64 protein-coding genes, 5 tRNA genes and 1 other annotated feature (2 of these 70 only partly in view) are annotated in these 54,826 nt (G+C 50.4%); of the genes, 18 read left to right on the forward strand and 51 right to left on the reverse strand.

Annotated features, from left to right (window positions below):
• Positions 1-99, reverse strand: partial view of a hypothetical protein gene (locus tag L336_RS04745; protein WP_015642076.1) — the 5' portion only. The gene continues 708 nt to the left of window position 1, outside the view; 99 of the gene's 807 nt are visible here — the first part of the coding sequence; the start codon lies at positions 97-99; its stop codon lies beyond the left edge, outside the window.
• A gap of 58 nt (positions 100-157) precedes the next feature.
• On the opposite strand from L336_RS04745, the gene L336_RS04750 reads away from it, so the two are divergent.
• Both L336_RS04750 and L336_RS04755 read left to right on the forward strand, forming a co-directional pair.
• Entirely contained in the window at positions 158-358 is a 201-nt protein-coding gene (locus tag L336_RS04750) for a hypothetical protein (RefSeq protein WP_041191390.1), read from the forward strand.
• 58 nt (positions 359-416) lie between these two features.
• A complete protein-coding gene (locus L336_RS04755) occupies positions 417-1,550 on the forward strand; it encodes an AI-2E family transporter (protein WP_015642077.1) in 1,134 nt (377 codons plus the stop codon).
• On the opposite strand, the gene L336_RS04760 is transcribed toward L336_RS04755, so the two are convergent.
• Genes L336_RS04760 through L336_RS04770 form a run of 3 tightly spaced genes read right to left on the reverse strand, consistent with a single transcriptional unit; the run spans position 1,551 to position 5,168 of the window.
• Positions 1,551-2,717, reverse strand: coding sequence for an MFS transporter (locus L336_RS04760; protein ID WP_015642078.1), 1,167 nt, complete (start codon positions 2,715-2,717; stop codon positions 1,551-1,553).
• Complete coding sequence (gene cysS / locus L336_RS04765; protein WP_015642079.1) at positions 2,702-4,171, reverse strand: cysteine--tRNA ligase; 1,470 nt, start codon at positions 4,169-4,171, stop codon at positions 2,702-2,704. The genes L336_RS04760 and cysS overlap by 16 nt, the downstream gene beginning before the upstream one ends.
• Entirely contained in the window at positions 4,152-5,168 is a 1,017-nt protein-coding gene (locus L336_RS04770) for a DHH family phosphoesterase (RefSeq protein WP_015642080.1), read from the reverse strand. The genes cysS and L336_RS04770 overlap by 20 nt, the downstream gene beginning before the upstream one ends.
• A 128-nt stretch (positions 5,169-5,296) precedes the next feature.
• On the opposite strand from L336_RS04770, the gene L336_RS04775 reads away from it, so the two are divergent.
• Positions 5,297-5,578, forward strand: coding sequence for a hypothetical protein (locus tag L336_RS04775; RefSeq protein ID WP_041191393.1), 282 nt, complete (start codon positions 5,297-5,299; stop codon positions 5,576-5,578).
• Positions 5,579-5,697: 119 nt separating this feature from the next.
• Here the strand turns inward: L336_RS04775 and recR are convergent, their stop codons facing one another.
• Genes recR through L336_RS04805 form a run of 6 tightly spaced genes read right to left on the reverse strand, consistent with a single transcriptional unit; the run spans position 5,698 to position 11,582 of the window.
• Positions 5,698-6,315, reverse strand: coding sequence for a recombination mediator RecR (gene recR, locus L336_RS04780; RefSeq protein ID WP_015642081.1), 618 nt, complete (start codon positions 6,313-6,315; stop codon positions 5,698-5,700).
• Positions 6,316-6,320: 5 nt separating this feature from the next.
• Positions 6,321-6,620: a YbaB/EbfC family nucleoid-associated protein gene (locus L336_RS04785; RefSeq protein WP_041191395.1), complete on the reverse strand. Its 300-nt coding sequence runs from the start codon at positions 6,618-6,620 to the stop codon at positions 6,321-6,323.
• 33 nt (positions 6,621-6,653) lie between these two features.
• On the reverse strand, positions 6,654-8,114 hold the full coding sequence (locus L336_RS04790; protein ID WP_015642083.1) for an ArnT family glycosyltransferase: 1,461 nt from the start codon (positions 8,112-8,114) through the stop codon (positions 6,654-6,656).
• A 44-nt stretch (positions 8,115-8,158) separates the two neighbouring features.
• On the reverse strand, positions 8,159-9,508 hold the full coding sequence (gene dnaB / locus L336_RS04795; RefSeq protein ID WP_015642084.1) for a replicative DNA helicase: 1,350 nt from the start codon (positions 9,506-9,508) through the stop codon (positions 8,159-8,161).
• The gene (gene dnaX / locus L336_RS05755) at positions 9,501-10,895 is read right to left on the reverse strand and encodes a DNA polymerase III subunit gamma/tau (protein WP_015642085.1); all 1,395 of its coding nucleotides are present in this window, start codon (positions 10,893-10,895) and stop codon (positions 9,501-9,503) included. Before dnaX ends, dnaB begins: the two co-directional genes overlap by 8 nt.
• A gap of 51 nt (positions 10,896-10,946) precedes the next feature.
• Entirely contained in the window at positions 10,947-11,582 is a 636-nt protein-coding gene (locus L336_RS04805) for a thymidine kinase (protein ID WP_015642086.1), read from the reverse strand.
• A gap of 101 nt (positions 11,583-11,683) precedes the next feature.
• Between L336_RS04805 and L336_RS04810 the strand changes: the two genes are divergently transcribed.
• Positions 11,684-12,022, forward strand: coding sequence for a hypothetical protein (locus L336_RS04810; RefSeq protein ID WP_015642087.1), 339 nt, complete (start codon positions 11,684-11,686; stop codon positions 12,020-12,022).
• A gap of 223 nt (positions 12,023-12,245) precedes the next feature.
• A complete protein-coding gene (locus L336_RS05965) occupies positions 12,246-12,419 on the forward strand; it encodes a hypothetical protein (RefSeq protein ID WP_015642088.1) in 174 nt (57 codons plus the stop codon).
• A gap of 50 nt (positions 12,420-12,469) precedes the next feature.
• Here the strand turns inward: L336_RS05965 and L336_RS04815 are convergent, their stop codons facing one another.
• The 3 genes from L336_RS04815 to rplJ form a co-directional block, all read right to left on the reverse strand.
• Positions 12,470-12,985: a hypothetical protein gene (locus L336_RS04815; protein WP_015642089.1), complete on the reverse strand. Its 516-nt coding sequence runs from the start codon at positions 12,983-12,985 to the stop codon at positions 12,470-12,472.
• A 250-nt stretch (positions 12,986-13,235) separates the two neighbouring features.
• Complete coding sequence (rplL, locus tag L336_RS04820; protein WP_015642090.1) at positions 13,236-13,619, reverse strand: 50S ribosomal protein L7/L12; 384 nt, start codon at positions 13,617-13,619, stop codon at positions 13,236-13,238.
• 51 nt (positions 13,620-13,670) lie between these two features.
• Complete coding sequence (rplJ, locus tag L336_RS04825; protein ID WP_041191733.1) at positions 13,671-14,195, reverse strand: 50S ribosomal protein L10; 525 nt, start codon at positions 14,193-14,195, stop codon at positions 13,671-13,673.
• Between the two features lie 255 nt (positions 14,196-14,450).
• Positions 14,451-14,572 (reverse strand) — a sequence feature (ribosomal protein L10 leader region).
• A 189-nt stretch (positions 14,573-14,761) separates the two neighbouring features.
• Between rplJ and L336_RS04830 the strand changes: the two genes are divergently transcribed.
• Positions 14,762-15,694 (forward strand): hypothetical protein, encoded by a 933-nt coding sequence (locus L336_RS04830; protein ID WP_041191398.1) that lies wholly within the window; start codon positions 14,762-14,764, stop codon positions 15,692-15,694.
• On the opposite strand, the gene tmk is transcribed toward L336_RS04830, so the two are convergent.
• Genes tmk through L336_RS04855 form a run of 5 tightly spaced genes read right to left on the reverse strand, consistent with a single transcriptional unit; the run spans position 15,673 to position 19,162 of the window.
• Positions 15,673-16,317, reverse strand: coding sequence for a dTMP kinase (gene tmk / locus L336_RS04835; protein WP_015642093.1), 645 nt, complete (start codon positions 16,315-16,317; stop codon positions 15,673-15,675). The two genes, L336_RS04830 and tmk, sit on opposite strands and share 22 nt — an antisense overlap.
• The gene (locus tag L336_RS04840; RefSeq protein ID WP_015642094.1) at positions 16,317-17,036 is read right to left on the reverse strand and encodes a dCTP deaminase; all 720 of its coding nucleotides are present in this window, start codon (positions 17,034-17,036) and stop codon (positions 16,317-16,319) included. Before L336_RS04840 ends, tmk begins: the two co-directional genes overlap by 1 nt.
• A gap of 41 nt (positions 17,037-17,077) precedes the next feature.
• Complete coding sequence (locus L336_RS04845; RefSeq protein WP_015642095.1) at positions 17,078-17,860, reverse strand: hypothetical protein; 783 nt, start codon at positions 17,858-17,860, stop codon at positions 17,078-17,080.
• Between the two features lie 55 nt (positions 17,861-17,915).
• Positions 17,916-18,698: a hypothetical protein gene (locus L336_RS04850; RefSeq protein ID WP_015642096.1), complete on the reverse strand. Its 783-nt coding sequence runs from the start codon at positions 18,696-18,698 to the stop codon at positions 17,916-17,918.
• Positions 18,699-18,706: 8 nt separating this feature from the next.
• Positions 18,707-19,162 (reverse strand): HIT family protein, encoded by a 456-nt coding sequence (locus L336_RS04855; RefSeq protein ID WP_041191401.1) that lies wholly within the window; start codon positions 19,160-19,162, stop codon positions 18,707-18,709.
• A gap of 40 nt (positions 19,163-19,202) precedes the next feature.
• Between L336_RS04855 and L336_RS04860 the strand changes: the two genes are divergently transcribed.
• A complete protein-coding gene (locus L336_RS04860) occupies positions 19,203-19,691 on the forward strand; it encodes a dihydrofolate reductase (protein WP_015642098.1) in 489 nt (162 codons plus the stop codon).
• Here L336_RS04860 and L336_RS04865 read toward each other — a convergent pair.
• Entirely contained in the window at positions 19,688-20,662 is a 975-nt protein-coding gene (locus tag L336_RS04865; protein WP_015642099.1) for a thymidylate synthase, read from the reverse strand. The two genes, L336_RS04860 and L336_RS04865, sit on opposite strands and share 4 nt — an antisense overlap.
• A gap of 179 nt (positions 20,663-20,841) precedes the next feature.
• Between L336_RS04865 and L336_RS04870 the strand changes: the two genes are divergently transcribed.
• A complete protein-coding gene (locus tag L336_RS04870; RefSeq protein WP_015642100.1) occupies positions 20,842-21,363 on the forward strand; it encodes a hypothetical protein in 522 nt (173 codons plus the stop codon).
• Positions 21,364-21,450: 87 nt separating this feature from the next.
• On the opposite strand, the gene L336_RS04875 is transcribed toward L336_RS04870, so the two are convergent.
• The 4 genes from L336_RS04875 to L336_RS04890 form a co-directional block, all read right to left on the reverse strand.
• Entirely contained in the window at positions 21,451-21,903 is a 453-nt protein-coding gene (locus L336_RS04875; RefSeq protein WP_015642101.1) for an HIT family protein, read from the reverse strand.
• A 26-nt stretch (positions 21,904-21,929) separates the two neighbouring features.
• Entirely contained in the window at positions 21,930-22,832 is a 903-nt protein-coding gene (locus L336_RS04880; protein WP_015642102.1) for an SDR family NAD(P)-dependent oxidoreductase, read from the reverse strand.
• Between the two features lie 20 nt (positions 22,833-22,852).
• Entirely contained in the window at positions 22,853-23,542 is a 690-nt protein-coding gene (gene rplA, locus L336_RS04885) for a 50S ribosomal protein L1 (protein WP_041191736.1), read from the reverse strand.
• Between the two features lie 380 nt (positions 23,543-23,922).
• Entirely contained in the window at positions 23,923-24,819 is an 897-nt protein-coding gene (locus L336_RS04890) for a hypothetical protein (protein WP_015642104.1), read from the reverse strand.
• A 161-nt stretch (positions 24,820-24,980) separates the two neighbouring features.
• Between L336_RS04890 and L336_RS04895 the strand changes: the two genes are divergently transcribed.
• Positions 24,981-25,688, forward strand: coding sequence for a hypothetical protein (locus L336_RS04895; protein ID WP_041191403.1), 708 nt, complete (start codon positions 24,981-24,983; stop codon positions 25,686-25,688).
• A gap of 198 nt (positions 25,689-25,886) precedes the next feature.
• On the opposite strand, the gene L336_RS04900 is transcribed toward L336_RS04895, so the two are convergent.
• The 6 genes from L336_RS04900 to L336_RS04925 all read right to left on the reverse strand — a co-directional run bounded on the left by L336_RS04900 (position 25,887) and on the right by L336_RS04925 (position 28,882).
• Complete coding sequence (locus L336_RS04900) at positions 25,887-26,081, reverse strand: hypothetical protein (RefSeq protein WP_041191405.1); 195 nt, start codon at positions 26,079-26,081, stop codon at positions 25,887-25,889.
• A 261-nt stretch (positions 26,082-26,342) separates the two neighbouring features.
• Entirely contained in the window at positions 26,343-26,579 is a 237-nt protein-coding gene (locus L336_RS04905) for a hypothetical protein (protein ID WP_015642106.1), read from the reverse strand.
• Positions 26,580-26,864: 285 nt separating this feature from the next.
• On the reverse strand, positions 26,865-27,719 hold the full coding sequence (locus L336_RS05760) for a M15 family metallopeptidase (protein WP_015642108.1): 855 nt from the start codon (positions 27,717-27,719) through the stop codon (positions 26,865-26,867).
• An 88-nt stretch (positions 27,720-27,807) separates the two neighbouring features.
• Positions 27,808-28,227, reverse strand: coding sequence for a hypothetical protein (locus tag L336_RS04915; RefSeq protein ID WP_015642109.1), 420 nt, complete (start codon positions 28,225-28,227; stop codon positions 27,808-27,810).
• A 160-nt stretch (positions 28,228-28,387) separates the two neighbouring features.
• Positions 28,388-28,708, reverse strand: a complete 321-nt coding sequence (locus tag L336_RS04920; RefSeq protein WP_015642110.1) for a hypothetical protein — start codon at positions 28,706-28,708, stop codon at positions 28,388-28,390.
• 97 nt (positions 28,709-28,805) lie between these two features.
• Positions 28,806-28,882 (reverse strand) — tRNA-Pro (locus tag L336_RS04925).
• A 149-nt stretch (positions 28,883-29,031) separates the two neighbouring features.
• Here L336_RS04925 and L336_RS05765 point away from each other — a divergent pair.
• The gene (locus L336_RS05765; RefSeq protein ID WP_015642111.1) at positions 29,032-29,871 is read left to right on the forward strand and encodes a phosphatidate cytidylyltransferase; all 840 of its coding nucleotides are present in this window, start codon (positions 29,032-29,034) and stop codon (positions 29,869-29,871) included.
• A 144-nt stretch (positions 29,872-30,015) separates the two neighbouring features.
• Positions 30,016-30,543 (forward strand): hypothetical protein, encoded by a 528-nt coding sequence (locus tag L336_RS04935; RefSeq protein ID WP_041191409.1) that lies wholly within the window; start codon positions 30,016-30,018, stop codon positions 30,541-30,543.
• A 127-nt stretch (positions 30,544-30,670) separates the two neighbouring features.
• Here L336_RS04935 and rplK read toward each other — a convergent pair whose 3' ends face one another.
• The 3 genes from rplK to L336_RS05770 all read right to left on the reverse strand — a co-directional run bounded on the left by rplK (position 30,671) and on the right by L336_RS05770 (position 33,067).
• The gene (rplK, locus tag L336_RS04940) at positions 30,671-31,096 is read right to left on the reverse strand and encodes a 50S ribosomal protein L11 (RefSeq protein ID WP_015642113.1); all 426 of its coding nucleotides are present in this window, start codon (positions 31,094-31,096) and stop codon (positions 30,671-30,673) included.
• Between the two features lie 83 nt (positions 31,097-31,179).
• A complete protein-coding gene (locus L336_RS04945; protein WP_015642114.1) occupies positions 31,180-32,256 on the reverse strand; it encodes a hypothetical protein in 1,077 nt (358 codons plus the stop codon).
• Positions 32,257-32,293: 37 nt separating this feature from the next.
• Positions 32,294-33,067, reverse strand: a complete 774-nt coding sequence (locus L336_RS05770) for a hypothetical protein (protein WP_015642115.1) — start codon at positions 33,065-33,067, stop codon at positions 32,294-32,296.
• 593 nt (positions 33,068-33,660) lie between these two features.
• On the opposite strand from L336_RS05770, the gene L336_RS05775 reads away from it, so the two are divergent.
• Positions 33,661-35,484 carry an ABC transporter ATP-binding protein gene (locus L336_RS05775; protein ID WP_128569634.1) on the forward strand — a complete coding sequence of 608 codons (1,824 nt, stop codon included), beginning with the start codon at positions 33,661-33,663 and terminating at the stop codon, positions 35,482-35,484.
• Positions 35,485-35,644: 160 nt separating this feature from the next.
• Here L336_RS05775 and nusG read toward each other — a convergent pair whose 3' ends face one another.
• Both nusG and secE read right to left on the reverse strand, forming a co-directional pair.
• Entirely contained in the window at positions 35,645-36,193 is a 549-nt protein-coding gene (gene nusG / locus L336_RS04960; protein ID WP_015642117.1) for a transcription termination/antitermination protein NusG, read from the reverse strand.
• A 1-nt stretch (position 36,194) separates the two neighbouring features.
• Positions 36,195-36,536, reverse strand: a complete 342-nt coding sequence (gene secE / locus L336_RS05780; protein WP_015642118.1) for a preprotein translocase subunit SecE — start codon at positions 36,534-36,536, stop codon at positions 36,195-36,197.
• Positions 36,537-36,682: 146 nt separating this feature from the next.
• Here secE and L336_RS04970 point away from each other — a divergent pair, with 146 nt between their 5' ends.
• On the forward strand, positions 36,683-37,483 hold the full coding sequence (locus L336_RS04970) for a hypothetical protein (protein ID WP_041191412.1): 801 nt from the start codon (positions 36,683-36,685) through the stop codon (positions 37,481-37,483).
• On the opposite strand, the gene L336_RS04975 is transcribed toward L336_RS04970, so the two are convergent.
• Genes L336_RS04975 through L336_RS04985 form a run of 3 tightly spaced genes read right to left on the reverse strand, consistent with a single transcriptional unit; the run spans position 37,480 to position 40,392 of the window.
• Positions 37,480-39,093, reverse strand: a complete 1,614-nt coding sequence (locus tag L336_RS04975; RefSeq protein WP_015642120.1) for a sensor histidine kinase — start codon at positions 39,091-39,093, stop codon at positions 37,480-37,482. The two genes, L336_RS04970 and L336_RS04975, sit on opposite strands and share 4 nt — an antisense overlap.
• A gap of 36 nt (positions 39,094-39,129) precedes the next feature.
• Entirely contained in the window at positions 39,130-39,828 is a 699-nt protein-coding gene (locus tag L336_RS05785; RefSeq protein WP_015642121.1) for a M48 family metallopeptidase, read from the reverse strand.
• A gap of 9 nt (positions 39,829-39,837) precedes the next feature.
• Complete coding sequence (locus tag L336_RS04985; RefSeq protein WP_015642122.1) at positions 39,838-40,392, reverse strand: AAA family ATPase; 555 nt, start codon at positions 40,390-40,392, stop codon at positions 39,838-39,840.
• Positions 40,393-40,520: 128 nt separating this feature from the next.
• Between L336_RS04985 and L336_RS04990 the strand changes: the two genes are divergently transcribed.
• A complete protein-coding gene (locus L336_RS04990) occupies positions 40,521-42,119 on the forward strand; it encodes a DUF7507 domain-containing protein (protein WP_160142778.1) in 1,599 nt (532 codons plus the stop codon).
• Positions 42,120-42,148: 29 nt separating this feature from the next.
• On the opposite strand, the gene L336_RS04995 is transcribed toward L336_RS04990, so the two are convergent.
• Positions 42,149-42,223: transfer RNA gene (locus L336_RS04995), tRNA-Trp, on the reverse strand.
• Positions 42,224-42,418: 195 nt separating this feature from the next.
• Between L336_RS04995 and L336_RS05000 the strand changes: the two genes are divergently transcribed.
• Genes L336_RS05000 through L336_RS05015 form a run of 4 tightly spaced genes read left to right on the forward strand, consistent with a single transcriptional unit; the run spans position 42,419 to position 47,547 of the window.
• Positions 42,419-43,648, forward strand: coding sequence for a glycosyltransferase family 4 protein (locus L336_RS05000; RefSeq protein ID WP_015642124.1), 1,230 nt, complete (start codon positions 42,419-42,421; stop codon positions 43,646-43,648).
• Positions 43,645-44,895: a glycoside hydrolase family 57 protein gene (locus tag L336_RS05005; protein WP_015642125.1), complete on the forward strand. Its 1,251-nt coding sequence runs from the start codon at positions 43,645-43,647 to the stop codon at positions 44,893-44,895. Before L336_RS05000 ends, L336_RS05005 begins: the two co-directional genes overlap by 4 nt.
• Complete coding sequence (locus L336_RS05010) at positions 44,870-46,822, forward strand: glycoside hydrolase family 15 protein (protein WP_015642126.1); 1,953 nt, start codon at positions 44,870-44,872, stop codon at positions 46,820-46,822. The genes L336_RS05005 and L336_RS05010 overlap by 26 nt, the downstream gene beginning before the upstream one ends.
• Positions 46,819-47,547: a hypothetical protein gene (locus L336_RS05015; protein WP_015642127.1), complete on the forward strand. Its 729-nt coding sequence runs from the start codon at positions 46,819-46,821 to the stop codon at positions 47,545-47,547. Before L336_RS05010 ends, L336_RS05015 begins: the two co-directional genes overlap by 4 nt.
• Here L336_RS05015 and rpmG read toward each other — a convergent pair.
• The 13 genes from rpmG to L336_RS05080 all read right to left on the reverse strand — a co-directional run.
• Entirely contained in the window at positions 47,528-47,737 is a 210-nt protein-coding gene (rpmG, locus tag L336_RS05020) for a 50S ribosomal protein L33 (protein ID WP_015642128.1), read from the reverse strand. The genes L336_RS05015 and rpmG overlap by 20 nt on opposite strands.
• A 297-nt stretch (positions 47,738-48,034) precedes the next feature.
• The gene (locus tag L336_RS05025; protein ID WP_015642130.1) at positions 48,035-48,220 is read right to left on the reverse strand and encodes an NUDIX domain-containing protein; all 186 of its coding nucleotides are present in this window, start codon (positions 48,218-48,220) and stop codon (positions 48,035-48,037) included.
• An 11-nt stretch (positions 48,221-48,231) separates the two neighbouring features.
• Complete coding sequence (locus L336_RS05030) at positions 48,232-48,726, reverse strand: YajQ family cyclic di-GMP-binding protein (protein WP_015642131.1); 495 nt, start codon at positions 48,724-48,726, stop codon at positions 48,232-48,234.
• 87 nt (positions 48,727-48,813) lie between these two features.
• On the reverse strand, positions 48,814-49,224 hold the full coding sequence (locus tag L336_RS05790; RefSeq protein ID WP_015642132.1) for a hypothetical protein: 411 nt from the start codon (positions 49,222-49,224) through the stop codon (positions 48,814-48,816).
• A 39-nt stretch (positions 49,225-49,263) separates the two neighbouring features.
• Positions 49,264-49,339, reverse strand: a tRNA-Thr gene (locus L336_RS05040).
• 124 nt (positions 49,340-49,463) lie between these two features.
• A complete protein-coding gene (locus L336_RS05045) occupies positions 49,464-50,117 on the reverse strand; it encodes a hypothetical protein (protein ID WP_015642133.1) in 654 nt (217 codons plus the stop codon).
• Between the two features lie 105 nt (positions 50,118-50,222).
• Positions 50,223-50,307 (reverse strand) — tRNA-Tyr (locus tag L336_RS05050).
• A 124-nt stretch (positions 50,308-50,431) separates the two neighbouring features.
• Positions 50,432-50,508: transfer RNA gene (locus L336_RS05055), tRNA-Thr, on the reverse strand.
• A 60-nt stretch (positions 50,509-50,568) separates the two neighbouring features.
• Entirely contained in the window at positions 50,569-51,225 is a 657-nt protein-coding gene (locus L336_RS05060; RefSeq protein ID WP_015642134.1) for a tetratricopeptide repeat protein, read from the reverse strand.
• Between the two features lie 12 nt (positions 51,226-51,237).
• Positions 51,238-52,035: an AAA family ATPase gene (locus L336_RS05065; RefSeq protein ID WP_041191417.1), complete on the reverse strand. Its 798-nt coding sequence runs from the start codon at positions 52,033-52,035 to the stop codon at positions 51,238-51,240.
• Between the two features lie 10 nt (positions 52,036-52,045).
• Positions 52,046-53,227: an RluA family pseudouridine synthase gene (locus L336_RS05070; protein WP_015642136.1), complete on the reverse strand. Its 1,182-nt coding sequence runs from the start codon at positions 53,225-53,227 to the stop codon at positions 52,046-52,048.
• On the reverse strand, positions 53,227-54,258 hold the full coding sequence (gene trpS, locus L336_RS05075; protein ID WP_015642137.1) for a tryptophan--tRNA ligase: 1,032 nt from the start codon (positions 54,256-54,258) through the stop codon (positions 53,227-53,229). The genes L336_RS05070 and trpS overlap by 1 nt, the downstream gene beginning before the upstream one ends.
• Positions 54,259-54,275: 17 nt before the next feature.
• On the reverse strand, positions 54,276-54,826 hold the 3' portion of the coding sequence (locus L336_RS05080; protein ID WP_015642138.1) for a M14 family metallopeptidase. The gene runs 163 nt beyond the window's last position; only the last 551 of its 714 coding nucleotides appear in the window; the start codon falls outside the window, past its right edge; it ends in the stop codon at positions 54,276-54,278.

A 54,826-nucleotide genomic window follows, 5' to 3' on the forward strand; every position in this document is an offset into this window, starting at 1 on the left:
GACAATGATTGTGGCGATGCTTTTCACCTGCTTTTTTCGCGCGCCCCTACCACCTATGTGAGGAGGAAAGTAATACTCAAATAGTTCGGCACTAGTCATAGAGGTAGTATAGCATAAGCAGGTTGCACCGATTCGGCCGGTAGTCTACACTTAGGTCATGGCTACAAAATCAACCTCAAAGAAATCCACTCCCTCAAGGAAAGTATCAGCAGCCAAGAAGGCGCCCCAGAAAAAGCCTGTTTCGCGCCCAGTTGTTTCTGACAAGGTTGACTATTATCCCAACCGCATGACGGTAGCTATCTCCATGCTGGCCGGCAGCCTCCTCGTACTATTGGCGCTGATTGCCGTATTGACGTAGTCCAGCAATAATTAAGAGTTATTCGCATCTCACTACCAACGGTGGTATAATCATAGGCATGAAAGTTCGTATCGAGATTGACACAAAAACATTTGTACGGTTTTGGCTCGTAGTAATTGGGTTTGCATTCGCCATCCTCGCTCTCTATAGCGCTCGCATGCCGCTATTTATTATCGGAACAGCTCTATTTTTGGCGTTGGCACTAAATGGCCCAGTCTCATGGATGGCGCGCCGCTTGCCTGATCGGAGTCGAACACTTAGCACAGCGATAGCTTTTATGGCGGTGATCGGCATGCTGGCAGTAGTCGTGTTTTTGGTGGTGCCACCTATCGTCCAACAGACAGCAAAGTTCATTGATTCGGCACCAACACTAGTCAGAGAGATGTCAAATCAATGGCGCGGGCTTGGTAATTTGATCGAAAAATACCATATTCAGCCTCAAATTGATCAGGCCGTTGCGGCGATTCAAGCAGATGCAGGACGTTTTGCGAGAGATCTCGGCGGCAATTTTATATCAGGCATTGGTTCGGCATTTGGCTGGATGATGGCGGCTACTCTCACGCTCGTCTTGACGTTTTTGATGTTGATCGAAGGCCCAACGTGGCTGAACCGATTGTGGTCGGTTTATAAGGATGACAAAAAAATCACTTCGCATAAGCGTCTTCTTGGTAAAATGCACGCGGTCGTGGAAGGCTACGTAGGTGGGCAGTTGACGGTATCTGGCATTGATGGATTGTTCGCGGGACTGACAGTGTTTATTTTGAGCCAGTTTTTTCCTGAAGTACCTTCAAATCTAGCGCTGCCGACCGTTGCGATGCTTTTTACGCTTTCACTTATTCCCCTCTTCGGTGCACCGATCGGAGCTATGATCATCACCCTGCTTCTTCTCATCAATAGCGTGCCAGCGGCAGTTATCTTTGCTATTTACTTCCTCATTTACTCACAGATAGAGGGAAACTTCATCGCACCTACCATCCAATCGCGGCGGATTGAGCTTTCGCCGCTGGCGATTTTGGCCGCCGTTACTATCGGTATTTATGTCTTTGGCATTACTGGAGCGATTATCTCTATCCCCGTGGCGGGCTGTATCAAAGTGCTCGTCGAAGATTATTTGGAGCGTTCACGAGATCACCAAAAGCAGCAGCAAAAACCACTCGTCAAATTGGCAAAAAAGCTCAGTGGCGAGGATTAGCTACTCGGCGACGAACGCCGCACTAGCTTGTATCCTATAAGGCTCATGAGTACAACGACCGTGATGAGCCACGACATAGCCACATTTGCCTGAGTGATACCCTGGCCGAGAGAAAATACTATTGAACCACCAAATAAGCGGGATTGCTGCAGCGTTGGCTGCGAAGCTGACTGTCGAAAAGACACTGGCGCGTACCTTGCTGGGGGTGTGGTGTTGGATTGCGGCGTCAGCAATCGTTTCCAAAAGACCAGTAATCGCATAAATAACGATGAATAAGCCGATACCAACCCATGACTGTATAAGGGCGAAAGCAACCAAAAAGATGATGAATACGAATGAGATGTGCGCAATACGGTTTTTGACCCAGTGCGATGTAAACTGCGCCAGACCTGAGATGAGTGCCGTGAGTGCCCAAAGTAACCCGAGTACAGCGGCACTGACCCCAAAGGAAAGAATGTACACCTGGCCAAATTCGCCGACCGTCAACCAAAACGCGTTGGCTGCAAAAAATATCAATCCAAGAACCCAAATAATTGGACGTGATGCAATCACGGTGATGATATCTTTTGCATGAGCACGCCAGCCACTGAGCTCGCTCTCCTTGTGACGTGACGGTTCGCGTAGTGTCATGATGGTCGCAAGTGCGACAAGAGCTGGCAAAATCGACAGTAGATACGGCACACGGAGGTTTGAGTATTCGGCGATGATACCACTGAGTGCATTAGCAACACCTGCTCCCAGTAGAAAGAGCGCGCTGGCTTGGCCCATATAGCGTGCATAACGTCGTTCACGACCCTCTGACAACAAGTGATCATACAAAAAGGCCTGGAAGGCGCCGTTTTGAAATGCCGTGTAGAGTGCATAGAATGCCGCGCCGATACCATAGACTAGGAGTGAAGGACTGATTGCCAGGATGCAGAGTGATAAAAGTTGAAAGAGACTGGCGGTGATGAGAGCGCGTTTGCGTCCGATGCGATCGGCGATAATACCGCTCGGGATATCAGATAAGAGAAACGTCACAGCCCATACCGTAGTGACAACGGCGCGAGCCGACGGGTCCTGGAGGATATTGTCAAGAAAGAGCTGTTCGATCCCATACCAAAACATCAGCCCAAAACAAAAATAGATAAGTCGCAGGCGACCTAGTGCCCCTAGGCCCATTGCCATCTGCTACCGTGAGGTGTGTCGTTGATAAGAATCTTCTTTTTGGCTAATTGGTCGCGCAACCTGTCGGACGCTTGCCAGTCTTTTGCATCACGGGCACGTTGTCGTTCGATGATCAGTCGCTTAGCGTCGTCGTCGATATCTGGCGTAGACTGCTCAAGCTGCAGGCCGAGTAGCTCATCGATGGCTCGAATGAACTCAATTAATCCATGGTGGTGAATATCATCAAGACGACAACTATCAAGTGAACTAAAAGCTTGGTCGATAACCCGCAACGCTTCGGGCGTGTTTAGGTTGTCCTGCAGTGCTTCGCGCAGTGCTCCGCTGGCCGCTAACAGCGAGATTGAGCCGCGCTCAGCGTCGTTTTTTTGATTGTCATCGTCAAGTCGATCGTGCGTTTGATGCCGCAATACCGCATAGGAACGCCATTTTTCGAGACGATTTTTGGCCGAAGCAAGGTTATCGAAGGTAAAGTTGCCTTCATTTTGGAATTGACCCTGTAGCACAAAAAGCCGCAGGTCCATGGCAGAGTAGCCGTTCTCTTCTAGCTGCTGCAATGTGTAGGTGTTGCCAAGGCTTTTGCTGACTTTTGTACCATCAATTTTTAGGTGATTGTTGTGCAACCAAACAGTTGCAAATCGCTGACCGCTCGCGGCTTCACTCTGAGCGATCTCATTGGTGTGATGCACTGGTATATGGTCGATGCCACCAGTATGAATATCAATTGTTGGGCCCAGGATACTCATGGCCATCGCTGAGCACTCCAGGTGCCAGCCAGGAAAGCCCATTATCTCGGCCGAGCCAGTCGGTAATTCTAACAAATCGTCTGGTGTCGGCCACTGCATATCACGGTTTTCGCCCGCCGGAGTAAATTTCCATAGTGCGAAGTCCCAAGGCTGGCGTTTTTGGGTGTTTTGTTCTACCCGAGCGCCGGCTTTTTGCGCCGCGAGGTCGAGGTGAGCAAACTCAGCGTAGCTTGGAAACTTTGCCGTATCAAAGTAGATACCATCGGTTGTTTGGTAAGTAACACCCTTATCTTTGAGAATACGCACGAGATCGAGCTGTTGATCAATAAAATCTGTTGCTTTGACGAGATGTTCGGGAGGGAGTAGCCCAAGTTTTTCCATACCCGCCACGAAATCCTCAGCGTAAAATTCGGCAATCTCCCAGGCTGTTTTGCCTTCGCGCCGAGCACCCTTTTCAAGTTTATCCTCACCTTCGTCTGCATCGCTGACAAGATGGCCGACATCGGTAATGTTCATCACTCGCTCGACTCGGTAGCTGCTAGCAATAAGCGTACGGACCAGGATATCCCAGTAGATATAGGCAGTCCAGTTACCGACGTGCAGATAATCATAAACTGTTGGGCCGCAGGTGTACAGCGTCACCTTTTCGCTATTTAGCGGCTCAAATACTTCGACCTGCTGTGTGCGAGTATTATGAAGTCTGAGTGTCATGGTATTCCCTTAGCGCTTTGTCGGTTGCCGTGAGTAGCTCGTGCAGCGCGGCATCGTAGGCGTCGTGTATCTTGTAGCCAGCAGCATAGCTATGTCCGCCGCCGCCGAAATAACCAGCGATCATATTGGCAACGGGTGTGTTGCACCGCAGCTTGCCCGTTAGTTTGCCATCGGGATAGGTTTTTATAGCGCAGGCTACTTCGACGCCCTCGACCAGACGCATCTCGTCAAGCACGAGAACACTTGGGTTGTAGCGGTCGCTGTATTCGGCAATATCTTCCCACGGAATGTGGACGGTGGCCAGCTTGCCATCCAAATGGTACTCAATGCGTTCGATGAGTTGTGCCTTGTAGGCGAGGATATCGGCGGGTTTTTTCATATACTCACGGCGGCGTAACTCGATCTCAGCAGGAATGGCGCCCGCCTTGACCAAATCGGCGACAGTTTGAAACGTCGCAGCAGTTGCCGACTGGGTTGTCATGCCGAGCGTGTCTGCCGCGATGGAGATATAGAGGTATTCGGCTGCTGAGGGAGTGAGCTGCCACGAGGCTTCTCTGACAAGTTCATAGATGAGTTCACCAGTCGAAGCCGCCGAGGACGACATGACGAATTCGTGGCTAAAGGAAAGATCATTGAGGCTTTCGTCCTCATCATTTTCACCATGGTGGTCGAGCACAATCACCGGATGTGTCTCGAGATAGTGTCGCGCCCCTGGTACGGCCAGACATTTTTCGAGTAAGGCTTCGGCGGCGGTGTCAACGACGATAGCCAGGTCGGCATCAAAAGGAAACTCATTGACCACTCTATCCCAGCCTCTGATATATCGGAGGTACTTTGGCATATCGATCGCGCAGTACATCGTAACACGCTTGCCTTGTTCGCCGAGTAGTTCCTCGAGAGCAAGCGAACTACCCAAGCTATCACCATCAGGATTTTCGCCCTGGATGATGACAACTGATGCGGCATCAGAGATCTGTGAGATAGCTGTCGTGTACATTGTTCCTATTGTAGCAAATGTTGTATTATTTTGTTAAGTATGATATAATATATATATGGCTCTCTCGACCGAGATGAGTATCGTCCTGGTGGTGAACGCCGCTAGTGTCCGAAAGGTAGGAACTCCCTTTGCGATTCGTCGACAGCTACAACCCCCTCTTCCATATCGCCCAGTCGCCCGACCCGACGCGGGCCGCCGCCTTCGTGGCGGAGATCAAGGCCGTGGTCGCGGCGACCGACTCCATGGTGGCCAACAACCCCCAGTCGGTCGAGGCCGCGCTGCGGCAGGCCGCAGCGGACAAGGCCGGTACCGGCGAGCAGTGGCTCGTTCGGCTGGTCGGCAGCAGTGCCGAGCTGTTCGCCGCGGAGATGGAGGTGATGCGCCCCGACGCGCGCTCGCTGGCCGCCTGAGTTCGGGCACTGGCCAGGGGTGGCAGCGGCGATCTGCTGCAGCCACCCCTGGCACGTCCGACGTTCCTACCTCATTTCCAGATAGCTTGAGTGAGGCATTCGAGCCCTCTGGAGATGAATTACAAGACGCGTCTGCCTTCAAGTGCGTGGCTGAGGGTGATTTGGTCGGCATACTCGAGGTCGACACCGACAGGAATGCCGCGGGCGAGCCGCGTTAGTTTGGTATCTAGTTTTGCCTCTTGGATTTGCCGCTGAATAAAGAGTGCAGTTGACTCACCTTCAACGCTGGCATTGGTGGCTATGATAACCTCTTCAACGCTATCAATTTTGATACGCTTGAGGAGCTCGGGGATATGCAGTTGCTCGGGGCCAACGCCATCAATCGGTGAAATTGCGCCTCCTAGGACATGGTAGGTCCCCTTGAATTGTCCTGTCCGCTCTAGGGCAACGATATCGAGCGGTTCCTCGACGACTGCGATGAGTCTTTTGTTGCGTTCTCGTCCGTCGTAGAGTGGCGATACTTCTTGGTTCGCGTCGATAAGAGCAAACGTTACTGGACATGTCTTGACGCCGCTGTGAAGTGTTGCAATGGATGTTGCCAGACTATCGGCTGTCCGCGTGTCGGCACGAAGCAAGAAATAGGCGTACCGCTCGGCGGTACGGGCACCCACTCCAGGGAGCCGTCCGAGTTCATCGATAACACGCAGCAGCGCCTCGGGCAATAGTTGCGCGCTCATGCGGGTTACAGACCGAGATTTCCGAGGCCACCCATGAGTGGTTTCATGCGTTCAGCAGCAACTTCTTGAGCTTTTGCCATACCATCGCGAATAGCAATTTCGATCCAGTGCTCGAGTTCGCTGATATCGTCGAGATCAACGTATGCTGGATCAATCTTGACGCTTTTTACTTTGAGCTCACCCGTAATTTGTACGACGACTGCTCCATCACCTGCCTCTACTTCGATAATTTCTTTGGCTAGGTCTTTTTGGGCTTTGCGTAAATCGTTGAGCATCTTTACTTGGTTAAATGCCATAGTTCTCATTCCTCCCCGTGGATTAACATGTCTTAGTATACGTTATTTTGAAGGTGTTTGATAGATATAGAAGCGGTTGCCGTCGGTCGCTCGCGAGTTGGTGACGATTTCTTTTAGTTCGGTGCGAGGTGGTATATGAGTACGAGCGTCGTGTGCAACGATGACTATTTGATTTGAGGCAGTAAATGAGCGGTCAACGCTAAAACGCTTATCATAGTGCGCTACCAAGGTATAAAATGCAGCCTCAGACGGGCCAGCATACAGTATCGTGTTGGAGCTGGTTGACTTGAGATTGGTAAGTTGCCGTTGGAGCAGCGTCAGATCTTTTGAATAGAACGACAATATGCTTGAGTTGTACTGATAGTTTCCGATATAGCGCAGCACGCTCAATGACATGATACCGATGATAACAATTGTCAGCGGTATAAGTCCCGCAACTCTGGCGTAGGGATTACGCGGAAAGAGCTTGTACCAGTCAGAGATGAGAGTGGCGATGCCGAGTGACATCAACAGCGCAGCGAGAGGAAATGTTTCGGTAACGCGTTCGGGGTTGAGGATGATGAGCGGAATGAGTAGCGCGCCCCACACCATCGTGATGTAGCTTCGCGCCGTATATTTGTAGGTAATCAGTTTGTAAAGTCCGATACCAGCGAGCAGCACGATACTAAGCGAATAGAGTGGTCGAACCAGTGCGCCCGTTGACTGCGAGGCGAAGCCGGAGATATCTGTACCGACTTGCGTTGTATTGCGCCAGAAATCGATCGAGTGATCTGGTATGCCCAGTAAGGTGCGAGCAACGCCCGGGTCGAGGATAGAAGCATAGATAAGAGGAGTAATAGCGATACAACCGAGAACGATCGCAAGAATAAATCGAAGACGTGAAAACCGCTTGATAATATGGCGGATATGCGGATGAAAGAGCGACGTGGTCAGGATGGCTAATACCAAATAGCTGCCGAGCGGTAAGTAAAGTGCAGTACCGATGAGTACAAGTGTGATGACTTTCCAGAGTGTTCCAAAGAGTTTTTGGCGCGTGACATAGGTGGCTGCAAACAATAACCAGACGGCGACAAATGTGTGCATGATTCCTGGAGTGCCGTCTTGTACCAAAAAGAGAAACTGTGTCGAGGTAACAGCGATGATCGTCCCAAACACGGCGACATTTCGGCGGAACCAGGTGCTTAGCAGTAAAAAGAGGCCCAATACCGTTCCAACACCGAGGATCAGCGAGGGCAGTTTGATCGTAAAGGTCGACACACCAAAGATATTGAAGATGACGCGTTGCAATACATGATATGGAAGATCGATAACCATCGACGGAGACAGAGACTTGATAGAGAGCGAGCCGCTCTGAACACTCGAGGTAAGTTCGGCTTCACGCAGTTCACCAGGTACATAAAAGCTTGCGATGAACAGTACAACTCCGACGCAGACGATCAAGAAACCGTAGCTGACAATATATCGCCAGCGGTAAATCAAAAAATCGGTGACGCGAACTCGCATAGATATCACCAGTATATCACGAATACCAAATGGGCTTAAGCGGCTTAGTCCCGACGTTTGTCGAGTGACATAAAGCGTAGCCGCTCAGGGTGGAAGTAGAGCTGGATCTTACCGACAGGTCCGTTTCGATGTTTGGCGATAATCAGATCGGTGATATTTTGGACGTCGACATTGTCCGGCTCATAATACCCAGGACGATAAATAAATGACACGATGTCGGCATCTTGCTCGATAGAACCAGACTCGCGCAGGTCGCTAAGCTGCGGAATGGGCGGATTGCGACTTTCGACCGAACGGCTCAACTGGCTAATTGCAATGAGCGGGACATTGAGCTCACGAGCAATGAGCTTGAGCCCACGGCTGATTTCGCTCACCTCTTGAACACGGTTACCAGCATAGTTGCCATTTGTCTGCATCAACTGCAAATAGTCGACGATGATGAGCCCGAGGGGCTGATCGTGCGCGGCGCGGCGAGCTTTGGTGCGCATCTCGAGCACCGAAAGTCCGGGCGTATCATCGATAAAAATCGGTGCTTCCGCCATCTCCCCCATCGCTTCGCTGATTTTGCTAAAATCTTCGTCGCTCAGGTTGCCGGTACGAATATTCCAGCTATCAACCCCACTAGCGTCGGCGAGCATACGGTCGATGAGCTGCTCTTTACTCATCTCGAGACTAAAGAAAAGTACCGGAAGCTTTGCAATGGTCGCCACATTATAGGCAAGATTGGTGACCAATGTCGTTTTTCCCATAGCTGGTCGAGCGGCAATAATAACGAGATCACTGCGTTGCAACCCGGCTGTCATGTTGTCGAGATCACGATAGCCGGTGCGAATGCCGCGAAGCTGACCTTTGTTGCGGTGAAGCTCTTCGATACGGTCAAAACTTTCGGTCAAAATACTCTCGATACTCACCAGGTCTTGCTTGAGTGATTGATCGCTGACGCTAAATAACTCAGCTTCGGCTTTTTCGAGCAGTTCCTCAGTGGTTGTCTCTTCATCATAGCCAAGTTCGGAAATATCGGCACTGGCTTTTATGAGGCGTCGACGGACGGCTTTTTGGGCGACGAGTTCGGCGTAGGCGGCGGCGTGTGCAGCAGTTGGGACGTAGTTTGTGAGTTCAGAAAGATAGGCAGAGCCGCCAACTGCTTCGAGCTGGTCTTTTTTGCGTAGTTCCTCGGTGAGTGTCAGTAGGTCAACGGGTTTGTGCCGTTCATAGAGTCGCATCATCGCGCCAAAAATGGTGGCGTGACGCTTGTCATAGAAATCCTTTGGGGTAACGTGCTCAGAAATATCGGCCAGAACTTCTTCATCAATCAAGACTGCGCCAATCAAACTCATCTCCGCATCGAGATTTTGCGGGGGGACTTTTCCAGCACTGACCTCTTTTTTAGCCATCGACTGATACCTCTTCTCCTCCCCCCATCATAGCAACAATAGCTGCGGTCTGGCCATCTTTGGGGGGTTTTGCGTTGGGGCTAATGACAATGTCGTGATCAGAAAGCTTCATTTGTTCGAGGATTTCCGCAAAAACCGGCAGTGATTTTTCGAGTTGTTTTTTGTTGAATTCGCGGCCCGCGTAGAGAGTGAATGTATTTGCCGAGAGATCATACCCAGCCTTGCCGAGAAGGCTATATGCTCCCGGAGCCTTGTCTTTTACTCGCTCGAGGAATGAATCCCACTGAAACGACGACGAAACGGCTGGTGGTTCTCGCTCCGCAGGCGGCTTTTGGGACTCTTTTTGGGCTGGTTGAGCTGTATCAACAGGAGGCAACTTCCCTAACGTTGATGAGTGTGATGGTGTCGGTAATGTCGTAACTTTGGGACTGCTTTTCGGGGGTTGGCTGCTCATATCAGCTGTTAGCGCGGTAAGGAGTTTTATGTACGGCCAGGCACTTCGTCGCACTTCCAACAGACGATCTAGTAGAGGAAGGAGTGACGGCTGATCGATAATATGCTGGCGGAGGGCAGCGATGAGCTGATCTGCCAAGATAACTGCGGGTGTACCGTAGGCCTCAGTGTGATCAACAAGCGCGACGATTTTCCCGAGGTCATCCTCCGCGTAGGCGTTGAGTAACTGGGTCACGATATCACTGTCGGCCAGGCCCAGCACCCGCTCGACAATCTCGCGGCTAATGCTTTCATCACTTGCGTGGCGTAGTTGGTCGAGCAAACTGACACTATTGCGAAAACTACCGTCACTCCGCTCAGCAATAAGGCTCAGGGCATCGTCATCGATAGCAATACCCTCGGCGTCCGCAATCGTCCGCAGGTGCTTTGCATTGTCAGCAGGAATCGCCGCCCGAAAGTTGAAGCGCTGGACACGACTCAGTATGGTGGCCGGCAGTTTGTCAACATCGGTCGTTGCCAAGATAAAAACGACATGCTCAGGGGGTTCCTCGAGCGTCTTGAGCAGGGCGTTAAATGCCGATTTACTGAGCATATGAACTTCGTCAATGATATAAATCTTTTTTTCGGCACTACTCGGGGCTATTTGGACTCGCTCACGTAGGTCGCGGATATCCTCGACACTGTTGTTGCTGGCGGCATCAATTTCGACAATATCGAGGTGTGAAGATTCGTCGCTATAGGGCAATTTGTTGATTTCGTGTGCGAGAATACGCGCGATTGAGGTCTTGCCAACTCCCTTTGGTCCGGTGAGCAGGTAGGCGTGTGCGATGCGGTTTGCATCAATAGCCCGCTTCAAAATAGCGGTAATGTGTGATTGCCCGATGATTTCATCGAGCGATCGTGAACGGTATTTACGATATAACGCCTGCCCCATTAAGTCTATTTTAGCGTGAATTGTCACCAAATGCTGTTGTAGTTTTCTACCCTACGTGATTTCCGATAGATAATGGCTTCGACAGAGAGCCGAATAGGTGGCTTCAATCCCGTCGATGGCTTTTTGTGGGCCCTCGGTCGTCACGATGCCGTTTACCAACCGCGCGTTGACCACGGCAACTTGCCCACAGCCGCCGCGCTCACAGGCAGAGGCGATCTGTATTTTGCGATCAGCCCATTTCAACAGTGCGGCACTGCCAGGAAACAGCTCGCCGCGGAAATCGTTGAGAAGACCATAGGCCTCGATCGTGGCAATATCGGCATCAACGACCCCTGTTGCCAATTGCTTCACTTGCTCTGGTGAGAGAAACTGAGCCTCATCGACATAGATCAGCCAGGGGTGTTCCCAGACAGCGCTGGCCCCCAGGCGATTTGCGATTTCGCGTCGCAAAAATTCACCCGCGTCACCTTTCTCGGGGATTAGGAGTGCCGGTGCTTCCATGCCACCAGCGATGCGGGATTGGATACGAGTTCCGGCTTTACTATCTCCCTCTGGTTTCGCAATGATGGTATTCCAGCCGCTATCACGTTTGCGATATTCATCGAGTAGTATCTCGGCAGTTTTGCCCCCTGCCATGGTGCTAAAGTGAAAGTTTAATTCATGATGTCGACGTGGTCGTCCCGGCATAACACCTCTCCCTACTCTCTTTGTCTATAACTTATTTTAGTATAGCGTACCCGCATGCTTCGCTTCGGCGTAGATTTTACAATACGAAAAAGGCCACCGAAATGGCTCAGGCTGAGATGCTCATACTAAGCTATCTCGGCGAACCTTTTTCGGTGGCTCTAGAAGAACGTCCAGGAGGCCATGGCCTCCAGCCACTGCCAGCGGGTGGAGAAGATGAATCCCCACAGGGTGGTGATGAGGAAGGCGTCGGCAATCGCCGTAACGGCGAAGCCGAACACCCCCAGATCACCCCCCTCGGCTGCTCCGCCACCCGCGAAGCAGATGATGAGTGCCATGAGAACGATCCAGAACAGCGGGTGGTTGATCAAAATCAGGACGAGCATGTGCCTCTCCTTACGACGACGGGTCAAGCAAGGACGATCATTGTCATTATAGCATAAGCTATAATTTTTGTCAAGTACTATACCTTCCACATGGGTTACTATTACCTGTGGAGATTCTTTTGGAGATCTAATGTAAAATTCAGCGTATATCTCACAATACGAAAAAGGCCACCGAAATGGCTCAGGCTGAGATGCTCATACTGAGCTATCTCGGCGAACCTTTTTCGGTGGCACGTCAGAGTATGACGACTATCGCCGACTGCGGTCTTTTAGCGATGCTGTGATTGTCGCCACAGCTCCCGCGCATCCTATGCCAATGATGATTGGCGCAGGGTTACCGGTAATCAAGCTAACCGCTAGCAAAACAGCTAGGGCTAGGATACCGATTACGGTCAAGACGCTCATTCTCATGCCGACAGACCTCCCTTCAAAAAAAGTCCTCAATGTGACGTGAATATCATATACAATAGCTATATGTTTGTCAATTTCTGATAAATATAGTAGCTACAGTGCCGCTTCAACCGCCGCCCAGGTTGCGTCGGGATTATCCTCGGGGATGATGATAGTTACTTGGTCGCCGATATTGATGCGGAAGTACGTCACGCTAGCGAGCAAGATACGGTATTCTCTGGCTTGAGCCTCGACATAGTAGGCGCCATCGTGTTGTGTGAGGGTGCCGATGATTTGTTTACGAGGGATCGGGCCGATTTGTTTGTAGATAAAACCGCCATCGTCTGCGATGGTAAGTTTTAGGATGTCACCTTCAACGAGCTTTGATTTGCTTGCGTAGTTTGCTGGTACGGGGTAGCTCTTGCCGTCGGGACCGATCATAACCTGTCCATCAAAGACACCTTCAACTACTTTACCACTCACTTCCTCGCGGCTGTTGGTTGGTGTGACGACACTACCGTCATCACCGATGATGCTGATGAGGAGCTCTTTGGCGGCGGCAAGGTTTGTTTCCGCCTCTGTAATAAGCGACTTTAGTCGCTTGACTTGTTTTTCTGGTAACTCAGACATATTAGTTCTCGCAATCCTTGTCTGTTTTGGGTAGTAATACCCTCATTATATACTGCGCGGAGCGCGTAGTGTCAAGACTTTTTCTTTCCACAGGCTACTGAGAGGTCGTGTAGATTTCGTTGTAATAAACACCATACATGATGTATTACAAATAAGTGAATGCTGCTTCTACCGGTGTATCTATACACAAACTACCCCGCATAGTGCAGGGTAGTTGAGAACAAAACAATGATGGTCGAATACGTGTGACTTAGGCGAGCTCGACAGTAGCGCCGGCTTCTTCAAGGGCTTTTTTAGCCGTCTCAGCTTCGTCTTTGCTTGCTTTTTCTTTGATGGGGCTTGGTGCGTTGTCGACAAGTGCTTTTGCCTCGCCAAGTCCAAGACCAGTGATTTCTTTGACTGCCTTGATGACAGCAACTTTTTGAGCACCAGCATCCTTGAGGGTGACGGTGAATTCAGTTTTTTCGTCAGCAGCGGCACCTGCATCACTACCGGCAACTGGGCCAGCGGCAACGGCAACTGCAGCAGCAGCTGGCTCAATGCCATAGTCGTCTTTGAGGATATTTTTGAGTTCGTTTACTTCGAGGACCGTGAGCTTTGTCAGCTCCTCGGCCAATTTCTTTACATCTGCCATAACAGAGTTCTCCTTATCGTTTTATTCTGGTAATTCGTTTGGTAAGTGAATCTACGCGGTCGCTTTTGCCTCAATACCATCGAGAAGCGCATGGAGGTTGCCTGAAAGCGCGTTGGTAACATCGTGTACCGGAGAAAGTAGCTGAGCTACGACTTCGGCAATCAACTGATGTTTGCTTGGTAGGCTTGCAAGTGCAGTGACATCGGCGCTGCCCTGGGCAATACCCTCGCCACTGAAACCGGCGACTAATTCAAGAGCCGGATGAGTTTTTGCAAACTCGTGCAATACCTTTGCGGGCATGACTTCGTCGTCAGTGCTAAATGCATAGAGCAGTTGACCAACAAGCGCACTGGTGTCAGCGTTCTTGTAGATGTCCTGTGAGCCCATTGCGACACGGACGAGGCGGTTTTTGACAACCTTGATGGTAACGCCTGCTTCGCGAGCAGCACGCCGCAAGTCTTGGAGGTCTGCGACGCTGATGCTTTGGTACTTGGCAACAGCTGTCCCCTTCGCATTTGCGAAAAGCTGACTCATTTCACTTACCAAAGCTTGTTTCTTGTCTTTAGAAATTGCCATGTGAGTGGTCAATCCTTTCAGAAGTAAGATCATCTCCGATGATTGTTATTGAGCAATCACGACGAGATCATACGTATTAGCTTTGATATTTTTCGACCATATTGTTAAGTTACGATAACCTAAATCTCATCAATTCCCCACTCCAGACAACCGGCCCGCCGCTAACTAAATCAGCCTTCGCTCTTGGCGGGCCTTGGCCCATCAGGGCCAACTGTCTGTCGGGGGAAGTGTTGAGATTTAGGTACGACATTCAGGTAATGAACTAAAAAAGCTTTGGTTCATCACCAAAGACTTGCGGAAAAAGATGAATTTCCCCTCGGTAGCGAATTAAGCAATTTCTTGCAGCCACTGTCTTTAGGTAATGTCTAATTTCTAGTATAGCATGGACGGAGCTACTTTTCAAGTTGCAAAAACCCCGAGTCTCATCACCTCCCCACTCCAGACAACCGGCCCGCCGCTAACTACATTAGCCTTCGCCTTGGCGGGCCTTGGCCCATCAGGGCCAACTGTCTGTCGGAGGAGGGGTTGAGAGTCGGGTGAAATATATGCTATACTACCACTTAGAAATGAGTGCAAGTCGACCAAGCTCCCCAGAGGAGCCACTCCCTCGTTTTTTTCCGAATTCTGCTCCGGAGACGGTAAAAGATGTCATGCGCTCCCCCTTGGTGCTCGATAAACCACCCTTTAAATATCACCACTTATCGCCGACACCACTTGATCCTCATCTCCTCCAGATCAAAGGCGGACCTCGCTATAACGAACATGCATTGACGTATATGGTTGATGCACCGCGTCAGGTGAGTATGAGTCGATTTGCTTCAGATGAGCAGATAACCTCATGGATAGCCTATCGTCTTGCAACGGTGCCAAAAGGAAACATTGATAGCCTGGGTTCCGATGTCGTAGATACGACGTGGTTATCGGTTCTCTCGGAGATTATGGCTCAACATGAGCTCAAACAGCATCGTAATGATGCAGCGGTGCGGCTGCTTTTTGATGATACGACCCCTATTACTCAAGATGAAGCCGAAGAACTGATGCAGATCAGGGCGGGTATTGCCACGCCAGAAGTAATCCTCAGGTTTTTTGCTCAGCATCCCGAACTTGGCGGCGTGGAACTGATGAAAGCAACCCGTGCCTTGCAACCGGAACAAATACGGCAGGCAAGAGATGAGTTTTTGGGTATGCTGGCCACATCATCGGAGACACTCGACATTGAGTTTCTCGACGAGCCTCCCTATCGTCGTATCCAGATTGAAGACCCGAGAATTATCGTGCTCAAGACTCGGCTGGCGACTGTGGCATACAACGGCACGCTGATGGAAGTTGTGATGCGCGATAGCGGCGTGATTCTTGATCAAGCTCAAGACGACCTTACTACCTCCTACATAACAGGCCGAGACGAGGAGGGGCATCCTCTCGTGTGTGTCGCGCCCATCGCCATCACTGCTTACGCAAGGATAGCGGCGGTACAGGTTCAGGATGAAGCGAGTAGTTGAGATTTTTCTAAACGACCGACGATATCGCTGTGAATAGCCTCGATGGAACGGCTAGCGTCGAGTAGAGGAATCTCAAACTCTTTGGCGATTTGTCGATACCCTCCTTGGACACGTGTCTGAAAATCCGTTGTTTTTGACTCAAAGGTATCTGGTTTTGCGAGTTTGCCCCGGCTTGCGATACGTTTTTGACGTGCGGCAATGTCATCAAATGCTAACACAACACTGAAATCGGGCGACATATACTGCTTATCGGTGAACGTTGCAGTGATAGCCGAAATAATTGACAGATCCATGCCCTCTCCGTAGCCCTGAAATGCCAACGTTGACCAGTAGTTACGGGTGCAAATTACCCATGTGCCGCGTTTGAGCGCGGGTCGGATGACCGCATGCCATAGCTCGTGGCGATTTGCAGTGAAGAGCAAAGTATTTGTCATAGGAGTTCGCGGCAACGTTGCATCTAAGATCACACCCCGAATGGCTTCGGCAACGGGTGAGCCGCCTGGTTCCTTGATATGAATTGTATCTATGCCGCGTGAATGGAGATAGGTGGCAAGTAGATCGGCCTGCGTCGTTTTACCAGTGCCATCTTGACCTTCGATCACAATGTAACGTCCTGCTTTCACTAGTTCACTCCCTTTGGCAGCCCCTTGATGGGAGTGGGCATGACACGTGAATCTTTGTAAGCGCGAGGCAGCATATCCTCGGGTTTCCAGTTTGCAATCAGCTCGTCTAGATTGTCGGTGGATTGATATTTCCCACTCATCCCCTTTCGCCCATCGGCATAACTTCCAGCGACGGGGCCAGTTTTGATGAACACCAACTGACCCATTCGCTCACCGACCGGTAGCACGACGGCCTCATGTTTGTTGAGATTGTAGATTTCGAGGGTAATGCGATTGATGTAGCCAGGGTCTACCCAGCCAGCATCAAAACAGACGGCCACGCCGTTTCTTCCCCAGGTACTACGGCTACGCACTTCGCAGGCACCACCATGTGCGCGGATGCCGACAAACTCGTGGGTATGTGCAAGGATGCGTTCGCCAGGGCGCAACACGATAATGGGGTGGTCGAGGGGGATATTTTTGAGCGGTGTATAGCCATACTGCTTGCACCATTCACCGTGTGGCATGGCTTCGAGTGGACCCTTGAAATAGCGAGCAACATCATCTTTGTCGAAGGGATTGTAGACTGAAACGCTCTCATCTACTTCTTGTTTGTAAAAATAATGCCCCAAGGTAAAATCAAGGCTGGCCTCACTGACGTGGTTTTTGTCAAATGGCACGCAGACAATTGTCCCGTCATTGATTGCCTCAAAAATCTCTGTGTTGCTATACACACTCATACACATACTCCCCTGTCTTTTATCTTATTGTAACATGTGTTTTAAGGACGACGATCGAGTGGACTGGTGATGGGGTGTGGAACTTCAGCTCCCTCACGAATGCGCTTGATAATGGTGCTCGTTTTCCAATTATCACCAGTTTGGGGGTTGAGAACGTAGGGATCGATCCCATCGGCGATTAGTACTGGGTTGAGACCGCGATCTCGCGCTTCTTGGACAACTGCGGGTTGTTCGTCAAAGACGACCAGTGTATCGAGCAGCCCGTGACGTGCCAAAAACTCTGCGAGGATAAGGGATGATTCGAGGCAGGTTTCTTGATGAACCGGATCACCCTCAACGGTGACTAGGTCGATTACAGGAAGAAGTCCAATAGTGCTATCAAAGCTATAGCCTGCGACTCGGTTGGCGCGTGTTTCCCATGGATAAATCGGACGCGGTACGCCTCCTTTTGTTTCGACACCACCCTTTTTTGCTGCAACTTTGTAGTCAGCGTCGACGGTGACTACAAGTGAAAGTGCGGGCTGGGCAACTGCAACTGCCAACGTCTCGGCAGTAATAGGATAGTTATGACTATGCAAAAAAGCCCGTGCACCGAGCAGGCGCACATGTCGTAAATACCATTCATGATTATCGTGCGGGACATCAAAAGCACCATCAACCAGTGTAATATGGCTATGACGTATCTCGCGAAGGTGTCGAAATGAGGCAAGCACTATTGCATCCGTATACTCGGGTTCTGGGTAGAGCAGACGCTCGGGCGCACGCAGGGTCGGCCCAAATACTTCAAATACATCTGGATTTCTATCACCTAACTCATGCGCCATAGCAGTCTCCTCCAGTCACTCTGTCGATAGTGCTATGGTACAGATGATTGATCGTTTAATCAAGGGGGCTGGTGATGGGATGTGGTACGGGTTCACCTTGAGCACGACGAATAAGATCACTACTGCTCCAGGGCCTATCGGTTTGTGGATTGAGCCCAAATGGTATGTCGTCGGGGTTGATGATGATGGGGTTGAGTCCTGCTTCGGTGGCTTGGGTCAGAGCGGCCGAATGTTCTTTATTGATGACAACATTGTCGAGGAGGTCTCTCTCAGCGAGAAATATAGCGAGAGACACAAATGACTCGAGCGCAGTGCCTCGGTGAACGTGGTCGCCCTCTACCGTTACTAGGTCAGTGGTGGGCACATAAAGCCCTGATGCTGGCGCAGTTTCAAACGTATAGCCAGCTACCCGATCCGCACGTGCCTGCCATGGATAAATGGGGCGCTGAACACCTCCTTTTTCGGCAAATCCACTCTTTACATGGGCGACTTTATGATCTGCGTCGACGGTGATTGCAGTGATAACGTCAGGAGAAATAAGCATATTGCGCACCATATCGGGAGTTGGCTCAATGCTTCGTGCTATGAGTGATGCAGCGGCGCCAAGGGCTCGCGTATGGCGAACCATCCATTCGTGGCCGTCGTGTGGTACGTCAAAAGCTCCATCCGCAAGGGTGATATTGGTATGATCACTGCGTCGACGGAGTGAAGAAAAAACAGCCGTAACAGCTTGGTCGGTCTCTTCTGGTCTTGGATAGAGTAAACGATCTGGCGAACGAAGGGTTGCGCCAAATACCTGAAATACGTCCTGCTTGTCAGGGGTACCACCAAATGCCATAACTACTCCTATCGGCTCATCAATATGTGAGGTTTACGTAGGTATAATACCATATCTATCCGCTTTTTGTCAAGTTTTAACAGATGAGTATGGAGATGAGGCACGGATTTTGTAATATTGTCCGGCGAGCGAGTATATAGCGAGTACCCATCTGATTCATAGGCGCATACGAGATCGATGTATTCGGCACGTTCGTCACGGTTCATCTCGTCCATCGAGAGCAGATGGCGCTTGGGTACAATCATGTATTGTTCTTGTACTTTGCACCCCTCCCAGATGTCGTAGCCAAATTGATTATGTGTGAGGCGAAAATGCTCAAATTCTCTGACTACCTGGGGACTTTCTGAGTTGAATCCGCAAAATGCACAGGAGTTGGATTTGACGGTTTTTTTGTATGCCTGGTAAACGGCCTCGTTTTTTGGTTTGCGCGTCATGGGACCGGCCTGGAGAAATCGTCGTTTCATTGGCTCCATTGTAGCACTTTTGGTACACTAAAGAGCGACTATGAAAGAACTCATTGTGGCCTACGATCAAAAACGCGGCATTGGTGCCGACGGTGATTTGTTGTGGCAGCGTGACTTGCCAGGAGATTTAGCCCATTTCAAACAAATGACGATGGGAAGCTCGCTTGTCATGGGTCGTACTACGTATGAGTCAATCGGCCGACCACTGCCTGGAAGAGAGATGATCGTCGTGACACATCGTCCTCTCGATGACGAAGGAATTATTGCGGTTCATAGCCTTGCCGAGGCATATACGAGGGCTTCTAGGGAGCGAACAGTGGTGATAGGTGGAGGTCAAATCTATGAGCAAGCGCTTCGAGAAGGCAGTATTGAGCGTATCCACGCCACCGAGGTCACGGCAACGTTTCCCGGGGCGACGGTGTTTTTCCCAGTACTTGACGCAATGTGGCATGAAACGACTCGCGAGCATCACGGGTCGAACGAACATGACCGCTATAGCTACGATTTTGTTACCTACGAGCGACGCTAAATCGCTACTTGGCCCTTGATTGCAGGATGGTGCTTGTAACCGATAATGGTGAAGTCGTCGGCTTCAAAATCACTGATATCAGTAACGCGTGGGTTTATTTCTAACCGAGGGGGTTCATAGAGCTCGCCCTCCCTGGCCAGCTGCGCTCGCACCTGCTCCTCATGGTTTTTGTAGATGTGGGCACTGCCGAAGGTGTGATAGAAATAGCGTGGGGTGCGGCCAGTAACATGCGCCATGGCCGAGAGTAGCATCGCATACTGCACCATGTTAAATGGTACGCCCAGAAACCAATCAGCGCTCCTCTGGTATAACTTCATATCCAAATATTTTTTACCCGTCGTTGGGTCGGTTTTATTTGATGCGTTAAATTGAAATAGCGTATGGCACGGCGGCAATCCGGCTTTGTTCATTTCTTCGAGATTGCCGACATTCCAAGCACTGACGATCAGGCGACGTCCCATACTACGGTCGTTGGTGCGCAGTGCTTCTTGCACCTGACGCAATTGGTCGATCGGCTGCCCGTGATAGCCTTCCCAGGCGCGCCACTGATGGCCATAGACCGGCCCTAGATCGCCATACTTATCAGCAAATGTTTTGTCGGTTAGTATTCGCTTCAAATAGGTGTCTTTCTCTTGTTTCCACTCGTCTGAGCCTTGCTCCGGTACCTCGATGCCTTCACTGCGTAGATACGACACAAACGGCCACTCGTCCCAGATGTGATTGTCCTGCTCCGCGAGATAGCGGAGGTTGGTATCGCCGCGTAGCATCCAAGCTAGTTCACTGCGCACGAGTCGGTGCGCGACAAGCTTTGATGTCAGCAGGGGGAATTCCTCGCGTAAATCGACCCGCATCTGCGGTTCACCGAAGAGGTCGATGGTGCCGACCCCTGTACGATCATCAGTTGGCTCTCCTTCGTCCAAAATTTTTTTTGCCCAGTGAAGATATTGCAGTTCGGCTCGTGGTTTTTTCATTTCTCTCCCCTATTTTTATTCATTATAACAATTGTGAGATGGTCAATCCAGGGCGGCAGGAGCAAAAATTACTTGAAGAACCCCACTATTATTGTATAATAGTTTATGTACAAGAGTACGTCAGGTACCCAGAACGGGTGGTAGCCATCACTCGTTATACAATCTGAGGAGGAATTGAGGTGGATAGATCACTCCCCCGCGCCTTCGTGGTCCTCGGCGACGTTGGCCGTGTCCATGGAGATGCGCTCATCACCGCGGTGATGGCGCCTGAACCCTGGAACGGTCTCACGGATGAGGTCATCTACCGCACGCGCGGTCAAGACTTCCATCGCATCTTGCGACAGCATCTGCGCACGAGCCGATTTGCCGACACCGTGGTGGTCTCGGTCAGACGGCAAGCTGGATGGTCATGGTCGACGATCGTGTTTGTCGTCGACCAGCGAGACGACCACTCGGGTATGTCGCTCCAGCTCCGCCGCGGACTCGTCACGGCGAGTGACCATGGTCTGACGCGCGTGGTGGTCCCCGTGATGGGAGCCAACTACTGCGACATGTCGGACTCCTCTCTGGTAGAAGCGCTCGGCGACATCGCCGGTCCCACCGTCAGAGAGTGCAACGATGCCCGTTCGCGGCTCCGTGAGATCGTCGTCGTGACAGACGACACACGGGTTGCGTTGGAACTTGGGCAATTGTTGCGCTAATCCTTCATACCTATCTAGTCCCCGCACCCCCATGTCGAAGGCACTCCGCCTCCGTGAGGTGTGCGGGGTGTTTTCGTTTTACTACGCTTATTTGAACCAAAGAACGTGAGGGAGATAGTTGTAGTACAGTGTCTTGATCTTTTTGTTGTCAATCCGAATGAAATGACTATGTTGGTGAGGGACGGACTTGGCGGCCGAGTTGGCGGGACGCGCATAGACAGCATAGCCTTCGTCTTCCATGCCACTAATGATCTGGACGTACTCAGTGCTTTCTTGAGGAGTTAGTTCGCTGAGTGATTCAATGTGGCGTTTTGGAGAAAGTAGCAAGTGTTCAGTAACGCGGCATCCATCCCAGAGCGCATACGGAAAGATGTTTTCGACGAGCCAGAAATGATCATATTCGCGTCGGGTTTGGGATGACTTGAGTGAAAAATGACAGAAATCACAATGATCGCCGCGTACACCGCGATGACTTACGTAATGACGTTCCATTTTGCGCGTACGTACGAGTGGTCCGGACTGTAGTTTTGGTCGTACCATGAGTCTATAATAGCAAAAAACGTTCCTTATCGACTCGTGAGGCGGACTGCCGTATAGACGCCGCGGGCTGCGGTATTAGACACTGTATGCCAGCCAGGGAGACGGCTCATATATGAACCCAGGAGAGCATCTCTGCCGAGCGGAATGACTGCGCGGCGCTCACGAGGATCTTGGGCGATATCATAAATAGCTTCAGCAATAGTTTTTACAGGGGTCCCAAAGTGTGTTCGCCACCACTCATTGACTGCTTGTACGGCACGTGCGGTATCGGGATCACTTCCATCGATCCATTCACCGCCATCGATGTCGGTTTGGGTATTACCCGGCTGAACGTCAATAAGACGTATTGAGGGCGGTAGTTTTGTACGCTGGATTGCCATCGCTTCAGAGAAACGAGCTTTTGCGAGCATATACTCTTTGCGGTACGGGTCGGGAAAATCGGCTTTAGAGGATGAAATTCCGATGACACACCCACCATTTTCTTGTGCTGACAGTGCGCCAACAGCCTGCGAGACAAAGTGAATGGCGGCTTGCCCATTAACTTCGCGCAGGCGCTTGACTTGCTGCCTTGCGGTTTCAGTCGGGTAGTCCCGGACATGACGATGATAGTCGGTACCAGCAACAATATGACCGGCGGCGTGAACGACCGCATCGAGTGGTTGCGGGGCTGCTATTACCTCGCCAAATAGCTCTTTTACCCCGTCTGTATCGCAAATGTCGAGCTGAACCGGCCAAAAGTTCCGCCCCTGTCGTTCGGGAAACTGTTCCACAATATCGGGGTGATTGTCGACACCGATCACAGCAGTGTTGTATGACTGGAGGAAACGATCTGCGACCGCATGACCGATGCCGCGACGTGCACCCGAAATAACGACAAGGTTCCTGTATGACGGATCGATATGCGATATAAGCTCTGAGTTTGCCCCCATACGGACGCACCTATCTATCGTTAGTTTACTTGATTTTCGACTTTGATGCCTGGCCCCATAGTAGTGGCGATGGCAGTTGATTTCACATAGATACCCTTGAGGCTCGATGGTTTTTGGCTCTGTAAGCTGCCAAAGAACGCTCGGGCGTTTTCCTCGAGTTTGTTGGCGCCAAATGATACCTTGCCAATACTGAGGTGGATTGTTGCTTGTTTGTCGACACGGTATTCTACTTTTCCGGCCTTTGCTTCGGTCACTGCCTTTGCAACATCAGCGGCAACCGTGCCGCTCTTTGGATTTGGCATGAGGCCTTTTGGCCCGAGGAGACGGGCGTATTTGCCCAGTCGTGGCATATAGGCAGGGGTAGATACGAGAGTATCAAAGGCTATTTCACCCTTATCGAGCTGCTTGAGGAATGTTTCGTCACCGACGATATCAGCGCCAGCTTTTTTGGCAGCGTCGTGTTCGGCTTCGGGAGCAAACACAGCCACACGCACTGTTTTACCGGTGCCATTTGGCAACGTCACGGTTGCGCGGATGTTTTGATCGGCCTGGCGAGGATCGACACCGAGGCGGACGTGCACTTCGACGCTGGCATCAAACTTACTTGGGTTGGTCTTGGTGGCAAGCTCCAATGCTTCGGCTAGGGTGTAAACCTTTGCAACTTCGACGAGTTTGGCGACTGCTTGAAACTTTTTGCCACGGCGTTCGATCAGTGGTCGAACCTTTGGCGCAGGACCTTTCTTTTCGTGAGCAACTGCATCACCCTGGGCGCTGGTGTCGTGTGCTTCTTTGCGCGCTTCTTTTACGGCTTTTTCTTCAGCCTCTTCGAGCGCCTTTTCGCTGCGCTTACCAGCTTTGGCAACGTCAGCTTTGCGTTCAGCAACTACTTCTTTATCTGCGGCTGGCTTCTTTGTCTTTGCGTCTGCGATTAGACTCTCGAGATCAGCGATAGTCGCCTTTGCGGGCACCTCGATCTTTAGTTTTGCTGCTTCTTCAATAAGTTCGGCTTTTTTTGCCATATCAGTATCTCCTGCGGTAGTAGCGGTGATTCGATCACCTCCCGACATTACAGTTGTATGATGCTAGTATATCACATTGCTGAGTGATTGTCAGTACCGACCGCAGCTCTCGCCCGTTCGTGTTTGAGCAACTGCTCGAGGCAATGTACGCCAGTGGTGACTACTTGTATATGCTCATCTATTTCGGCACTATGTGGTGCTCGGCTACGGTTGTAGTGAGTGAAGAAGTGAGGTGCGATCATCGTTTTGCCGGCGGTAAAGGCGTGTTGTTCAACCTCAGTTGCTGCGGCTCTAGTTAACTCGTTGTAGGCACGCTTATCCATCCATTCGAGCTTTTTCATATCGTCGATAGCACTCAATAGCGATGATCGGCGTAAAAATTCTACCCCTATCTCTCTTGCCCGACTAAGCTGTTGTTCGGTAGTCGGGGACATTTCTGGGTCGGCCATGAGTATGTCACCGAGTGACCTCTCGTCGATGCCCTTGGGGTGTCCCTCTGGGTGAGCCAGGCGTAGATTCCAACCGTAGTAGGCGTAAGGAAACATCTCGGGCACTTCCTGCTCATCAAGTTTTCCACGTAATACCTCTGCTTGTGAGGCTGCGTCTATCAGCTCTAAATCATCTGGTGTTTCATAGACACTACGGACAAAAACTTCATCATCAGGAGCTGGTCCATAGTGAACGGGTGCTCCTGAGGAGACGTAGTAGTTTTGAATATCGTAGTTTGCAAAGTCAAATGTTCGCGGTAGCACGACTGAGTATGCGGCGGCGTTTTTGAACCCCTCGCCCCGTGGCATATATACTGTGTCGCCCTGCTGGTATTGAGTAAGGATTGCGCCCTTAGGCCCCACTGTTGCCGAGGCTAGCTCAAGCCTAACCCATTGAGGACTCGTTGGCTTCACGTCGACCCACGCCACGCGTTTGCCGGCATCATCTTCACTATATCTCCTTAAAACTCGTTCAGCCATATCGGCAATACTCCTTGCTCTTGCGTATCTAATTGATTGTTATTGTACCATGATGCACGCGAAAGTCAATAAACAACATTGACAAATATGCTTAAAAATGCTATTATGATAATAACGTCTACAGTCCTAGATGCACCTCTCTATCACGGAAGGAAAACCTGATGAACACGTCTCGTCGCGTTGTTGGCCGCTACGCGGCCCTGGGACTCGTCCTGGGCCTCGTCGTGCTTGGCGTTTTTTGGGTGTTGTTCCAGCCCCTCCGCGGGGCTAGCACCCAGAAGCCACCGCTCGGCTCGGCCACGGTCACCCAGACTGTGGCCCCGACCAGCGAGACCACCATTCCGGTGACGTCCTCGACTGCCCCAGTGAGTACCTCGCCGACCACCGTCACCGCGACGACGTCGCAGACGACGGTTGCCCCGACGACATCCGCCGCCGTACGGACCACCAGCACCGCTCCGGTGGTGTCGCGGGTGTTTAACCGTTACACCATCAACTTCCCCGCTGGTACGACGATGGTCGGTAGCCAGACCGGCAAGTGGGGTGAGGTCCGTACGACCTACCACACCCCGGCCGGCGAGCAGATCATGACCATCGCCTTTTCCGCCGACTTCCGTTGGCGGGACTACAGCGAGGAGCTGACGGCCAAGTGCCCGAGTGCCACCGAGGGCCCGCAGACCCCCATCAACTGGGGTGGGTCCTACAAGGGTGGCTACACCGCCTGGGACCGCTCCAAGTGCGACCAGGGACCGTTGGTGACGTTCACCACCTTCTCGGAGGTGGAGAACGTGGCGGTGGTGCAGTTCAGGGTGGCCAAGCCGGCCCCCTGGCTGGTCAGGGCCATCGAGAAGGCCGACTGGAAGGAGTAACGTCCTTCCCGGGACGCGCATCATCACTTCCTTCCACTCACCCCTCGTCCGTACACTCGGACGAGGGGTCTTCTCGTATGATGGGGTATATAAAATCACTATAACGAAGAAACCCGTCGAGAGACGGAGCGAGCCGATGGTTCGGCGGGCTTCTTCGTCCTTCGACGGGTAGGGGTCAGTGGTGAAGTGAGCTGTTGCTCACCTCGCGGCGTTGTCGTCCGCGAGGCCTTCGGCGTTACCCCACGTCTGCTCCAGCAGACGGATGTTGCGCAAGATTGCGGTCTCTCTCTGGCGAGAGAAGCGGGAGTAGCGCTGACGCAGCAGGATGGCGGTGCCAGCCGCCACGGCGGCGCCCATGCTGACACCGACGATGACCTTGGTGTGCTTGCTCATGAAGTGTTCCTCATCTCTCTGCTCGGAAAAACTGACAAAATATATTGTAGAACAAAAGAATTATATTGTAAATACTACACCCGACTCTCACCCCCTCCCCACTCCAGACAACCGGCCCGCCGCAAACTGATTAGCCTTCGCCTTGGCGGGCCTTGGCCCATCAGGGCCAACTGTCTGTCGGGGGAGGGTTTTGAGATTTAGGTTCATACGAAAAACGCCTCCGAAATCTATCGGGGGCTTTTTCGTCCTCACTATCTCGAGCTAGCACACGCTGAGAAGCGTCCAACCACTTCCCTGAGCTCGCAGACAAAAGTTTTGGCTGCCGTCACTCATGGTGACTGTACTCCAGATACGTTCACCGCGACGGATGGTGGTGCGGATACCTCTATCGATAAAACAATAGGTGCGACCTCGCCATTCCATGCGCGTCGGGTAGGTGCTCATACCGGGCCCAAACCCTACAGCGGTGATAGAAACAGGACTGTTAATTGATTTCATAGCATACTCTCCTATGGATTAGTGTTTGATAAGTGGTGGAGTATGAACGACAAGGCCTTTTGTCCGCCCCACTTTGTAGCGGTACAATCGTTTGCCTGAAGTCGTGAGTTTGTGGAGGTTCACCCGCGTGGATGAGCCTGGTGCGATAGACGGTTTGGCTGTGGAAACGCTCTTAGCTAAGAACGAGTACGACCATAACCTATATATAGTATAGCGCGGCGATTAGGTGCGTCGTCAACACTAGTAATTTATGGGTTTTGTGGTGAAAACAGATCGTGAAAATACTTAGGAATAATCGCCGCCCGTGATGTCGTAATATGCCTCGAGTGTTTTGAGGTTTTTGGCTTTCATATCAAGAGCAACGGTGCGGCCAACATATCGCCAATGCCACGGTTCGGGTGAATAGCCAGTGATTGGGGTCATGCCCTGTTGATACCGTTCAATGAACCCATACTCAGCAGCGTGAGCTTGCAGCCAGGTATACGCTGGGGTGCTGGCAAAACACTCCAGCGCGCAATTTCCCGCCTTGACATCTATCGCCAGCCCCGTTTGGTGCTCGCTATAGCCAGGGCGCGCGCGTGTACTATCGGCCAAGGCCGTAGTTCCGGTGATATTAACACCTTCATTGTAGGTCGCTATCTGGTTGTCATAGGAACGAAACGCACTGGTAAGCGAGATAGTTGCGCCAGTTGACCTGATAGTAGAAAGAAGTGACGTAAGTTGCCCAGCCATCTCTTGGCGAACGAAGAACCCTTCGACAAGTGTAAGGTTTTGTGGTGTCCAGGACTGTGGCTCTATACAGTGCTTTTTGTTTACTACCACTGTGAGCGTCGCTGGTGATGAGATATCACAGGGAGTTTCGGTCGGCACCGGATCATGTGCGACGAACTGTTGGAGTTGGGTTGCCGCTTGTCTCTCACGCGATTGGGCTTTGTCAAGTTTTTGCTGCAAGAGCGTCCGTATATTTGCATCGATGAGCGCAAAGTCTCGCTGCTGAGCTGCATGTCGCTGTGTATCTTGGGCTCGCTGCCACAGATCGATACAAAAAAGTCCACCGAGCAGAAGTGCGGTGAACAGTACGAGCGCTATGGGCAGTCGAGGGATACGTTGAGAGGCAGCAGATTTCTTCTTTGTTGGCATTGTTCTTAGTATACCGCTTTTGGTGGGCGGTGTGCGCAGGAAGGGAGTTAAAGTACCTCCCCTCCTGCGCGAAAACAACCACGCGGGACTACATCATTTTCAGCCGGGTTTCCATGATGCCGATCGCCTTTCGGACCGCCTGGATGTAGTCCAGGTAGGCCTGAATGGACAGGGTGACGCTCCGAAGAGCAGTGACTGCGTCCATCTCATCGTGAGCACGCAGACACAGCTCGGTGCTCATCACGGTGAGCTGTGCGACGATCTCGTCGACGATGGCACTTCCTGCCGCAGGGAGGGTGCCGACCTTGATGCGGTAGGCACAGGCTCGCAGCAGATCACGCACTCGCGTCATCTCTGCATGCAGATTGGTGAAGTAGTTGATGATGGGCGCGTCACGCTGCGTATCGCGCGCCTGGGCGATGCGGTCAAGCGTCGGTGACATGGAGTGGGCTGCAGTAGTCAGTGCTTGTCGCTGCTTTTCGTTGATCATGACCTGCACGGACATCATCCCCTTTCAGGACGAGTCGATGGGGTGGTTGCTCCGTCTCAGGAAGAGACGGCTAAAGATACTATAGAATATAACAAAATGTAAAGCAAATATTTCTGATTATGATGCGTGGTCGGCGCAGTTCCCCACTTGGGAGAACTACACCGACCACATGCTCGTCTCAGCCGGCGTCGGCCGTATTCGAGACAACGAGCGGCTCGTTGACGCTCTCGATGAACGTCGTAACTCGCGCTGCGACCCTGGACAGGAGCGTCTGGCGCTCCTCTGGGGTTGCGTGCGTCGCCTGCTCGACCGCCGATAGGACCTCTGCTTCGAGGTCATCCACGCTCTGCCGAACAGTCGCGGTCACCTCCAGGAAGGCAGCGAAGACGTTGCTGAGGCGCTCCTGCGCCGAATCGGCTTGGCTCTTCGCGGTACCGAGGTGGTTGACCGCGAGGGCCACCTCTCCTGCTGCTGCCTGCACGGACTTGCGTGAGGGCATGGTTGTCAAGGGGACTCCCTTCGTTTGGTGCTACGGACCGTTCCGTAGCGAGCATCAGTAACTATATCAGATTAGAAGTACTACGTCAAACAATAATTGGTCGGGGTGACTGGATTTGAACCGGCGACCTCACCGTCCCGAACGGTGCGCGCTACCAAACTGCGCCACACCCCGATATGTTCACTATACGCTAGATGATCGTGAGAAATCTAGAGTTCTCACTAATCGCCGGCTTCAGATATAGCATTTTATGAAAAATATGGTATAATTTGTCCAGCTCTTCTACAATTTATTCCTTCTCTCACGGATTGAGGTGAAATCTCATGAACAAGACGCAGAAGCCAAAGCTCAGCGGCTTCCGCAAGAAGGCGGCCGAGGGGTTCCTGCTCGGCGCCGTCGTGATCTCCCTCTTCCCGTGGGCGATTACGCGCTGGGTAGTGATCCCGGCTGTCTGGCTCCTTCTCGTGCTGGAGCTGGCCAACGTCTCATCTTGGCACAACAAGCTCTGGGACAGGCTACCATGGCGGGCGCGGCTCCTGATGGATCGACCCCAGTGTCCCGGTGCATCAAACCGGATCCTGCCGCTGTTTGTCGTCATGACGACGGGGCTGGCGGTATCGATACTGTGGCTCTACTCTTCATGGCAATTCCTTCTCGTGTTGTTGATCAACGCCGTCTTTACCGATGTGTGGGCCCAGGTGGGTGGCATGTTGGCCAAGAAGCGTGCCATTCGTCAGGGTCGCGCTGCTCCGAAGCAATTCTCTCCTGACTCGCCCAACAAGACATGGGTAGGTGTGGTGAGTGGACTTGTCGGTGGCGCGCTCAGCGGGTTCGTTGCCGCGTGGGTGCTGGTGACATTCTGCGGGCTGGGAATCTCGTGGTTCGCTTACCCGCTCATGCTGGGAGGCCCGATCGTGGTGGTCCTGGGCGACCTCTTTGAGAGCCGCCTCAAGCGCGAGGTAGAAATCAAGGACCTGAGTCGGTTCTTTGGCTCCCACGGTGGGGCCTGTGACCGGCTTGATGGTCTGGCATCCTACCTCGCGACGGTGGCATTGACCATTTACGCGCTGATTTACTGGCCGTGGTGGACCTGGCTGCTCGTTGCTGCCTGGGATGCAATCGTCATTTGTGAGCTCATGCGCCCACGTCGGCGCACGACCTGAGGAGGAAACAAGAAAGAGCAACTCGGGTGTCCCAGCACCCGAGTCTTTCTTTATCTGGGTCTCAAAGTCTCTTTTGATTGACAAAATACAAATAAAAGTATACTATACCTATACCTAACCCCGAGTAGAATAAGAGGACTCCTTATGGGACGTTTCGAGGCTCCGAATGGGCACGACTTCTGGCTCGTCCAGGAAATCTGCTTCAATCCAGACAACCCAGGGTCATGGAACTTCATGTACACACTGTCGGCCACCCCGATGGCCGCCACGGAGTTCCAGGGTGGCCGACTCGAGCAAGAGCTGGCCAGCCTGCGCATTGAGCACCCCGGTGAGTTTATTACCATGGGGGCTGTTATCAGCGTTGCTGATGTCAGCCGGACCGTGTTCTTTGTCTGCCCTATTCAGCCCCTGAGAGGGCTCGTGGACGACTTTGACCACTGGTTCCGTGATCCGACGGAGGTCATCCACCGGACCAAGGTCCCGACCCGGTTCGGACACGCGTTCCTCGATAGGCAGCACCTCCACGGTGTCAACGCAGTCGACAGCGGATCGTACAATGGCCGCGTCGTCGCCTGGTGGTCGCTCGAGGACCACACGTTCTGGACTCTCGATCCCAGAATCGCGCGGCAGATCTGCTCGTGGCTTAACAGAGAGGAATCCACCAAGGGGTAAGCAAACCCCGCACTGCATTCACAAGCTCATGATGAGACCCCGGATGCGCTGCGGGGTCTCATCATGCCTAATATCAGAACTACCTCTCTGGTATAGAGAGGTAGTCCTTTTTTTGAAAACGAACTGATTAGTCGGTGACTTCGACGCCCATACTGCGGGCGGTACCAGCGATGACCTTGACCGCACCATCCATGTCGATGGCATTGAGCTGTTTCATCTTGGTTTCAGCGATTTCCTCGAGTTGTTTACGAGAGATTTTGCCGACTTTCTCGGTGTGCGGTTTGCCGCTGCCTTTTTTGATGCCGATCTTTTCGCGAATCATGTCGTCAACGGGTTGACCGAGACTTTTCCACGCAAAGGTGCGATCTTCGAACACCTGAATGTGAACGATGACGTCCTTGCCCATCATATCTTTGGTTGCTTCGTTGAATGGATTGATAAAATCCATCATGTTGAGGCCCCACTGACCGAGCGTGCTTCCGACTGGAGGACCAGCGGTGGCGCGACCTGCGGGGATGCGGAGCTTCAAGTTACCGATAACTTGTTTTGCCATAGTTTGATTAACTTTCCTTGATTACTAAATATAATGTGAAGCAAATATTTAGTGCGTAACAGATGAATTATACCTGATCGGGGTTATTTTTGCAAGCGTGACTGAGCAATGGCTCGTTCGGCGGTTTGTCCCAATACGAGGCAACTGCGATCACGCGGAAGTGCTTCGAGCGCTTTGTCCATCGGCCAAAATGAGGGACTGCTCTGCCCGAGGGTGGTGTTTTCGAAGCAGCCAAGTTCAGCAGCAATCCGAACAGGTCCCGCGATGCCATGTGTTTTTGCCGCTAGCTGGTCGTAGCGTGCGATGAGACGCTGGAGGAGAGGTACAACGACGCTACCGCCATACTGCCCTATCGCCGATAGATCATTGCGATCAATTTCGGGGTATGGCAACTCGATGCGAAACTTTTGGCCATCACCATTGCCGAGTTCCATACTTTGTCCACCGACACGCGCGACTTCTTCGTCAAAGACGGCGCGAATTTGATCGAGAAAATCGCGCAATAGCGGATAATCTTTTGCCGCTGCTTCGGTGGAATGGCTCATATCCCACATCAATATGTAGGCATTTGGTGTGGTGGGTACGTCTAGCAAGAGCTTGTCGGCGAGCGAGTAGTAACCCTGCCCGAGGGTATCGAGTCGCGTAGTGGATGCCTGAATTGCTTGGTGGTACTGCTGCCACAACTGGCGAAGCTGTAGCTCGCTCGGAAGCTTGCCATGCTCAGGCGAAAAAGCAAATTGAAAGACAGCCTCACCCTCACGTTCTAGCGCGAGTGGCATGCCAAAAACGATATGTTGTTCTGGGTTCATGAGACTCGGCGCAAACTCAGATCGACCAGTACGAAATGTCTCACCGACCCGAGAGGCGACGAGGTCGACGCGTCGACCGTTGATATTGGTTCGCTGGAAGTCAAGTCGTGTATCATCGATCGCGGGTGCATTGATGGCGGTAATCGTCGCAGCTGAGTCACTATACCAGCGGTCACGCATAAATAGCACAACACCGTCAAATGCAGCGCATTGCCCGAGAGAGCGCACCACAGGATCAACGGCAGTGTAGATATCGCCGATCGCCTGGACGAGATCGGGTCGCTCTGCCCGTAAGTACTGTTCGTGACGGTTCGCCCGCTCCGGATTATTGGTGTCTGCTGACCAAATCATAATACAAACTATATCCTAAAAAAGGATATTTTGCAAGCTAGCGGCGTTTAACGCGGTCAGCAATAATTGACCCTGCCGCTATCCCGACCGCAATAGTAATGGCTTGTCCAGCTGCTTTCCCGAGACCGATCAAGGCATCTTTTGCTCGCTCACGTCGTAGTTCAGCAGCTATCTCACCCTCTGCGTCCTCTAGATCTGGAGCACAATCAAAAATCTGTTCAAAAAGTTCATTGAGTTCAGCCATTTGGCCTTCAACAAGCACGTCAACAATTGCTGAGGCACTCCTCGGCGTCGATTCATGCAGATAGGTGTCGAGCAAATCTTCGACAAATGATTCGATTTTTTCTTTTGTGATCAACTCGGTCGAGTCGTATTTGTCCGAAAGCGCCGCAAAATACTCATTGATATCCGAGAGATTACTGTAGAGAATTGTTGTGAGCTCCTGGAGCAAGGTTTCGGTACCCTCAGATTGCAATACGACTTCAGCAATTAGTTTCGAAAGGGCGATGTGGTATTGCTTTTTCATAGCAATGGCACGTCTTTCGAGTTCATCGATGTGCTGCATATCCGGATAGGCAAATCGGTCACACACTACTTCGCAAATGGTAGCCCTCGCCTCATCAAGTTCTGCCAAATACTGCGCATACCGAGACACTTCCTCATCAGTGATAGGAAGGTCTATCGGATCCTCAAGACCAGCGATAGCTTCATGGATTCCCGCAAGCGGACCCGACGTAATATTGACCGGCTCTTTACGAGTTATCGGCTCCTCTGGTTTATCGGCTGGAGGGGGCATTTCTGCAACCGTCATGGTGGAACTCCTTTTGCTCCACGATACCATAAATAGGCTTATTTATCCACAGCCACTTGACAAAATGGCAAAAGTGTGCTAGCATGGATCCAGCGTTACATCTTGCAAATCAACACGTGTAGTTTAATTTGAGCAATCAGGCGACCCCCGCCCCTGTTTCTTGGCTTTCAGTCAAGACGTTCATTGACGTATGCCGATAATAAAAAGTCAAAGGCACGAATGAATCGTCACTGGCAGACTCTTGGTGGGTTTTCCTGATACTCATATAGCTACGCGAGATGAACGCAACATCACACCAAAAAGTTGACTCACCGCATGTCAGCTTGCACCTCAACAAAACTGCAAGGTGTAATGACAATAACGTTAATGGAAAGGATTTAAGTCGGATGTTAATTATTACATTTATGTCAGCGGGCAAGTAAGTCATCATTTGTGAGGTAATCTCAATCTCGCAAATGTACTTCGCCTGCTATCACTATAGAGGCCTATCACGTTTTCGAAATTGATAGTAGCTCCAAAACCCCCGTGGTTCCCTGCCCTTTGAGCGCTGGCGTTTTTTTGGCAGCCGAATTTGGCAGGCAATCACCCTGACAATGAACAAAACAACAAAACAGATAGGAGGAGGTATGCTTATCGCAGACCTAAAAGCGATTTTGGCGGAAATGCGTCAAGATCCGACCGTTGCTCCTGAACTACCCGTGGTAGCACGTGCGATTCGACGTACGTTTGCCTGGGAGGTTCTCAGCGAGCTGCTCCAAGTCCTTCAGTCCGTACCAGTGATGTTTTTTACGAATGAACTGGTTCGCCCGGGACCGGAGAGCCCTCGAAACATCGCGCTTGTCGCACTCAGTTTCGCTGTTCTTTATAAAGTAAATCAGCTTGTCGCCAATCGTATGGGCCTGCATCGTAATGATGTGTTTTGGGGCTCATGGCGCGTTTGGTGGGGCTATGGCAATCGTCGACTGCTCCGCCAGAGTACCGACTGGCACACAGCTCACAGTACTGGTGAGAAAGATTCGTTGATCGGCAAAAATATTGGACGGTTCCAAGAACTGTTTGATGAAGCGCTGTTCAATACGATCCCAGTACTGCTGCGTATCAGTCTGACGACGGCGTTTATGTTTGTGCTTGGCTGGCAATTTGGTCTCGTGGCTATCGTGACGATGGTGCTTTATGGCTATGTCCTGACACGGACAGAGCGAACCATGCACCCTCACCGCGAAGAGTTTCAGACACGCATGAAGCAAGTCGAGGACAATGGCAGTGAATTGACGCGCAACTGGCGGACAATTCGAACGCTTGGTCTCGAGGAACACTTCAGTGATCGCAACGAAGTACTGCTGCGCGACTTTTGGCACGATGAGTACCCTCGTCACCAGACCTGGGCTCGTTGTATCTCGCGTCAGGACGATATCTTGATAGTGAGTCGAGCGTCACTCTACCTTGTGCTGGGCCTTGTTGCTCTACGTTCAGGCAGCAGTGAAGCCATCGGTTCGCTGATCCTGGCAACGACATGGATGGAGCGTGCCTATAGCAATTACTGGCGTCTGAGTGACTTCCAGCGATTGCTTGGACGCGGACAAGAGGCACTCAGAGAGCTAGTCGCGTTTTTGGCGCTCAAGCCGAGTGTCACCAACACTGATCAGCCACGCTGGCCGCGCCGTGTACGCGGAACCGTCAGTTTCCGAAATGTGTGGTTTGCCTATCCAGGTGATTCGAGAGAATCGACTATCTCACAGTTCGATCTGCGCGTTCCTGCACACACCTCGCTGGCTTTTGTTGGCGAGAGTGGCAGTGGCAAATCGACGCTGATGCGTTTGCTCGCACGTGAGTACGACCCCTGTGTCGGCAGCATTACCGTCGATGGTATCGACCTACGTGATATCGACTATCGGCGCTATCGTCATGAGTTGATTGCTGTCGTGAGCCAGACGATCGAGCTATTTGATCGCACCATCGCAGACAATATTCGTATTGCTCGGCCTGATGCGACGATGGACGAAGTCATCGAGTCGGCGAAGGCTGCCGGTGCGCATGAGTTCATCATGGCGACAGATCACGGATACGACAGTCGGATCGGTGAAGATGGTTTGACACTTTCGGGTGGTCAACGCCAGCGACTCGCGATTGCACGCGCGTTGCTGATGAAGCCAGCGATCTTGATTTTGGACGAAGCAACCTCGGCGCTCGATGCAATGAGTCAGGCAGAAGTCCAGGCCACTATCGACGGGCTGATACAGCAACGAGTGTGCACGGTGTTCATCATCGCCCATCGTCTTAGCACTATTCGCGATGCCGATCGCATCGTGGTGATGGACAAGGGGCAGATGGCTGCCAGTGGGATTCACAAAGAGTTACTCTCGCACAGCGCCATCTATCGTCGGATGAATGGTCTCGAGAACGGTTCTCACTCCTAAAGTCTAGTGTGGTTCGTGTCAGATAATCGAAGAGAGGAGCCTGCAAGATGCCTCCGTGGACTGAGTTTCACGGAGGCTATTGCTTGGGTAAATAAAGTGGTAACGATATGAAGTACACCGCCTTACAATCAGGCGGTGTACTGATATCTTGATACTTGTGTTAGACTTTTTTGACCTGGAGTGCATCGAGCTCGACGGGCGTGTCGCGGCCAAACATGCTGACCATGACCTTGAGCTTACCCTTGGCGGTGTCGATTTCACTTACCGCGCCATCAAAGCCCTTGAATGGTCCATCGGTGATGTTGACCACTTCTCCCGGCTGGAAGTCGATCTGATGCTTGGGGTCTTCGACACCCATACGTTTTTTGATCTTTGAGATCTCTGCGTCTGAAACAGGCGTTGGCTCAGTACCACTACCGACAAACCCAGTCACGCCAGGTGTATTACGGACAATGTACCATGTCTCATCGGTTAGTTTCATCTCGACGAGTACATAGCCTTGGAATATCTTGGCCTCAACGACTTTTCGTTTGCCGTTTTTGATCTGAATCTGCTTTTCCTTTGGCACCATAGCGTCAAAGATCTTGTCTGCCATATCGACAGCCTGAATACGCTGTTTGATTGCATCGGCGACTTTTTCTTCGTAGCCGCTATAGGTGTGGATTGCGTACCATTGACGAGTACCATCATATCGATTCTTGTGTGCCATGTTATTTCCTCAAAATAATGTTAAACAAATATTGAAAACCTGCGTCGAGTAGCAAAATAACGACGACAAAAAACGCAGTAAAGAGCAGCAGCGCGCCCGTCATGGCCCAGGTGGTGCGCCGGTCTGGCCAGCGAACTTGACGGAGCTCATACCATGAACCCTTTAGGTACCGCCAGATAGCGAAAAATGGATTGCGAGTACGTCGTACTAGCTTGTCGCCATCGTCACTCACTACCTTCCGTGTCCTTTTGGGCGCTACTGGTTTTTTTGATTTTTTTGAACCACTATCATTTGCTGTAATGCGCGTGATCTTGGGTGTTGATGATTTTGCTGGTGTCGCCACGATAGATTTCCTGCTCTCCCAATTAAATAAGTCTGCTTTCTGGCAGACTGTCAAGAGTAGTATATGTCACCTCGAGAACTTTGTCAATAATAAACAGATGGTTCTTATGGTTGCATGTCCTGGATTTTGTGATGTACACTAGCCGCATGACAAAGAAAACCCACGAGACACTAGCAAATGGAATTGATTTTGAGCAGCGCGACAAGGCGATTGCTCGGTTGCGTGCATTTTTACGTCTTGAGACCGACGAACTCCTTCAGCGTCCGTTGACCGACGACGAGAAAGTAATGCTCGAGAAATGCAACGTGTGGCGCACAATGGTAGAAACAAAAGATACGCCGAATCGCCGTCTCGCGCTGGCAATGCTTGGGCTTGAAGAGGCCGTACGCGTTCTTTATGAGCAGGCGGGGTGCGATGTAACTCGGGAGAGTGTAGTGATCAATAGGGATGGCGAAGAAGTACCATATCATTTTTCTGCATCACAAGCTGGCTCTGATTTTGGGATGGTTCTCGGCTGTCGATTTACCCAGCCGAAGCAGCTTGATGCGTACGGTAGGCCACACGACAGTATGCTGCACGTATTGCTCCCTACTGACGGATACCTTTACGAAACGCTTGCTCATGGCGACCCCCATGAGCCGCAGTTTTTTGCTTCGGAGCCAGACATTTACTCTGCGGAGTGGTCAGAAGATGAAAGAGAGAGGTTACCAAATGGTGGTGTTACCTATCGAGAGATCAATGGAACTCGTTCATTATACGATGAGAGCGGCACGTATATACCAGATCCAGCAGACCGGCGCCGTGACGTGTATCATCGTGATCGAGTACATTATCGACCACTCTACACAGAAGATGCCCCAGGTATCGAACGGTATATGCGTATCACCCAGACCCTTATAGCCCAGTATCTTGAGGCCATTGAGATAAGTAAACGGTCATCGTCCTAGCGACGTGACATGCTAAACCCAAATGTCGACCCATGGTTGAGTCGTGAGGTCATCTCTATAGTAACCCCAAGTTTCTTGGCTAGTTTTCTCGCGACGTACAAACCGAGACCGGTACCACCCGTCTCCCTAGTACGGTAATCTTCACTTCGCCAGAACTTCTCGAACACATGCTTTTGGTCTGATTTGCTCATGCCAATGCCAGTGTCCTGGACGGAAAACTTGAGTGTAGTATCGGCTGCCTTGACCGATACAAGCACACTGCCCTCTTTGGTGTATTTGATTGCATTGGTAACAAAGTTTTGCAACAGCTCCTTGAGGTAGAGACGGCTGGCTACCACTTCACCAAGGCCAGGATCAAGGTCAAGATTAAACTTGAGGCCTTTTGTCTCGGCTTGAGGCGCGTATTCATTGTAGAGATCGTGGATGAGATCGCTCACATTGATAGACTCAGGTGCATCCGCGACACCACGTTCGGCACGGCTGAGGGTACTGAGGTCATTGACCATTTTTGCGAGAAAGAGTACCTGATCGTGGGCGATAGTGACATTGGTTGCGAGCGTGGCTTTTGGAATGTCCTCCCTGGTCATCATGAGCTGAACATTGCTCAGAGTACCCTCAGCAATGGTGATGGGCGTACGTAGCTCATGGCTCACTACCGAGATAAACTCGTCTCGCTCTTCCTCGAGACTTTTTTGTTTTGTTATGTCGCGCAGAATAACAATATAGCCGTCGGTTTCATCGTCACTATCAGTTCCTCTGATAGGCGAGAAAATAACTGATAGATGGAGTGTTTCCTCTGATATGGTGGCACTGAGGTCATCTCTGGATATGACTCCGCGTGCAGATCGAAATGCACTCGAAAACTTGAAGCGTTTGTTGTCCTTGTCGAGCAAGCGGATTACATCATCAATATGCTTGCCGTTAAGACTTGTATTAGTGTCGAGTAAATTGAGTGTCGCGGCGTTGAATACCTGGATAACACCGTGATTGTCGGTGCTCAATATACCATCGGCAAGGTTATTGACGAGGGTCATGATACGATCACGTTGGTGAGATTCCTCGGATTGACTACGCGCTAATTCGTCTCGGTCTACACGTTGGATCGACATAATTGTCGCTGCAACGTAGCCGACCAGAAGTGTACCGAGAAAGTACATGATATCACGCGCTATGTACTCGGCCTGGTCCATAGTCAGTAAAATATCGGCGAGCATGGTGGCAAAAAGCGCCAGGATGCTCAGGTTGAGCCCATCTCTGCCCCAAAAGGTAAATGATGCAAGGAGAAGTACTACCCAGGTTGCCATAAATGGCATATCAAGTCCTGAGACAAACAGGATATAGGCAACTGAGAGCGCATGGTACAGCACAAGCCGCACGGCAGTATCAAGCCGTGTTTTTGCTGGGACGAGAAACTGGTACACACTCAATATAGCCCAGCCAACAGAGATATACGCAAATGCTGTGAGATTAAACGGATGCTCGTTTTTGACGGCGCCCATCATGAGAAGCAGCCCATAAAACATCAAAATAACAGGCACCAGAAACCCAGCAAATCGGATCAGTTGCTCGGTACGCGCGTTGACATTTGGCAGGCCACCCTCGCTCATCATTCTCTAGTATATCCATAAGCGAGACAAATGAAAAGCTTATACTGAGGGCGTTTCGCGGGCAATCTGTCGTCGATGCAATTTGTAGTGCGGATCGTACTGGCCGACAAGCTGCCAAAATGCCTTTGAGTGGTTCATGTGTCTCGTATGGCAGAGTTCGTGGATGATGACATAGTCGATGAGCTCGTCTTTTAGTTTCATCAGGCCGATATTGAGGCTTATTGTGCCCGTCGAGCTACAGCTTCCCCACCGAGTACCTGCATGTGAGAAGCGAATCCGCTCATAGCTGAGCCCAAGCTGTTCCCCGAGGGTTGACAAGCGATTATTTAGATATGATTTTGCTTCTTTGCGCAACACTATTATGACTGAGTCGCGAATTAACTGCTGAACGGCTCTCGATTCGAGTGTATGACCAGGGGGTAAATAGACGAGCAGCTTCTTGCGCTCGATTTTTACCTTCGGGTGATCAACCATCCCTGTTTTGATAACAGCGATAGTGTGAGTTTTTCCAATAATCGTGCCATCTTGGTAGGTTATTTTTTTTGGTTGCTTAGCTAGAAGTTCGCGTAAGTCGCCGCGTGATGATGCCACAACGCCTCTTAGGTAGACGAGCGGCGTCATGAGGGGTGCTTTGATCGAGAGCTTGCCTGAGGTATCAACGTGAATACGGACACTACGCATGCGGGACGCACGGGTCACGGTGATGTCACCAAACTCTTTATCATGAAGTAGCGCCATAAAAAGTAGCTACCGCTTCTGGCTAATAGATGCGGGTACGGGTTCGTCGCGAACAGCGATGACCCTTGAAGCACGTTCTTTTGTCAATCGACTAAGCACGGCTTTGACTTGCGTCGCGTAGGTGTGTTTACCACTGATGACAACAGGTGTTTCAGACGGATGCGGCGGGCTAAACTTTCGAGCAATTTCGTCGTAGTCACCTGGCGTCATATCGTATGCCTTGAGAGTACGATCTTGGGCTGTTTCGCTGTCAACCTGCACCCATACGATGACAGGCTTGTAGCCATGCTTTCGCACCCATTTGCAAAACTCGGTGCGGACAGTCCTCGAATCGGTGAATCCCTCATACACAAAACTCTGACCAGTTTTGACGATTTCGTTGGCAACGATTGCAGTGATTGCCTGTAAGGATGGCGTGTCTTTGGTAAAAGAAGCAAAGGCGCGACTATCGATACACGGCATATGAAACGTCTCAGCAAACTGTTTGGCAAAAAAGCTTTTTCCACTCCCAGGAAGCCCTACCATCATGATCGCATGAGGATCGGTAAGATGTAATGATCTCATACGATTTAGTATAGCAGATTTCTCTCAGGTGTAAGCATGAGCGATATAGTTATTATATAAAGTTGACTGTACTCAAAGAAAGTGAGAAAATGGTAGTGATATCTGTACATGATAGTGAGGAGGCGTGTATGAAACTAGCAAGAGCAGTTATTATTGGAGGCATCGTAGCGTTGTTGTCGCTCGTTGTACTCGGACATCTTGAGGGTGATAATGCCCTAGCGCTCAACCCAAGTGCGAGAGACTGTGACAACAATTCGATTATCTATTGTGGTGCTATTACGCCTGATGAGCTAGCCACAAAATATGCTCAAAATAAAACCGGTGATTTGCCTGCTCTGTATAGCCATTATGGTATCAGCGCGACGATGATCAACGCAAAGTCTCAAAAACAAGGCTATGTTACAAAAGCCGGCGACGTCTACTACAACGGCAAAGTTGTCGCAAAAAAAGCCATCAGCGTGGGCCGGCAGTACAATACCGGTAGTTGGGCGGTTGGCATCGACGGTCGCACCTATTATGAGCGCTATACTGGCACAAATTACGCTGCCGGAGTTGACGCGATCGCCGTTCATATTTGGTTCGATGCTAATGGCAAGTTTGTCGCCGCGGTTATGTACTCATGTGGCAATGCGCTTATCGCAACGCCTGTCGAAGTACCGACCGTCGCCTGTGACACGCTCACTGTTGAAAAGATCAGCCGTACACAATATCGTTTGACCGGCAAAGCACACGCAACTGGGGGTGCTACCATTAAGGCGATTCACTATTATGCATTTGACTCAGTTAGCAAGCCAGTGGTGGGAGTAGCAGGTCCCGATGGACAGTCGACAAGCACCGTGACAATGACCATTCCTAATCCCGGAACCTATAAGCTTCAAGCGATTGCTCTCACGAGTATGGGCAATACATCGAGCGATGGGTGTACCAAATCTGTCGTTGTCGATCAAGAACCCTGCCCTATTCCGGGCAAAGAGAATTTGCCAAAGAACAGCCCGCAATGTGTCGAGGATAAGCCCGGTGTTTCGATCACAAAGATGGTCAACAATGCCGAGCATCAGACGGTCCTTGTTGGTAGTATCTATGAGTATGAGATTTCAGTAAAAAATACCGGCAATGTGCCGCTCAAAGATGTTGTTGTGACTGATACGGCGCCGGCGGGGGTTGCCTTTATTTCAGCCAGTAGTGGTGAGATAACGGGCGGCACATGGCGCAACACGCTACCTACACTCGCTGTTGGCGAGTCACTCAGTTTCACCATTGCGGCAAAGATCGCCGCGTACAAGGCTGGTGTCATCAAGAACATTGCTTGTGTTGAAACGCCGACTGTACCTGGCGGCAATCCGGATGATTGTGACGATGCGACGGTCGAGACAGTTCGCATGATTGACGTGTGCGATTTGCGTTCACACACGATTGTTCGGATTAATGAAAAAGACTTTAATGGTGATCACATGACAAAAGACGTGTCGCAATGTGAAGACCTCAAGGTCTGTCGTCTGAGCGACAAGACAGTCGTTACTATCAAGAAAAGTCAATTTGACGCTCAGCTTTACTCAAAAACGCTCAATGACTGTGTGCCTAAGCCTCAGCCTACTCCCCCCGTAACTCCACCCACCGTCGAACTTCCTCATACCGGTATCATCGATACGTTCGGGAGCAGTCTTGGACTTGGAAGCCTGGTTGGTGCAAGTCACTACTACGTTGCGAGCCGTCGGTCGGTGCGTTAGTCCGGTGTGGTAAATACAAGCAAAAAATTTGGCAGGGGAGACAGGACTCGAACCTGCAACCAACGGTTTTGGAGACCGCTACTCTACCATTGAGCCACTCCCCTCTACGAACACATATTGTAACAGAAAAGCCCCAACCTCACTAGCTGAGATTTCCACAGATTCAAGAATGCTTAAAAATTAAGTCATATTTTTTGTACAATCTGTTGCAAAAGATACGACGCACAGCGTATACTGGTTATGAATACTTCTAATCAACACGAGAGGGGTACGTTAGGCAGGCCGTCTAATCTATAAACATGAACATACTGATGCTAGGGTGGGAGCTTCCACCTCACTATGTCGGAGGTATGGGTGTCGTCTGTGACCAACTTACCAAACAAATGGTCGCTGATGGTGCTGATATCGAATTTGTTCTGCCTTTTAGGGCTGATTTTTCGGCTATCACGCACATGAAGGTGACGGCGGCAATAGATCAAGATGCGGAAACCTTGATGAAAAGCGGCGGTACCTACGATTCGACGAAGTTTGAGGTGATTCGAAAGGACGGATCGAGCCAGATACGGACACTGTATGAGCAGGTCAACGCCTTTGCGCAAAACATCGGTCACGCTGTCGATTTTGGACGATTTGATGTTATTCACGTTCACGACTGGTTGACGCTTCGTGCGGGTATCGAGGCAAAGCGCCAGAGCGGGCTCCCCCTCTTTGTGCATATTCATGCTACCGAGTACGATCGTGCTGGCGGTAAAGAGGGTAACCCACTGGTACGTGAAATTGAATATATCGGGTTACACATGGCGGACCATGTCTTTGCCGTTAGCGAACGCACCAAGCAAACCCTCATCGATCAGTATGATATTCCTGCCGAAAAGATTACGGTCGCGCGTAATGTCATGGAGATATCGCCCAAGCTCATCAATGAGTCACGTGAGACCTATCAGTACATCCAGGCGATGCGCGATGAGGGCTATAAGGTTGTGGTAAATGCAGGGCGGATGACTGTCCAAAAAGGTCTGGTGTTTTTGCTTCAAACGGCACGCCAAGTAATCGATCGAAACCCCAAAACGCTCTTTCTTTTTGTTGGTGGCGGCGAACAGATACCGGAGCTGCAACAGATAGCCAGTGATCTTGGCATCGCAAAAAACGTTATTTTCACGGGACGAGTTGAAGGAATCGGCAAAGCATGGCGCGATGCATTTCGCGTCTCAGACTTGTATGTCATGCCTTCTGTCTCTGAGCCTCTCGGTATGGTCCCCTATGAAGCAATCTCCTACGGTACTCCCGCGCTTGTGTCGCGACAGTCTGGTATCAGCGAAGCGCTTGTCAATGTGCTCAAGGCTGATTATTGGGATACTCACCGCATGGCCGATCAGATAATAGCTGTTCTCACCCACCAATCGCTCCATGATACCCTGCTCAAAAATGCGCAGGAGGAGATCACGCGTCATACATGGGCCCCTGTTTCAAGCACAATTAAGAGACAGTATCACCATGTCATCAACCTCAGGAAAGGACAACCATCATGAGTCAACGAGCGATTGTGCTCTACATGCACGTACATCAACCGTTTCGTATTCGTCCCTATAGTATCTTTGACGCAGGTACTGATCATAATTATTTTGATGCTCCCGACGGGTCGCGAACCAGCAACCGCGATATCTTGCTGAAAGTTGCTGAGAAATCGTATATCCCGACGAACGAATACCTTATGCGGATGATCGAAACATATCCGGAGTTTCGTTTATCTATCTCTATTACCGGTACTATCATCGAACAGTTTGAACGGTATGCTCCTGAGGTTTTGGAAAGTTTCCAGCGTCTGGTTGCAACAGGCCGTGTCGAAATTGTTGCCGAAACCTATTATCATAGTCTGGCTTTTTTCTACGACCGTGATGAGTTTCAGCGTCAAGTTGACATGCATCGACAGAAAATTGAGGAAGTGTTTGGAGTGACACCAACTGCGTTCCGAAATACAGAGCTTGCCTACAATAATGATCTTGCAGCATGGGCAGACAATGCTGGATACAAAGTAATTTTGAGCGAAGGATGGGATCCGGTGTTGGGTTGGCGTAGTCCAAACTTTGTTTATCGCCCGACCGGCACCCAGACTATTAGACTGCTGACAAAGAATTACAAGCTAAGTGATGATATCGCCTTTCGATTTAGTAACCGCGAGTGGAATGAGTTTCCGCTGACAGTCGATAAGTATATGGACTGGGTAAACGTGTCGTGGCGAGAGCCGCTCATCAATCTATTTATGGATTATGAGACATTTGGTGAGCATCAGTGGGCGGATAGTGGCATTTTTGAGTTTATGGAGGAGTTGCCAAAACAATGGTTAGCAAAACACGATCATACATTTATGACAGTAAGCGAAGCTGCTGAGGCGTTTGAGGCAGTGGATGTTGTCGATTGCCCCGAAACCATAACATGGGCAGATACAGAGCGTGATCTGACGGCGTGGCTTGGCAATCAAATGCAGCAAGAAGCGATGAAATTTGTCTATGAACTTGGTCCAAAGGTGCTTGCTAGCGACAACCTCGAACTCATCGGCGATTGGCGTAAATTGCAGACGAGTGACAACCCGTATTATATGTGTACAAAATATTTCAAAGATGGCGATGTGCACGCCTACTTCAGTCCGTATGAATCACCCTATGATGCCTTCATGTATTATATGAATGCCCTTCATGATGTGCAGGCACGGCTGAGTCAGACCGCAGAAGAGCTAAAGGTGGAAGAGACGGATGGCGAGACCAATTGTACTGAGTAATGGTGAACTCCATGTTGGTATCAATAAGTACGCGCTTGTCCATGACTTCTATTACCCGTATGTTGGGTTAGAAAACCATGCTGCAGGACGCTCGCTTCGCCACCATGTCGGCATATGGGCGGATGGCACGATCTCATGGCTCGATGACGATACGTGGGAGTTTGACTATAGCTATCCTCACCAGGCACTTATAGGACACATCGTGGCGCGAAACCACACGTTAGGTATCATACTTGAGTTTGATGATACCGTTGATGCTGAGATGAGTGTATTTATGCGAAACGTACACATTATCAATATGCGTGAAACTGTACGTGATCTTCGACTGTTTTTTCATCAAGCGTTTGTGATAGGTGACTCACGCAGCAATACTGACACCGCTCAATATTTGCCGGATGCCGATGCGATATTGCATTATCGCGGACGCCGTGCATTTATTGTTTCGGCCCAGGACGACAATCATGCCGTCTTTGATCAGTACAGTATCGGGCTATTTGATATCGAAGGCAGAGAAGGTACGTTTCGTGATGCTGACGACGGTGAACTTAGCATGTGCCCAGTTGAGCACGGTCGAGTTGACTCAACGATACGATTTAAGCTTGACCTGCAACCACATAGTTCGCTACGTGTGCACTATTGGATCGCATGCGGTTCGTCTACGAGAGAAGCCCTTTATATCCATCGTCAAGTGGCAAAACAAGGCATCAACGCACGGCTTGATCGCACCAACAAATGGTGGCATGAATGGCTCAAACCAGCCAAGGCTACCGCCGAAAAAATTGATGCTGCGCATCGCGACATGTTCATTAAATCAGTGATGCTCGTTAAGTCTCATATCGATAAACGCGGAGCAGTTATCGCCAGTACCGACACGGCCATGCTCAACTATTGGCGAGATGCCTATGGGTATTGTTGGCCGCGCGATGGGGCCTACGCACTCTGGCCACTAATCCGAATGGGTTATAAAGACGAGGCTTACCGTTTCTTTGAGTTTTGCCGCCGTGGGCTGAGCTCTGGTGGCTATCTGATGCATAAGTATCGTGCCGACGGTGCACTGGGGAGTAGTTGGCATCCCTATGTCCATGAACATGGCGTGGTTGCGCCCCCAATTCAGGAGGATGAGACTGCGCTGACGCTGTTTGTATTTAGCCAATATTATCACCTTCATGAAGATGAGAATCTGCTCAAAGAGTTTTATGAACCAATGATTTTGCCAATGGCAAATTTTTTGGCATCATATATCGATACTCGGACTGGGCTTCCAAAGCCGACCTATGATCTGTGGGAGGAAACATTTATCACTTCGACATATACGACGGCCGTGGTTTATGCGGCACTTCAGGCAGCCGCCGATTTGGCTGAGAAGCGTGATGATGCGGATAGTGTTGTCGCCTGGAGGGCGGCGGCTGATGATATCCGCTTGGCTGCGGTGAAGCATTTGTACAATGCTGACGTTGGAGTGTTTCGAAAGGGTCTTATAGTCAACGAAGCCGATGAGGTTGTATACAATGAGACAATTGATCTATCGAGCTTTTTTGGGTCATTTATGTTTGGGCTATTCGCCGTTGATAGCGATGAAGTAAGTCAATCGGCCAAAACAATCCAGCGCGTCTTTGGTCTTGATCAAGCCCACCCAGGTGTTCCTCGATATCAAAACGATAACTATCGTCGTGCCCATGCGGAGACACCAGGAAATCTTTGGTTCGTTACCTCATTGTGGATGGCCCAATATTACCTCGAGACAAGTTTACCCGACGAAGCGATGAATGTACTCAACTGGGTACGCGATTCGGCGTGGGCAACAGGCGTGATGACGGAACAACTCGACCCTCTCACACACAGAGAAGTATCGATTGCCCCCCTAACATGGAGTCAGGCTGAGTATCTGTCGACTCTCCTCGATACCATTCCCGAGGCGGTCGTATGAAGCTCAGCAAACGACTTTCGCTCCGAACCAAGCAACTACTACGTCACATGACGCCGAGACATGTCGTTCGTTCACGTATTACCCGATCTACGCTACGGCGGTTTGCCGAGAAAGTTGGACTTGTCTATTTTGGTTATGTAGATCAACGTGATGATGATCATCGACTGGTGCGAGGGCACACTGTTTCTTCTACTCATGCCGACAATCACTACTGTGTAGGGTCAATTCGTGGCTACGATGTTGTCTTGGTGGCTCGCAACGATACTATTCGCGCCAAACACTCACAGACGTATGAGCGCTGCCATTGGCTCATCGCTACAGTTGACCTCCATACCCGTTATGAGCTTCCTCACTTTTATATCGGACATGGGTCTCGTCGGTCAGCATTCGAAGCATCATTTGAGCAGCTGATTCCCCTGCAAATCGGTACGTTCGGAACTTACCCGCATGATTTTACGTCAAATTATACGGTCTACGGCATGGCTTCACATGCGCTGGAAATCGAACAAATTATCGTGCCGGGTGTTGCGGGCGTTATCGCATCGCACTTTCGAAGTGCGAGTATAGAAATCGAAGATAACTGCCTCTACCTCTATATCGAAAGCCAGCACCCCTCAGAAGAAGTGCTGGAAAAACTTATATCAAACGCATTATGGCTTGCGGACACGCTCGACACGGCACTTGCGCCGCGTCTCGATGAATCTCCTAGCCCTTACGCGGCTTGACTTCGTTTCGACCCAGAGATTTCTTTGTCTCGACGTAGGTGGCGTGCTTGCGGGCCTTTGGGTCGTATTTCTTGAGCGTTAGTTTATCGGGAGTATTTTGGGTATTTTTGCGTGTCACATACGTGCGATGACCCGTCAGGTCGCTGACGAGAGCAATGATCTTTCGCTTGGTATTCGTTTTCTTTGCCATAAAATCCTCTTATAGAAACTGCTATTACAATTCAACTACCAATTTTAGCACTCAACAGAGAAAAAAGCAACTAGAGAGGTATGTCGCTAGCAGAAAAAACTGCCTGACGCGTGATATTGTCGAGGTTTAGTTTTGTGAGATCGCGGGGGCTCACCCACTGAAATGCAGAATGTTCTTCACTCAGAGTTAGAACGAACCGTGCGGTGGTAAGCCGATACGTGAGACGAACAACATGGATATCTCTCTTGGTAACGAAAATATCCTGCGCGGCGATTAGCAATGGTATTTCGTCTGGTACTACTCCAATTTCTCGTGTAACTCTCTTTTGAGCGCTGTCTCGAGCGATTCGTCCACGTTGATCCGGCCCCCAGGAATATCCCATGTCTCGGCAATATCATGCTGATCGCTTTTTGCGCGTTGAAGAACCAGCGTATTGCCAGATTCGTCGGTTATAATAACTTTGACGCCAATTTGGAGTTGCATAGTAGCCCTGTTCACCGGTAATTTGTAAATACTAAGGGAAAATCAAAGTCGGCTGCGCGGAGTGTTGACATGACAGCTTGCAATTCATCTTTGCTTGCACTCGTACAGCGTACCGCCGGCCCCTGTATCTGCGTCCTAACTTTTGGGTGAGAGTCTTTGAGCAATTTTGTGATCTTTTTGGCATCATCTTGGCTCAGCCCATCGCGAAACAGTACATCTTTCCAAGCTCGTAAGTTTGCTTCAGTTACCTTGCCGCTGAGGTCGAGGACTTTGCTGGTCATTACGCGCTTGGCAAGCTGTTTACCGATCATATCAATGATCGTCTCGAGCTGCCACTCGTTGCTTCCTATGACCTTGAAGCCCTTTTTGTCAGTCAGCCACTCCACGGCAGCTGGTGTACCCTTAAAATCATATCGACTAGAAATCTCTCTCATGACAAGTTGCTCGACATTGTTCATCTCGGCTTTATCGTACGTGGATTCGATATCAAAACTATAGTTCGCCATTGATCCGCCTTATTCCTGCATACATTTGCAACTCCAAATACCTATACCACGATAATATCATATGCGATGGTTTAAGCAGCAACTACTTTAGTCTGCCGACAATCGTGAGCAACCGTTTGTGTTGTCACTCCGCATTGCTTTTTCAATTGGTATCATTCTGCAGTGAATTTTCTCCATGCCGAGTAGTTTTGCTTTGCACATCCTGTGAAGTCCATCAAATGGTACTAGCTTATTGACGCGTGGGTTTAGCCCCAGGTCGATTGGGTATGACAGATCAGCAGTTTCTATTCTTTTGAAATGGTCGGGGTCGAGCTCGGGATTAGCCATGACTTCGTTTGGCGTTAGCGGATGCTCATCAGTGCCAAACCAATCAACGTCCAACAGCCATTCAATTTGCGATAGTTCAATGTCTGTGACAGGAGCATCTATCTTCCAGATGGCCTTTTCGTTCCACTCAAACGGAAAGAAGTAGTCTTCTTGTTTTAATTTTGGCTTCATACGCGCTAACCCGTTTCTTAATATGTGGGAAATTCAATCTGGAGCCACGACTGGGATTTGAACCCAGGACCCCGTCCTTACCATGGACGTGCTCTACCAACTGAGCTATCGCGGCATATTATTTGTCCTAAAAAAGTGTACCACTTATAGAGAGAAAGTTCCAGTATTGCTCGACTCTAGTTTGCATAATCTTGCGTTTCCAAGACACTTGTTTCGAATGCGCGGTACACCGTGGGGAGCTATTGACCGATAATACTAACTGATCGAGCAATGATAAGCGCCAGTGTCGTAACCGAGATGAGAGCTTGTGCACTCATAAGCAGTTTGGCTTGTCGGGTCATTGGTACCGTATCGGCAGAAGCAAAGTTGATGGCATTGGTTACAGATATGTAAAGATAATCTATAAACTGGGGGCGCCATGCTTGAAATATGTGTGAGTGTATCTGCTGCGGGAACAAAAAATCTTTGTCGTACCGCGACCATCGTTTACCTGAGAACCCGGGGCTATCTATCTCCCAATACCATAACGCAAAGACAATAATATTTGTCAAAAATATCGCGATTGCCGTACCGAGCAAACGATAGCCGACTAACCCAGAGTTAGTCACGAGTAGATGCAATATTGTGGCGATAGAACTGACATTTTCAACTGAAATCAGCCCGAGAAGTATAAACGATACTATTCGGTAGGGAGCCGTGGTTAGGAGAGATGGGCGGAAGATAGTGAGTGACATCAGGGCGATGAACGTCAACTCAGTTAGCATGATGAGTGTATGAGGACTGTAAGCAGTATTACCATTCATAATCCAGATTGAGGACTGCAACCCAAGAGCCGCAACAAGGGCGCCAAATGCTACAAGTAGTTCAGGACGGGAAATATGAGGCACGGTCATAATGCTAGTATAGCACTCGGTGCCTCTCTTCGCCGTACCAATGGTTTGAGTTTTACTTCGCGGCTAAAATAGTAGCCCTATCCATGAGGGATAAGGCTACTATTTTGGTACCGGAGGTAGGACTCGAACCTACGAAGGCTTGCGCCGAGAGATTTACAGTCTCTTGTCATTGCCGCTAGACGACTCCGGCATGCCGCTGTCGCTCATGAGACAAACCGGAGGTTTTTCTCATCGCGCCGGGCGCGAAATAAATTCGCGTCTCGGGCTGCTCTTTTCCTAAATGCACACGCAACGCATAGGTTATGTGCACATCATGGAGCCGCTTCTCGGACTTGAACCGAGGACCTACTGTTTACAAAACAGTTGCTCTAACCAACTGAGCTAAAGCGGCACATACACCATTTTACCAGAGGTTAGTAGTGTAAATCAACAAAACCATTGTCAGTTATGATCACATCACCACTTTTCGTACTTGCTGTACTGATTTTGCAGGTGGGTTTTTGCTTGCAATGGCTTTTTGGATTTTATCACGTAGTTCAACTGACTTTTCGGTTTCACCTAAGCGATCGTAGGCATCTGCAAGGATATGGTATGACTGAATACTGGGTTCAATATCCGCTGCGCGTTCAAGCGACTCGATCATTTTTTTATCATTCCCCAGCTTCTCCTGTACTTTCGCGTAGGCGATATAACGTGAGGCTAGACTATCCTCCATAGCCAGCGCTTGCTCAAAGGCAAGTGCCGCCTTGTCGTAGTGTGCTGTTTCGTAGTATATCAAGCCAACATTATGCAGGCTGCTTGCACTTGGCTCGAGACTTTGTGCGATCTCAAAACATTCGATCGCATCGGAATACGCTTGCTGTTTGGCGTAGAGGATGCCGAGACGGTTGTAGGCGGTGGCATTTCGTTCGTCGACACGTAAAATAGTCAACAACGCTTTTTCGGCTCTAAGATATTTTCGCTCCTTTAGTGATTCCTGCGCGATGTCCCACAGCCGTTCAAGTTTAATAGACAACTTTTGAGGGATGTCCGCTGCTGCCTCTATAACAGTTTGCTGGCGAGACACAGTCCAGATTCCGAGGATAAGTATAAGAAGTAGCCCTAGCATATCTTACATGTATTATACCACGAGTGAGAGGAGGTGGATACGGACGTTCCCGTTGGCGGAGATGGCACTATGCGCGGCAGCATACTGCTCGCAGCGCTCGATCAGTTCTTTTGTAGGTGCCGATGACAACGATCGTTTCATGATGATAAGTGCGCTTTGGAGCAGAGTGAGGGCTGCAGTTCTATCGGTCGCATAATTATGGATCAACACTACTTTTTCGTACGCAGACCCCTGTAATAGTATACGGGCATCACCTATATTTTTTGCTTGAACAGAAAAGTACGCCGTATCCTCGACAAGCCTGGTGAGTTCACCTGGAAGACCCTCGGCCAAAAAAAGCATTTTCTGTATTGTCGACTCGTCTGTTATACCGAGAGAATTCAACAGCTGACGCGACTGAGTGCGGTCAATGGGTAGTACTGTTACCTGTTGGACGCGTGACAAAACTGTGGCAAGTAACAGCTGAGGCTTGTGTGCGAGCAAGATGAACTTGATGTGCTCGTTTGGTTCCTCAAGTAGTTTTAGGAAGGCATTTTGCGCAGAATGGTTCATTGTATCAGCTTGATCAAGTATATATACCTGGTCATGGGGCGCGATGGTGCGTGTTTGACGATAGAGCTCGCGAATTTGTTCGACGCGAATGACACCTTTTTCGTTGTCAGGTTGACCGTCGACTGTGGTCGGTGAGATGACACCCGCAATAGCTGTACCGGCGATGCCTCGGGCGGCCGTCATAAGGCCTACTCCTGTTGGGCCCACCAGGAGGAGCCCATGAGGAGTGGTTTGCTTTAGGCGGCGAATTGCCGCCACTGTCGCGCTATTATAGACGTGATGAGAGCTCATGAGGTATCTCTGGAAATAGTTGTATAAACTCGTCAGGAATTGGTGCGGTGAATGTTTGCCGGGTACTCGCCCTTGGCGTAATCTCTAGCTGATACGCGTGCAAAAAGAGGCGGGTGTTTGATTTGCCATATATCCTATCGCCATGGATGGGTGTTCCTAGATGAGCCATATGGACGCGCAACTGGTGGGTACGTCCCGTGCTCGGATGGAGTAGTACTAGAGACTTTCCTGCTTTCGTTGCGATAACCTCATAGTCAGTACGTGCAGGTTTGCCATTGGGATCAACCCGAAAGGTGCTGGGGCTCGAAGGATTACGGCCGATCGGAAGATCAATAGTAGCCTTGGGATGCTTCGGTACTCCGTCCACAATAGCCAAGTAGTGCTTGTTTGCTTTTCTGTCAGAAAACTGACGCTTGAGACGCTGAAACGACTCTAGTGTCCTTGCGCCAACAATAATGCCACTTGTGTCTCTGTCGAGCCGATGGACGATACCGGGTCGATTTGTCTCGAGTCCAACTGAGCTATATCGACGGAAAAAGTCAGCAACAGTAAACTCGTCAGACAGTGCACCCTTGGCGTGGGTGAGCACGCCTGAAGGCTTGTTGACGACAATGATACCATCGTCGATATACATGATAGGAAGTTCTCGAGCACTGAAGTCGCTCGCTTCAGGAAGAGACACGGCGATGTAATCTGCTTCACTCACCTCTTGACGCACATTTTTTGCTGGTATTGAGTTGACAGTGACTGCACCGGCCTTGATATGTTTCTGCCAGGTACTTCGACTCGTGTCTGGGAAGCGTTCAGCGAGGATGATGTCGAGACGTTTCTTATCGCTTTCTTGACGAAACAAATAGACGTCTTTGCCCTTAAATGGCAACCCAAACGTTGTCAGCTCGCTCACGGCATTTTCAAGTAGCTGACCCTGAATGTTGCTATCCACGATTTTGATCTGATCTACGACGTATTGCTCGTTATCCTCGGCCGTGTCATCAAACAACACATAGTAGCGAGTTTTTGCGAAACGAAACGAAACAAGCTGGTTTATCGGACGAGGATGGTTTGACCGAAGTTGATCGATTTCTCGTGGTACGTTCGTCTCACCTGCAATATTAAACCGACGCAAAATTGCTAAGAGGTCTGATGAAGTTACCTTCATTATGCTCTCAAGCCTATGGCTCGCTGAACACGGAGTAGCGTGCTATTTGCAACGTCATTCATAGCTGCCTCGCTGGTTTCTAGCTTGTGGAGGATCAGCTGGTCGTCAACGCTCTGTAAGCGTTCCTGAAAACTGCGGAGGAATTCTGCCATTTCATCTGCCACAACTTGCTTGAAGTCCCCGTATCGCTGGCTCCCCTTGAACTCGGCTTCTACTTCTAGGGGTGATGTATTACGGAGAAGGGCCAGGATGTCGATCAAGTTTGCAATCCCTGGTTGGTTGACTTTGTCGTACTGAATATTGGCCTTATCATCAGTGGTGGCGCCCATGATTTTTTTACGCGCAACCTCAGGATCATCACTGAGAAAGATCACGCCCTTGCCTGTTTCGTCGCTTTTGCTCATTTTTTTGCTCGGATCGAGCAGGTCTTTAATACGCAACCCCTGATCTTTACCAAAGAACGCGTGCTGTCGAACAACAGGCTCGGGTACCGTAAATACTTCACCAAAGCGATTGTTCATACGCTCGGCGATATCACGGGTAAACTCAAGATGTTGGGTTTGGTCATCACCAACGGGCACATAGGCGGCATTGTAAAGCAAAATATCGCACGCCATAAGTACTGGATAATTAAATAATCCTACACTTACCTGATCTTCACCTGACTTGTATGATTTTTCTTTGTATTGGATCATGCGACCCATCTCACCCATGCCAGTGAAGCAGTCTGCTATCCATGTCAACTCACTGTGAGCTGGCACATAGCTCTGACGATACAGGTGGATCGCATCATTATCGAGTGGTAGTCCGGCTGCGACAAACACACGGGCGTTATTCATGATGCTTTCATTGAGAGTCGAGTGGTCTATTGGGGTTGTGAAACTATGAAGATCGGGGATAAAAAGATTGATATCAAACTCGTCTGAACGAGTCTTTGCCATATCGATGATCGGGAGCATCGCTCCGAAATAGTTGCCGATGTGGAGGTCGTTGTTGGCACGAATACCAGTGAGAATAACTTGCTTTGTCATATGTTACTCCTATTGTATCACTTATCGATTGTTATTTTCTCTGGCGCAGAGGCCTTAAAACCCAGATAGTTGGTCTGTTTTTTATAAGAATTCTCGCCAGTCATGATGGGGACAAATCCGAGCTTTTTGTTCATCTTGAAGTTAACGAACCCATCGGCTTCTCTAGTCGTGACGTCCTTTTTGTAGATCTTGTCGACCATATGGTAGACATCCTTTGTGACAGCACCTCGAGTGCCTCGGACAAAACGACGCAAATCATTAGTGATATGGTTTAGGAGTTCGAGCGTAATATGATCGTTTGGCACCTCGTAGCCGACGACATTGGTTACTGCGGAGGCAATATCGTTAAGGGACTTTACTTCGAGGACCGTCTTGATGTGGCTGGCTCTGAGGAAGCGTCGAAGCGCAGTGTCCTCAAGATTACCGACAATAAGACAGTTCGGCTGCTTGCATGTCGTTGTATGCATATCGAGAATGATATCAGGCTTAGTGGTATCGATATAGCGTAGTATCTCTCTCGCGCGCTGCTCCTCGTAGCGCGCGCCGTTACTTTGATAGCTTCGGTTGA

It is taken from the genome of Candidatus Saccharimonas aalborgensis, from assembly GCF_000392435.1.
In the GTDB taxonomy this organism is placed as follows: Bacteria; Patescibacteriota; Saccharimonadia; order Saccharimonadales; family Saccharimonadaceae; genus Saccharimonas; species Saccharimonas aalborgensis.

Coding starts and splice junctions, on each gene's coding strand:
- L336_RS04805 (WP_015642086.1), bottom strand. CDS start 11,582: ATGCCGGGACGACCACGTCGACATCATGAATTAAACTTTCACTTTAGC.
- rplL (WP_015642090.1), bottom strand. CDS start 13,619: ATGGCAGATGTAAAGAAATTGGCCGAGGAGCTGACAAAGCTCACGGTC.
- L336_RS04875 (WP_015642101.1), bottom strand. CDS start 21,903: ATGGTACGACCAAAACTACAGTCCGGACCACTCGTACGTACGCGCAAA.
- L336_RS05790 (WP_015642132.1), bottom strand. CDS start 49,224: ATGAAGCCAAAATTAAAACAAGAAGACTACTTCTTTCCGTTTGAGTGG.
- cysS (WP_015642079.1), bottom strand. CDS start 4,171: ATGACACTCAGACTTCATAATACTCGCACACAGCAGGTCGAAGTATTT.
- L336_RS05765 (WP_015642111.1), top strand. CDS start 29,032: ATGAACAAGACGCAGAAGCCAAAGCTCAGCGGCTTCCGCAAGAAGGCG.
- L336_RS04790 (WP_015642083.1), bottom strand. CDS start 8,114: ATGCGAGTTCGCGTCACCGATTTTTTGATTTACCGCTGGCGATATATT.
- L336_RS04840 (WP_015642094.1), bottom strand. CDS start 17,036: ATGAGTGTGTATAGCAACACAGAGATTTTTGAGGCAATCAATGACGGG.
- L336_RS05770 (WP_015642115.1), bottom strand. CDS start 33,067: ATGACGGTTGCAGAAATGCCCCCTCCAGCCGATAAACCAGAGGAGCCG.
- L336_RS04770 (WP_015642080.1), bottom strand. CDS start 5,168: ATGTACACGACAGCTATCTCACAGATCTCTGATGCCGCATCAGTTGTC.
- L336_RS04890 (WP_015642104.1), bottom strand. CDS start 24,819: ATGGCTGAACGAGTTTTAAGGAGATATAGTGAAGATGATGCCGGCAAA.
- L336_RS04855 (WP_041191401.1), bottom strand. CDS start 19,162: ATGAAACGACGATTTCTCCAGGCCGGTCCCATGACGCGCAAACCAAAA.
- L336_RS04880 (WP_015642102.1), bottom strand. CDS start 22,832: ATGGGGGCAAACTCAGAGCTTATATCGCATATCGATCCGTCATACAGG.
- rplJ (WP_041191733.1), bottom strand. CDS start 14,195: ATGGCAATTTCTAAAGACAAGAAACAAGCTTTGGTAAGTGAAATGAGT.
- L336_RS04810 (WP_015642087.1), top strand. CDS start 11,684: ATGGCTCAGGCTGAGATGCTCATACTAAGCTATCTCGGCGAACCTTTT.
- rplK (WP_015642113.1), bottom strand. CDS start 31,096: ATGGCAAAACAAGTTATCGGTAACTTGAAGCTCCGCATCCCCGCAGGT.
- L336_RS04895 (WP_041191403.1), top strand. CDS start 24,981: ATGAACACGTCTCGTCGCGTTGTTGGCCGCTACGCGGCCCTGGGACTC.
- dnaB (WP_015642084.1), bottom strand. CDS start 9,508: ATGGCTAAAAAAGAGGTCAGTGCTGGAAAAGTCCCCCCGCAAAATCTC.
- L336_RS04985 (WP_015642122.1), bottom strand. CDS start 40,392: ATGAGATCATTACATCTTACCGATCCTCATGCGATCATGATGGTAGGG.
- L336_RS05000 (WP_015642124.1), top strand. CDS start 42,419: ATGAACATACTGATGCTAGGGTGGGAGCTTCCACCTCACTATGTCGGA.
- dnaX (WP_015642085.1), bottom strand. CDS start 10,895: ATGGGGCAGGCGTTATATCGTAAATACCGTTCACGATCGCTCGATGAA.
- trpS (WP_015642137.1), bottom strand. CDS start 54,258: ATGACAAAGCAAGTTATTCTCACTGGTATTCGTGCCAACAACGACCTC.
- L336_RS04860 (WP_015642098.1), top strand. CDS start 19,203: ATGAAAGAACTCATTGTGGCCTACGATCAAAAACGCGGCATTGGTGCC.
- rpmG (WP_015642128.1), bottom strand. CDS start 47,737: ATGGCAAAGAAAACGAATACCAAGCGAAAGATCATTGCTCTCGTCAGC.
- L336_RS05785 (WP_015642121.1), bottom strand. CDS start 39,828: ATGGCGCTACTTCATGATAAAGAGTTTGGTGACATCACCGTGACCCGT.
- L336_RS04755 (WP_015642077.1), top strand. CDS start 417: ATGAAAGTTCGTATCGAGATTGACACAAAAACATTTGTACGGTTTTGG.
- L336_RS04975 (WP_015642120.1), bottom strand. CDS start 39,093: ATGATGAGCGAGGGTGGCCTGCCAAATGTCAACGCGCGTACCGAGCAA.
- L336_RS05005 (WP_015642125.1), top strand. CDS start 43,645: ATGAGTCAACGAGCGATTGTGCTCTACATGCACGTACATCAACCGTTT.
- L336_RS04900 (WP_041191405.1), bottom strand. CDS start 26,081: ATGAGCAAGCACACCAAGGTCATCGTCGGTGTCAGCATGGGCGCCGCC.
- L336_RS04970 (WP_041191412.1), top strand. CDS start 36,683: ATGACAAAGAAAACCCACGAGACACTAGCAAATGGAATTGATTTTGAG.
- L336_RS04990 (WP_160142778.1), top strand. CDS start 40,521: ATGAAACTAGCAAGAGCAGTTATTATTGGAGGCATCGTAGCGTTGTTG.
- L336_RS05070 (WP_015642136.1), bottom strand. CDS start 53,227: ATGAAGGTAACTTCATCAGACCTCTTAGCAATTTTGCGTCGGTTTAAT.
- L336_RS04845 (WP_015642095.1), bottom strand. CDS start 17,860: ATGGCGCATGAGTTAGGTGATAGAAATCCAGATGTATTTGAAGTATTT.
- recR (WP_015642081.1), bottom strand. CDS start 6,315: ATGAGCGCGCAACTATTGCCCGAGGCGCTGCTGCGTGTTATCGATGAA.
- L336_RS04905 (WP_015642106.1), bottom strand. CDS start 26,579: ATGAAATCAATTAACAGTCCTGTTTCTATCACCGCTGTAGGGTTTGGG.
- L336_RS05045 (WP_015642133.1), bottom strand. CDS start 50,117: ATGACCGTGCCTCATATTTCCCGTCCTGAACTACTTGTAGCATTTGGC.
- L336_RS04760 (WP_015642078.1), bottom strand. CDS start 2,717: ATGGCAATGGGCCTAGGGGCACTAGGTCGCCTGCGACTTATCTATTTT.
- L336_RS05760 (WP_015642108.1), bottom strand. CDS start 27,719: ATGCCAACAAAGAAGAAATCTGCTGCCTCTCAACGTATCCCTCGACTG.
- nusG (WP_015642117.1), bottom strand. CDS start 36,193: ATGGCACACAAGAATCGATATGATGGTACTCGTCAATGGTACGCAATC.
- L336_RS05060 (WP_015642134.1), bottom strand. CDS start 51,225: ATGCTAGGGCTACTTCTTATACTTATCCTCGGAATCTGGACTGTGTCT.
- L336_RS04915 (WP_015642109.1), bottom strand. CDS start 28,227: ATGATGTCCGTGCAGGTCATGATCAACGAAAAGCAGCGACAAGCACTG.
- L336_RS04920 (WP_015642110.1), bottom strand. CDS start 28,708: ATGCCCTCACGCAAGTCCGTGCAGGCAGCAGCAGGAGAGGTGGCCCTC.
- L336_RS04830 (WP_041191398.1), top strand. CDS start 14,762: ATGAGTGCAAGTCGACCAAGCTCCCCAGAGGAGCCACTCCCTCGTTTT.
- L336_RS04750 (WP_041191390.1), top strand. CDS start 158: ATGGCTACAAAATCAACCTCAAAGAAATCCACTCCCTCAAGGAAAGTA.
- L336_RS04785 (WP_041191395.1), bottom strand. CDS start 6,620: ATGAGAACTATGGCATTTAACCAAGTAAAGATGCTCAACGATTTACGC.
- L336_RS05030 (WP_015642131.1), bottom strand. CDS start 48,726: ATGGCGAACTATAGTTTTGATATCGAATCCACGTACGATAAAGCCGAG.
- L336_RS05775 (WP_128569634.1), top strand. CDS start 33,661: ATGAACAAAACAACAAAACAGATAGGAGGAGGTATGCTTATCGCAGAC.
- L336_RS04935 (WP_041191409.1), top strand. CDS start 30,016: ATGGGACGTTTCGAGGCTCCGAATGGGCACGACTTCTGGCTCGTCCAG.
- L336_RS04850 (WP_015642096.1), bottom strand. CDS start 18,698: ATGGCATTTGGTGGTACCCCTGACAAGCAGGACGTATTTCAGGTATTT.
- L336_RS05015 (WP_015642127.1), top strand. CDS start 46,819: ATGAAGCTCAGCAAACGACTTTCGCTCCGAACCAAGCAACTACTACGT.
- L336_RS04865 (WP_015642099.1), bottom strand. CDS start 20,662: ATGAAAAAACCACGAGCCGAACTGCAATATCTTCACTGGGCAAAAAAA.
- L336_RS05025 (WP_015642130.1), bottom strand. CDS start 48,220: ATGCAACTCCAAATTGGCGTCAAAGTTATTATAACCGACGAATCTGGC.
- L336_RS04815 (WP_015642089.1), bottom strand. CDS start 12,985: ATGTCTGAGTTACCAGAAAAACAAGTCAAGCGACTAAAGTCGCTTATT.
- L336_RS04945 (WP_015642114.1), bottom strand. CDS start 32,256: ATGATTTGGTCAGCAGACACCAATAATCCGGAGCGGGCGAACCGTCAC.
- L336_RS05010 (WP_015642126.1), top strand. CDS start 44,870: ATGGCGAGACCAATTGTACTGAGTAATGGTGAACTCCATGTTGGTATC.